The sequence below is a fragment of the Spirochaetota bacterium genome (assembly GCA_026414805.1).
Taxonomy (GTDB): domain Bacteria; phylum Spirochaetota; class UBA4802; order UBA4802; family UB4802; genus UBA4802.
This window is the reverse complement of record JAOAIH010000005.1, coordinates 1-57,671: the sequence shown is the minus strand read 5'-3', so window position 1 is coordinate 57,671 and position 57,671 is coordinate 1. Positions and strand designations below refer to the sequence as shown.

Here is a 57,671-nt window from a genome sequence, read left to right as displayed (position 1 = left end):
AATGTATTCATATTCTCCCGTAGGATATAAACCTGTTCCAATATCTTGAATAACAAAACCAACTTTTAAAAATGGGATAACCTCAGTTATTACTCCAATATCAAGCCCTGTACCTGCATAAGAAACATCAGCTATCCTTTCATATAATCCTTTGATAGTAAACCCCACTGCTGCATCTCCAAAATAGGTAGCGTATGAAAACATCCCTACATTGGTAGAATACGATGTTGTCCCAGTTTTATTCCCGCTCATGTCATAAGTATCAATATCTGGTGAACGTATAGAATATAAGCCTATACCTAGGGCATTCCCATTGAATTTATATGCAATGCCACCATAACCTGCATACCGGGATGCATCCACCATTCCTCCTGATGCACCAATTTGTAATATGTTAAAGCTTGATTCATCCTGTGAGAATGTTAATAGATCTTCTTCGGATATGCTGTCTATTTTACCCTGTTTTGCCTTTTGTTTAATTTCTTCAGGCGTCAAAGGTGGTTTTCCCTGTAGATCTAATAACCCTGCAGGATTCCAGTATATAGCAAAAACATCATTTACAACCACTTCTGCGGCTTTGCCCATGGCAATATAACGGCTCCCAACCCAACCAGTACGTGTGAAACTTGCACGAGAGCCAGCATCATTGACTGCATAAACATATACAGGGAATAGCAGTAAGATAATAGCTAAAAACTTAAGCAAAAATACTCTTGCAATCATTATTGGACCAATATCCTTATAATTTTTTTCCTATATTCGCCATCTGTTTTTTCCAACTCTATTTTTATAATATATAAACCCGGAGCAACAACTTTACCCACGTCATTTCTTCCATTCCATTTTAGATCGGTAGTACCGAATAATACTTTTACAATGTCTCCATTTATATCATATATTGTACATTTCATAGATTGTGCATCAGATATTTTGATAGTTAATATGCCATGTTTATCAGGGATAAAGGGCACAGGATATGCATATACCTGATTCAGGTCAATAGCATAACTTGTATGAGCTATCGAACAAAAATATAGAAAGAATAATATTAAACTAATAATATATTTAAACATATTCATGATTCAATCCATATATAATAAATTTATTAATTTTATAATGTAGTATGGGTTAGTATTCGTCAATTAATATATTTAGATAACGTACAATTTTTAATTTATTCCAGCAACTGATGAGCTTCATTAACACATGAATCAATAAGAGTTTTGTAATTTTCAATAGAATTATTATTGGGAGAATTTATGTTACAAAAAAGCAAAAACTCAATATTTCCCTTTGGACCTTTGATAGGCGAATAAGTTAATCCCCTTATCGTTATATTAAGTATTTGAAGATTTTGTATCACTTTTAATAGAATATCTTTATGATGTTGAGGGACTTTAACCACCCCTTTTTTATGTTGGTAACTCTGGGCTTCAAATTGAGGTTTTATTAAAAGTACTGCATCAATCTTATAATCAAATATTGATGCTATTGTCTGCATAACTTTGATAATTGAAATAAATGAAAGATCTGCTGTAATCAAATCTATATGATCAACAAAATCTTGCTTTGTTAAGTGCCGCGCATTTTTGCGCTCCATGACCACAACTTTTGGATTAATTCGTAATGTATAATCAAGTTGGCCATAACCCACATCCACCGCATATACCTTATGTGCTCCATGCTGCAACAGACAATCAACAAACCCACCTGTGGATGAACCCAAATCCAATACAACTTTCCCCTTAACATCAATAGCAAAAAAATCAATTGCTTTTTTCAGCTTTTCACCGCCTCTGCTGACATATTGTTGTAAAGATTGATGAATAGTTACTGTATCATTTTCTTTAACAAGAAATGAAGGTTTACAAATTATCTGATTATTGACTCTGACACAACCAGCTATAATTAAATTTTTGGCTTTTTCACGTGAAGAACATAAATTATTTTGAAGCAGATACTGATCTAACCGGTTTTTTGGCATGAGTATTTTTCTCTGCATTAATCATGCTTACTATTTTATGAGTAATGGAATCCGAATCCAGCTGAAAATATTGCAATAACTCTGAAACTTTTCCATGCGGTATAAAGCTATCTGGAAAAGCAACATTAAAAAGATTTTTATGCCGCAATGACCTTTCAATGTGCGAATTTATAAATTCGGCTATACCACCATTTGCATAGCTGTTTTCCATAACAATATAATATGGTATAGAATCCATTATAAATTCTATTTGTTTAATAGGCATAGGTTTAATTGACAGTATACCATAAACTGAGGATTTAATATTATGCGATTGTAATTTTTTATGCACTTCTATTGCCATTGGTAACATATCGCCAACAGCAAATAATGCTATGACAGGTCGTTGACTTTTATAATATGCTTTCAATAGTGGAAGCTTTATGTTTGACTTATGCGCTGTATGTTCATATTTATCGTCATCACCTCTTGGGTATCGTATAGCAATTGGACCATTGTCATAACTAGCAGCATAGTATATCATGTCTTTAAGCTCATTTCCATTAGTTGGTGATAAAAGAACAAAATTTGGAATTGAACGGATTATTCCCACATCAAACAATCCATGATGCGTTTCACCATCATCTCCTACTATCCCTGCTCTATCAACCAACAGTTTCACAGGCAAATTCATCAATGCAACATCATGTATGATTTGGTCAACTGCTCTTTGCATGAAAGTAGAATATATTGACACAAATGGCTTTAATCCATTTTTGGCCAGTGCAGATGCTAAAGTTACTGCATGTTGCTCGCATATTCCAACATCGATAAATCTATTAGGGAACTTTTCCTCAAACTCTGACAACCCTGTTCCTAATTTCATTGCAGCGGTAATTGCAAAGACTTTTTTATCATGTTTGGCTATGTCAACCAGAGTTTTGCCAGCTATCTGTGAATAACTTATTGAGGATTTCTTAATTGGTTTTCCAGTTTTTATATCAAAAGGGCCAATTCCATGAAATTTAGCAGGGTCATTTTCAGCGTGTATATATCCTTTTCCTTTTTTTGTATATACATGAATTATCTTAGGACCTTTATTGAGTTTAGAAATTCTGTTAAACATTTCTATCATCATTGGTATATTGTGGCCGTCAATGGGGCCAAAATATCGAATTCCTAAATCTTCAAAAAAGCTGCTTGGGATAAATATACCTTTAATACGAGCTTCAATGCGATCGAATAAGGTAAAAAGTTTAGGACCAATTTTTGGTATCTTGCTTATAAATTCATACGATTTTCTTCGTAACTTATTATACGTTCCGCCAGTAATGAGTCGTATTAAATATTCTGAAAGGGCACCAACGTTTTTTGATATTGAATGCTCATTGTCATTTAAAATTATAATAATATCTTTTTTCAAATGGCCAATGTGATTCAATGCCTCAAATGCCATTCCTCCCGTCATTGAACCATCACCAATGACGGCAACAATATTATATTTTGCATTACTTATATCACGGGCAATTGCCTCACCCAATGCCAATGAAAGGCTTGTACTGCTGTGGCCTGTATTGTAATGATCATGGATGGATTCCGAAACCTTTGGAAAACCACTTATACCTTTGAATGTACGCAATGTGTCAAATTGCTGATTTCGGCCAGTTAGAATCTTATGGGCATAACACTGATGGCCCACATCCCATATAATTCTATCATGTGGCGAATTAAAAACATAGTGTAATGCTATTGTCAGCTCAACAACACCCAACGATGAGGCCAGATGTCCACCATTTTTTGAAACAACTTCAAGAATACGTGATCTCACTTCATCGGCAAGAGCCGGAAGTTGTTTGACTGATAATTTCTTTATATCCTTTGGTCCGTATATATTGCTTAGCATATAAATTATTGTTAAAAAGAATAATTATTTTTAAGTATATCACGCCTTTACTACTAATAATAGTAAAATTTTATATTGCACTATTGTCAAGTATTACTTGGCGATAGCTCATAGGATTTAATAATCCGTGTAATTGATTTTGCTTTTCCATCAATGTTGCAAGTAATAAGCACAGCATTTAATGTAGGATCATTTTGTGCCACTTTAAATTTTATCCTGGTGTGATATATAAAATTATGAATTGATGACTCTTTATCCATCCCAATGACAGAATCAAATGGACCAGTCATACCAACATCGGTAATATATGCAGTGCCATTTGGGAGTATTGTTTCATCAGCAGTTTGCACATGGGTATGGGTACCGCATACCGCTGTAGCTCGCCCATCTACAAACCATCCAAAAGCCTTTTTTTCAGAAGTTGCTTCGGCATGAAAATCTATAATTATTATACTAGACTTTTGTTTTATTTCTTCATGTAACATATCATAAGTAATGAATGGACAATTCACTGGCTCCATATTTATTCTGCCAATCAAATTTACAACAGCAATATTAATAGTATTAACATTCAGAATAGTATAACCGCAGCCAGGAACACCATGAGGAAAATTTGCAGGACGCAATATTGCGTGATTTGTTTCCAGAAGCTTGATTATGGTCCTGTTGTTAAAGATATGATTACCGGTTGTAAGGATATGAATCCCATATGAAAATAATTCCTGTGCAATTTCAGGTGTTATTGACATTCCACCAGCAGCATTTTCACAATTTGCTATAACACAATCTACTGAAAACTGCCTTACTATCTCATTAAGATGATCTTTAATTATCGCTCTTCCAGGTTTTCCAACAATATCGCCTATAAAAAGTATATTTACTGTATTCATAATTTATTATTGACACACTCAGCAATAAGCTTGAATCGCTAATTGCTGAGTGTAATTTTATTATCGGGCATAATCTACTATTCTTGTTTCCCTTATAACCGTTACCCGTACAATGCCAGGATATTTTAACTCAGACTCAATCTTTGAAGCAATATCCCGTGCCAGAATTGTAGCTTCTTCATCACTTACTTGTTCATTAGATACCATGACCCTGATTTCCCTGCCAGCCTGTATTGCATAACATTTTTCAACACCTTTGAACCCATAGGCAATATTCTCAAGGTTTTCAAGCCTCTTAAGATAGGTATCAAGTGATTCACGACGTGCACCCGGACGAGAAGCTGAAATAGCATCTGCAACCTGAACTAGAATGGCTTCAAATGATTCAGGCTCCTTATCATTGTGATGTGAAGCAATGATATTGACAACCATATCATTTTCACCAAATTTTTTAGCCAGTTCTGCTCCAACAATAGCATGAGCACCTTCACCTTCAACAATACTGCCTTTACCAATATCATGCAACAACCCTGCTCTTTTTGCTGTTGCAACATCAAGCTTTAATTCCCCTGCCATTATTGCTGCCAGATTAGCAACTTCTTTACTGTGCGAAAGAACATTTTGCCCATAACTTGATCTGTATTTCAACTTTCCAATATGGTATAAGGCATCTTTTGATAATCCAGGAATTCCCAGTTCAAATGCTGCTCGTTCACCTTCTTCCAGCATGTTCTCTTCTAATTCATTTTTGACTTTTTCCACAACTTCCTCAATCCGTGCAGGGTGAATTCGACCATTTTCAATAAGGCGTTCCAATGATAACCGTGCAATCTCTCTTCGTATGGGGTCAAAGCCTGAAATTACCACTACTTCAGGTGTGTCATCAATAATCATATCAACACCTGTGAGATTCTCCAGCGTTCGGATGTTCCTGCCTTCACGCCCTATTATTCTCCCTTTCATGTCATCTGAAGGGAGTGACACTGTAGTAATGGTACTTTCCTGTGTGTAATCAGATGCACTTCGCTGTAATGCAGCAAGCACTATCTCTTTTGCTTTTTTATCTGCAGTTCTACGTGCTTCTTCTTCCACTTTATTTATTAACTTTATTGCCTCAAATCGAACTTCATTTTCAAGATTTTTTAGCAGAAGTTGTTTGGCTTCGTCACGTGTTAATCCTGAAATCCTTTCAAGCTCCTGTTTGTGCTTTTCTTGTAGTTTATTCAATTCTTGTTCTTTTTCTAAATTTTCTTTTTCCTTGATTTGCAATAACTTTTCTTGCTTTTCTAACTGCTGAATTTTGTTTTCAATCATTTCTTCTTTTTGAAGAATTTTTCGTTCAATATTTTGTAACTCAATCCTCCTTTCACGCATTTCTTTTTCAAATTGGTTTCTTTCTTTTAAAAGTTGATCCTTAGCTTCTAACAGAAGCTCTTTACGTTTTGCTTCTGCCTCCCTGATAGCATCCTGAATGATTTTTCGGGATTGGGCTTCGGCTGTACTAAGCTTAATCTTCCCTATGTATGCTCTGATCAAATAGCCTGACAATGCTGCTACCGGCAGAGCAACAATCAGGAGGATAGTGAATATATTCATAGTAATCCTCCTTACCTGAAGTTTAACTGCAATTTTATGCTACGGATGTAGCCTCAGGACAGGTTATGCGGATTGGAATTTTTCCTTAAGTCTTGAATTGACAAAATGTGGGACAAGTCTGGATATATCACCACCATAGCTTGCAACTTCTTTGACCATCTTGGATGAAACAAAGGAGAATTCACTTTTTGACATTAAGAAGATAGTCTCTACAGAAGGTGCTAATTCCTTATTCATTAATGCTATGGCATACTCATATTCAAAATCAACTATCGCCCGCAATCCTCTAACAATAAAATTAATATTGTTCTTCCTGCAATACTCAGCAAGAAGGCCATCAAAGCTTGTTATTTCAACTTTAGATATATCTTTACAACACTCTGCAAGCATTGCAAGACGTTCTTCAACTGAAAAAAGAGGAGACTTTTCACTATTGCGAGCAACGGCAACTATAAGCTTATCAAATAACTGTGTTGCTCTTTTAATTATATCCAGGTGTCCACACGTTAAAGGATCAAAAGATCCCGGATAAATTCCAATTTGCATACAATGCTAACCTATCCTGATCGGTTCAACAAAACTAACCTTATAATTACATTTTGTCAACATTTATTCATATTTCAATATTTTTTTCATTACCATACAAAGCGCTCCTCATGGTAACTATCGCTTTGCTTGATAAGTGATTGGTGTACCGGTACAGCTTTTAAATATGAGACAGCTCTATAAAACCGTTTTTTCCAATATGGATTGTTGATAGAATCGTACCGAATATGTTTGCCACTGCTAGGAGCATGAACAAAGGTATCATTCCCAATATAAATACCTACATGGCTAATATCATCCATGTTAATCTTGAAAAAGAGCAAATCACCCGGTTGCACCATTTTATACGGAATTTTATGACCTTTTAAATATTGCTGTTGGGTACTGCGTGGTATTAGTATGCCATTTTTTTTATATACAAAATATACGTACCCAGAACAATCAAAGCCAGTTGGCGTGGTGCCACCATGTCTGTAAGGAGTCCCAATATACTGTGTTGCTGTATTAATTATTTGTTTTCGTTTCAATGGTATGTTTCTATACTGCCATTGAGAAGACATACATGAAATTAGTAAAAATACCCATAATAATAAAATAACTACATAACCTTTGCTATTCATATTATTACCATCGTCAATGCCCTACAAAATATTTATATTGACAATATCGATATTCTTTCCATGAATAGTGTTATAAATAAACCCAAAAACCATAAAAATGAGGTGTACTATGATTCAGCCTTTACGAAAAGATACTACTACTATTTTAGAATATGATGCAAAACTTCCTTATAAGGTTAAAGATATTTCTTTGGCAGAATTAGGCAGGAAAGAATTGGAATTAGCCGAAAACGAAATGCCAGGACTTATGGCATTGCGCCAGAAATACGGCAGCCAGAAACCTTTAAAAGGTTTACGCATAAGCGGAAGTCTTCACATGACTATTCAGACAGCAATGTTGATTGAAACCCTTCACCATTTAGGTGCTGATATTCGCTGGGCATCCTGCAATATATTTTCCACTCAGGACCATGCTGCTGCTGCTATAGCAAAAGCAGGTACAGCTGCAGTCTTTGCATGGAAAGGCGAAACACTTGAAGAATACTGGTGGTGTACCGAGCAGGCATTAATATGGCCTGATGGTTCAGGTCCTGATCTGATTGTTGATGATGGTGGCGATGCAACATTATTTGTACATTTAGGAGTAAAAGCCGAAAAAGACCCTTCAATACTTGAACAAACGTATGATAGTAAGGATATGCAGTGCCTTATAGACAGATTACGGTTATCCTACGCTACGAACCCAAAACGATGGACTACTATAGCCTCAAAAATCAGAGGCGTCTCCGAAGAAACTACCACGGGAGTTCATCGTTTGTATCAGCTTGAAAAATCAGGGGAACTATTATTCCCTGCCATAAATGTCAATGATTCAGTAACCAAGTCTAAATTTGATAATTTATACGGATGCCGTGAATCTTTAGCTGATGGGATCAAACGAGCTACAGGAATAATGGTTGCTGGTAAAGTTGTCGTGGTATGTGGATACGGTGATGTTGGTAAAGGTTGTGCCCAATCTATGCGTGGGTTTGGAGCACGGGTGATAGTTACTGAAATTGATCCCATCTGTGCTTTACAGGCTGTTATGGAGGGGTATGAAGTAAAAACCCTTGAAGACGTTGTTGAAATTGGTGATATTTTTGTAACTGCAACCGGTTGTTGTGATGTTATACGTGGTGAACATATGGAACGCATGAAAGATGAAGCGATAGTATGCAACATTGGCCATTTTGACAGCGAAATTGAAATGAGCTATCTTGAAAATAATAAAAAGTGCAAACGAATTAATATTAAACCTCAGGTTGACAAATGGATTCTAGAATCAGGCAGATCAATAATTGTTCTTTCAGAAGGTCGACTGGTTAACCTTGGGAATGCAAATGGTCATCCAAGTTTTGTGATGAGTACCAGTTTTACTAATCAAACCTTAGCACAAATTGAACTTGCAACAAAGAAATTGGAAAAGAAAGTTTATACATTACCAAAGAAATTAGATGAGGAAGTTGCACGATTACACCTTGGCAGATTGGGCGTGAAATTAACTCGATTAACAGAAAAACAAGCTGCCTATCTAGGCGTAGATGTTGATGGACCATACAAACCAGATCATTACAGGTATTAAATATAAAGTGCAGGGGCAGGATTTAACTTGACCCTGCACTGTAATGCTAATGTTTATTCCGCATCCTTGGGATACATTGATTCTATCTCTTTTGCATATTTTTCTTCAATAACACGCCGTTTTACTTTTAATGTTGGAGTAAGCTCACCACTTGCTTGACTCCATTCAGCATCTAATAGTTTAAACTTCCTAATTTGTTCAACACGTGAAAATTGTTTTGTATACCGCTGAATCTCATTGGAGATTAACTCAATAACCTTTTCATTTTCGATCAATTCCTTGTTATTTGAAAACTGTATCCCTTGCTTCTTAGCCCATTTACCAAGTTCCTCAAAGGCTGGGATAACAAGAGCTGATAGATATTTTCTTCTATCGCCGATAACTGCCACCTGCTCTATATATTTTGATTCTTTCAGACTGTTTTCAATATTTTGAGGTGAGATGTTTTTACCACCTGCTGTAACGATGATATCCTTTATTCTGCCAGTAATATATAATCTGCCTTTTTCATCAATTACTCCTATATCACCTGTTTTGAAAAAGCCATCTTTAGTAAATACTTCCTTTGTTGCTTTGGGGTTTTTATAATACCCTTTCATCACCTGTGGCCCTTTTATTAAAATTTCACCATCATCTGCAATTTTAATAATAGTATCTTTTAATGCTGGGCCTACTGAACCGGGTTGTATCATACCTGGCCTATTTACATTGGTCACTGGAGTTGTTTCGGTAAGACCAAAACCTTCAAGTATTACAATACCCATACCAAGGAAAAATTCAGCATCCGATACCGCTAGTGGTCCTCCGCCTGATACAGCAATTCGTATTCTATCAAAACCCAAAGCTGCTTTTAATTTGGACCAAATGAGTTTATCCGCTAAACGAACCTGTAAGCCAAGAAGCCCTTTTGGCTTTTTATCCTGACAAACATACGGAGTATTTCGCTTTGCAACATATAATGACCAGTTGAACAAAGCTTTCTTTATTCCTTTAACGTCAGCGGCTCTAGCAAGAATCCCAGCATGAATTTTTTCATATAACCGAGGTACACTCACTATGAAATTAGGCCGTACTTCTGCTAAATTTTGTGGTACAGTAGAAAAATCTTCAGCATAGGCAATTTTAGCACCTCCAGCAATAGCAAGATAATAGCCCGCAGTTCTTTCTAATGAATGTGATAATGGTAAAAATGAAAGGCATACATCATTATATGTTACATAATCACTGAAATCATATAAAATCTGATTTACATTAGCTACAAAATTGCCATGAGTAAGCATAACACCTTTGGGATTTCCTGTAGTGCCTGAAGTATAAATAATAGTAGCCAAGTCAGTTTTTTTAATAGATTTAATTCTGTTATCAAATTCTTTTTTGTTTTTATAGGTTTTCCCTTTTTCAATTGCCTGAGAAAGGGTAATAACACCCGGTTTTATTTTTTTTAATTCGTCAAATATAATAATCTGTTTTAGCTTGGGTAATCTTTTTTTTACTTTTAAAACTCTATTTAAATGGTCTTCAGTGCCAACAATACAACAAACGCTATCTGAATTATCAATAATATAATATGCTTCTTCAGATGAGTTGGTTGCATATATTGGTACATTTACTGCACCAATTGATAATATTGCCATATCTGCTACAAACCACTCATATCGATTGGGCGAAAAAAGGGCTATCTTAGCACCTTTCTTTATGCCCAGGGATAAAAGGTAATAGGCAAAATTACGTATAAGTTGGTCCATTTCATTCCAGGATACATCAACGTATACTCCATCTTTCTTGTATGCTACACACCCTTTATCACCTAATTGTTTAACCTGTCTTTGAAATATTGCGGGCATCGACGATTCTGTATATTGAATCATAAGATCCTCCGAATAGATAATATTTTATATACAATCTTATTTATTTTTAATATATTTATTATAAGTCAATATAATATGTTTTATGTCAACATTTATTTTTAATTATATTTATGTTTATATTGATTTTAGTAAAGATTGTATATATTGTTAAAGTAATGAATTTATATTAACTTTTTTGATACATTGGCAATAATATTATAACTTCAGTACCTAATCCTCTTTTACTATTTATCTCTATCTCACCATTATAGCTTTTTACTATTGAATAGGATATTGACAAACCCAAACCTGTACCTTCCTTTGATTTGGTAGTAAAAAATGGTTCAAATAATAAATGTTTATTTTCATCATGAATACCTATTCCAGTATCTTTGATGGTTAACCGTGCAAATTGTTTACTGTCTCTAAGTTCAGTTGATATATCAATAGTTATGCTTCCCTCACCTTTTTCAACTACAGCATCTTCAGCATTAGTTAAAATATTCATAACAACCTGAATTAATCTTGTAAGTGGCATCTTAACAAATATTTTTTGTTTAGGAATGTTTATATTTATTGGTATACCCTTCTTTTGAATATTTTTAGATAATATTTTTAATGGATACATTCTGAAAATTTCATTGAGATGTATAATATCATCATTCAATGCTGCAGGTTTAGCATAATCTTTAAGTTGCTTAACAATATTACTAATACGCTGAATTTCCTCCAAAAGTGATTTGATGATATCTTTTATTTCCTGATCGTAATCTCCTTCCCCAAGCTTTTGATCTAACTCAGCTATATCCAATTGCATAATTGATAAAGGATTATTGATTTCATGGGCAACTCCTGCTATTATTCTTCCAATTGCAACTAACTTTTCATATCTATCAAGTGCTTCCTTCATTTTTACTTGCTCTGAGAGTGAAGTAATTTTTTCATATGCAATAGCAATTAAATTAGCAACTCCAGTTAATACTGTAACAACAACGTTATTTATTGCCTCAATTTTTTTATTGAAAGCGACTATTATTACTATTTTAAGATCTTTTACAACAAAGATAGGTATGAAAATAATATTTTGGAATCCTAGTATATTGTTGAACAATAATTGATCCTCATCGTTGAGTTCAACATCTGGATTAGTTATTGTAAGGATTGATTTATTCTTTGATAACTTTTGTATAACAAAAGAAGTTTTATAACTTATTTCAGTATTTTTAACCATATACTCATTATTTTTATATATATGGCTGTAATATATATTATTGGTATTCACTAGAATTTCAATATAATCAGGACTCAGTATTGTATTAATAAATAAATATATTTGTGATATAAGATTTTCAACATCATCAATACGTACAATATTTATTGTAAATTGCGTTAATGAATTAATCAATTCAATAACCTGCTTGGATTGTTGTATAATTTCATTTTCAATTTTTTTTTGATGTGTAATATCGCGTATGAAAGCAAAATGTCCTAAGTAATTACCCAAAATGTCATATAACTTTGACATGGATACAATTACATTTTTATCCTCATTGTCTGCTGAATGAACTATAGCTTCAAAATCAAGAAGCATCTCTTGGGAAGAAATCGTTGCATCATCAAAAATTTCTTTATCTAGTGGCGTAATATACAAGCTGAACATCTCACCTTTGACATTCTTGCCCAAACGACCAATTAATTGCAAAAAAGCATTATTATAATCAATGATTGCACCATATTCATTTATAACTACAAAACCCAATTTAACGGTTTCAATTATTCTTCTGTTATAGTTTCTTTCATTTTCAATAATCTTATGCAAACGTGTTATGTCCGTTATGTCTTTAACAAAACCATAATAGTGTTCGTTATCATTACCTGATATTGATAAATAGTTAAGGCTTATTATATAATTATGGAATTCTTTATTTGATCGGCTTACTTCAGTGATTTGTGAAACTCGTGATTTTTTAAGATAATTAATTTTTTTATCAAATTCTCTTTTATAAAAAGGGTCAAAGAGATCGGAAAGCTTTAATGTACCCAAGCTATCAGTAGATATATTAAACATCTTATAAAATGAAGGGTTGCAATCTATAATATTTTGATCTTTATCAATGACAAAAAATCCATCAATTGTATTATCAATGATGCTTTTAAAATAGTTTTTTTCTATATCAATTTTCTTTTCTAAATTTTTAAGATCTGTAATATCACTAGCTATAAAAACAAATACAGTTTCATTATTTAAGGATTGAATAGGATAAACGAATACTTTGAAATATAGTTCATCATTGATAATTTTGATTTTTATTTCTTTATGATCCTCTGTCATAAACAAATCATCTTTTGAATAATTCAATAATTTTAAAATATTATTTTCTTTTTTATATGTCTCACCAAAATATTTAATAAATGTATCATTGGCATATAATATTTGTCCGTCCTGACTGGTAAAACATACTAAATTGCGTGATCTGTTAATAGCATTTTGAAATAACACCAGTGTATTTTGTTTCTCAACAATTTCTTCAAGATTCCTCATGATAGATATTTTATATATATTGCCATCAAAATCCACGAATGGGGAATTGATTACATCATAATATTGATTATTTTTTTTCAACTTTACTTCATATCGTATGGTATTGCCATCTAATACTAAGGATAATTTACAATCAGGACAATAATCTTCACAAAAACCAAAAACTTGATAACAATATTGTCCTTTTATATCTCCATATAATTTCTTTATTGCCGTATTTGCATATATAATCTTGCCATTTTTGTCTGTAATGTGTATCAAATCATCAAGTAGATCATACGCTGAAAAAAATGGGCTAATTTCATGATCGGCTTTTTGCTCTATATGTTCTGTTTTAACACCATTCTGTAAAACAGCGCTTTTGTTTTGAAATATCTGTACTATTATATGATTTTTTTTTATTTTAGTAATAATTAATTCATATAAATCTAAAATAACTTTGTTTTCATGGATAACGTGATGAAAAACCTTTTCTATTTCTCCCCTTTGTTCTTTATTTAACAAAAAAATATCGTATATGGTATATTTTTTGTAATCCGCTAATATATAATCAGGTATTATCTCATCTATTAAACATGATTGATTGATATATTTGATTGCTCCATCATTGTTACAAATGATAATTGGAATTTTAATCGCATCAAGATATCTATAATTATTCATCATTTCTGTTATAGTTTGTATTAAATAATAACATAAATGCACATAGTACAATAAGGTTATTGCACCGTTTGACTATGATGCTCTAACTCATATGATAGTATATTTGTGATTCATTGTCAAGACATATCACCTTGATAAAATTTATTATGATTATCTCTTGACAAAATTCTTATATATTTTCAGTAATAATTTACAAAATTACACTTCAACATGTTAATAAGTATTGCGACATGTAGGTACGATACTTTTTAATTTGAGGTATTACATTGGCTAAAAAACAAAAGGTAGATAACAACAAGAAGAAAAAAAGTACAAAAAGGGAAAAAGATAACATTAAACATAGTTCAAAAATTAAACCTGAAAGTGGCAGTTCTCAAAGCAGAATTAAAAAGGAACAATTACCTGCTGAGGATATACATTTAAAAAAAACTGAAAGTAGCAAAAACCAAGGAAAACAAGAAAAAAATCTTTTAGAAGCATTAATAAAAGAAGCAGACGTAAATGTGAACAATAATTCTGCCGAAGAAGTTGAAATAGATCCTGAAGCACTTCGCCGTGGTGATAAACCTATGAATATAGTTGAACATTTAGATGAATTCCGATCAAGGCTCTTAATAGTACTTGTTACTGTAATAGCTCTTACTGTATTGGGATTCTATTTTTCTGATATTTTACTTAACGCAATCAATAAGCCTTTTTTGGAATCAGGGTACAAACTCAATATATTTAATCTTGTAGAAGGTTTTGTACTGAGGATTAAAGCTTCATTTGTAACGGGACTTCTCATTGGCCTTCCACTACTTGTGTATCACCTGTGGCAATATATTAAACCTGCAATTGATATCGATAACAGAAAATTTGCTGTAAATTCAATTGTTGCTGCCATTATACTGTTTTACATAGGTCTTGGAGCAACATATTTTTACCTGCTTCCTCTTTCAATAAAAGTATTACTTAGTTTTACTCCTCCTGATATGGAGAATATGATAAATGCTTCAAAATATTTTAACTTTGCAATTTTATTTGCCGTAGCTATCGGAATAACTTTTGAAATGCCAATTATTATCATGATATTGACACGTATTGGCATTGTATCTCCAGCATTTTTAATAAGCAAAAGGAAATATGCGATAGTTCTGATTTGGATATTTGCAGCAGTGATAACTCCAACAACTGATCCTCTGACTCTAACTCTTGTTGCTATCCCATTAATGCTCTTATATGAGCTATCGATAGTAATTTCTAAATTTATAGTTATACGCAAAAAGCGTAAGGAACTATCTCAATAACTATTTGACAATTTATTCAATGTATAGCGATATGTAGTCATTGGTAAAAATATTATTCTACTATTATAATATTTTTAAATTTACGTTAGAGGTGGAATATGGCTATAAAATATCTTGATCAAATTAATGTCAGCAATAAAAAAGTATTAATACGGGCTGATTTTAATGTTCCGTATGATAAAAACATGAATATTACTGACGATACCAGAATCACTTCAACCCTGCCAACTATTGAATATTGCTTAAAACAAAATGCAACTGTGATTTTAGTATCGCATTTGGGTAGGCCAAAAGGGAAACCCGTTCCTGAGATGTCGTTAAAACCAGTTGCAAAACGGCTTTCAGAATTACTGAAAAAAGACGTAATCTTTATTGATAAACCTATAACTCAGGGCATTCAGGATGATATAAACAAATTAAAGCCGGGTGATGTTGCACTTCTTGAAAATATACGGTTTTATCCAGAAGAAGAAAAAAATGATGAAAATTTTGGTAAACTACTTGGCTCACTTGCTGATGTATATGTAAATGATGCATTTGCTACAGCACATCGGGGCCATGCGTCAAATGAAGCTATAACACGTTATGTAAAAGAATGTGTGGCAGGATTTTTGATGAAGGATGAGCTTGAATATTTTAAAAAGGCATTGGTGCAACCAGAAAAACCTGTTACTGCAATCATAGGTGGTGTTAAAATTTCTACAAAAATAGATGTACTTAAAAATATTATTCCAAAAGTTGATAACCTTCTTATAGGCGGCGGCATGTCATACACATTTTTAAAAGCACTTGGTTATAAAATTGGCAAATCAGTTGTTGAAGATGACCAGCTCAATACTGCAAAAGAAATTATTGAAATGGCCAAAAAGCACAATGTAAACTTGGTGCTGCCTGAGGATATAGTAGTTGCCAATTCATTTGATAGTCCAGAAGGCAAAGAAGTTGTTCCAATCACAAATATTCCTGATAATAAAGAAGGCGTTGATATTGGCCCAGCTACACGCAAAAAATTTTCAGATATAATAAAACAGTCTAAAACTGTTATATGGAATGGCCCATTAGGTGCATTTGAAACCAAAGAGTTTGCTGATGGCACAAATGAAATCGCCAAGGTTGTTGGTGAATCTGGATGTACCAGCGTTATTGGTGGTGGTGACACAGGTGCTGCCATTAATGCTTCTGGATATGCTAATAAAATGTCTTATATATCTACAGCAGGTGGTGCTTTCCTGGAGCTTATGGAAGGTAAAACTTTACCAGCAGTTAAAGCATTGGATAAATAAGCAGTTACTATCGCATATACATAATAAAAGCGGGTTAAAAAACCCGCTTTTTTTTCTACATATTTGCAGATATTTAATTTACATAAAACTTAAATATTAAGCGCCTTCTTTATTGTTGATACAAGGTTATCAGGGTTAACCGGTTTCTGGAAAACCCCATTAAACCCTAATTTATCAATTTCAACATTGGTTGCCGTTGCAGTGCCAATACTGCTTAAAAGATAAATTGGTATAGCTGGATTGCTTTTCTTAATTTCCTGTGCAACCTTAGTCCCAGCATCTATTCTTTCCATCATCATGTCACACAAAATGAGGTCTGGTTTACTTGCTGTAACCGCATCAATACCTTCTTTTCCGCTCATTGCGGTCACAACGTCAAACCCATTTGCAGAGAGAATAGCTTTAATAGAATCTAAAATATCCGGATCATCGTCAATTACTAAAATAACTTTCTTGTTTGCCATACTATCACTCCTGGTTAGTAAAATTAAATCCCCTTGCCCACTTGGTAACGAGCAAAGTGGTTTACAATAAATTCTGATACAAATTTGTATGCATCATTTAAATTACGTTTTGCCATATCTGTCATTGGTAATCCCATTTCCCACTCATAGCCCCTAATAGCCAGCATATAGCTCTCAGGCTTTTTATCATACAAATCATGGCAAAGCGCAAGTATAGATTCAGCCGACAGCTCATGAGTAGTAAATGTAATTGTATGTGCCGGCTGAATCCTATTTAATTCAAATGGTTTATCAATGTTAAGTGCTGCATCAGCAAATATTACCATATCATATTCTGAAATGGTTAAGGCATCTTCAATATTGAGCTGATAGTTATAATCTACATCTACATACTGATGTAACAAATGATCATTTTCAACAAGCATTGCAAGCTCAATGCCCAGCCCATCATCCTGCCTGCCGGGATTGCCATAACCATATAACAAGCACTTAACATTTTTCAACATTATTGCTTCCTTTTTTGATCTATGACATTACCCTCTGAATCAACCAATGTTACTTCTAAAGGCATTTTGCCCAATGCATGCGTTGCACAGCTTAAGCATGGGTCATACGCTCGTATGGCTACTTCAACAGCATTGAGCATGCCTTCGGTAATCTCTTTCTTGCCGCTAATTTGATTCACCGCTACCCAGTTTACTGCCCTGTTCATTGGCTCATTGTTATTTGTGGTTGAGACAATGAGGTTTGCCATCTCAATCTGGTCATTATCATTGATGCGATAGTGATGGAATAAGGTACCTCGTGGAGCTTCAATCAGTCCAACACCTTCTTTAACCTTCTTACCTTTGGTTACTAGTTTATCACCCTGAAGGTCAGGATCATTAAGGAGCTGTTCAATTACCTCTGCTGAATGCAACAACTCAATGAGCCGTGCCCAATGCATGTGCATTGACATATTATTTGGCTTGCCTTTTGTATAAGCTTTAAATTCTTCAAATTCTTTTTGAGCAAGTGGTGTAGGTATAAATTCAGCAGTATTCAGTCGAGCAAGTGGCCCTACCCTGTACCATCCATCTTTTTTGCCTAATGATTTAAGGTATGGGAACTTCATGTAACTCCAGGAACGTACTTCCTCGCCTATGTATTGTAAATAGTCCTGATAGTCTACATCATTTAATATTTTCTTACCATCAGCATCAACTGCACGTAATACACCATGATAAAGATCAAGCGCTCCGTCTTTTCGTACTAAACTCAAATGATTGGACGGAAATGCTGCAAAGTTATCAATGAAATCTTTATTCTTCTTATGATAATCTTTAAAGAGATTTACTGCTGCCACTGACCATTCAATCATCTTTTTGATGTTCATTGGGTCAGCGCCTTTAAGAAACTCATCTCGTTCCTGAATACTCAGGTTTTTGTTTATACCACCTGGAATTGCTCCAGTACCATGAATCTTTTTACCAGCAGTTGCCCTGATTATCTCCTGACCAAACTTTCTCATCATTACACCCTGTACTGCCAGATCAGGGAATTTCAATGCTACACCAATAACATTGCGTATTGTTGGATCTGCATCAACCCCAAAGAGTAAATCTGGAGATACCAAATGGAAGAAATGTAATGCATGGGATTGGAACATCTGCCCATAATGCATAAGTCGTCGCATTTTTTCTGCAGTAGGTGTTAATCCATCTGGGCCAACACCAACGATTACATCCATCGCTTTAGCTGCTGCTAAATGATGGCTTACAGGGCATATACCACAAAGACGCTGCACCAAAACAGGTGCTTCCCAATATGGTCTGCCCTGAACAAAACGTTCAAATCCTCTAAATTCTACTACATGGAATCGCGATTCAAGAACATTGTTTTGAGGATCAAGCTGAATGGTCACTTTACCATGACCTTCAACCCTTGTTACAGGTTCTATCGTTATTTTTCTAGCCATAAGCTTTCATCTCCTAAAAACAAAATTAGTCAAACTTAACAACTTCATATGGCAAATCTAATTCTTTGCCAGTCAGAAGTGCTACCAGCGCTTCCCAGATTAAATCTGCACGTGGTGGGCAGCCGGGAAGGAAATAATCAATTTTGACTATTTCATGGCATGGGTATACTCTATCCAGAATCATTGGCAATTCATCATCATTGGGAATGATATTATCATCTACTGTTGGGCACTTTAAATAAGCTTCTTCCAGACATTCTTTTACAGGAATACCATTGCGCATTGCTGGTAATCCACCCATTATTGCACATTCGCCAACTGATATAAGAATTTTACAATTTTTTCGGAATAACTTTAAGTTTTCTACATTTTCACTGTTACAGCATCCACCTTCAATCAGCCCAATATCACACTGTTTGGTGAATGTTTTAATATCATCAATTGGTGACTTATTAAATTCTACCAATTCAATCAGCTTTAAAATTCTATCATCAATGTCCAGAATGGACATATGGCATCCAAAACATCCTGCCAATGAAGCAGTTGCGACAACTGGTTTACTCATTGTGTTCCTCCATAGATCTTCGTTAAGATATCACGCTTTTTCAATTTCGCTGCCAATAGGTCTAGTATCAAATTTACGTTTGCCAATAGGAATGGCAAAACCAACTTCTTTCTTCAAGATAGCACCTACCGGGCATAAATCCATTGCTTTCTGAGCCATTTCATCGGTCATGCTTGCTGCAAGATCCTTATCAACAGTGATTTCTACATGCCCACCTCTGTTCACAATACCAAAGATACGTTTGCCATCAGATGTTGTGATGCCGCGTACACATCGCAAGCACTGAACACATCGGTTACGTTCAATCACAATCTTTGGAAGTGAGGCATCAAGAGTACGTTTGGGGAACAGGAATGGGAAACGTGGTACCATCATCATATACCTGTACCCTAATGCCTGTAATTCACAATTTCCACTCTTCTCACAGGTTGGGCACATATGGTTGCCTTCAACAAAAAGCATCTCTATGATAGCTTTGCGGTAATCTTCAAGTTCTGCAGTTTTATTTTCCACCACCATACCTTCGGTTACAGGTGTGGTACAGGCAGCCATATTTCTACCCGCTACTTTTACCGTACAAATGCGACATGTTCCCGCAGGCTTCAAGCCTTCAAAATGGCATAAGGTAGGAATATAAATGCCATTATCCTTGGCAGCTTCAACAATAGTTTGGCCTGGTTTTGCTTTACATGGTTTTCCATCTATAGTAAAATTTATCGTACTCATATTAGTGTTCCTCTACCCTTGGGATTCTTCCTGCTGCTTTGCATGATTCTTCAACAGCAGCTAAAAGATCAAATGTGGATACATAATCTGTATCCTTCTTTACCTTTGCTTCATAAATTTCCCTGAAATTTTGAATTGTTGTATATATAGGATTTGGTGATGTCTGCCCTAATCCGCAACGGCTGGTAGCTTTAACTATCTTACACCAGCTTTCAAGTTCATCAATGTCCTTGATTGATGCTTTCCCTGACATTATTTTTTCAAGTTTTTGCTTCAATATCACATTACCAGCTCGGCAGGGTACACACCATCCACAAGACTCTTCTACAAAGAAATCCATAAAGTTATGGACTATATCAAACAAATCACGATTAGGCCCAATAATAATTATTGAACCACCAGTTGCAAGGTCATCAAAACAAATTCTTCGCCCAAAGTCTTTTTTACCTATGCAGGTACCTGAAGGACCGCCCACCTGAACAGCTTTTGCGGTTCTTCCACCAACCATTTCTAGCAATGTTGAGATAGTAATCCCAAATTCTACTTCATAAATACCTGGATTTTGGCAATCACCTGAAACGCTTAATAGTTTTGTTCCTTTTGACTGAGCTGTCCCCATCTTGGCAAACCATTCGCCACCTTCTAACATAATGCGAACTGCACAGCATAACGTTTCAACATTGTTGACTGTAGTAGGATAGCCAAGATATCCTTTCTGTACCGGGAATGGAGGACGGTTACGAGGTTCACCACGCTTGCCTTCAGCTGATTCAATGAGCGCTGACTCCTCACCACATATATAGGCACCTGCACCCATCTGAATACGGATATCAAAATCAAATCCTTTACCTGCAATGTTTTTACCTAGAAGGTTTTTTGAGCGTAAATCATCCAAAATTTTTTCAAGATACTTTTTCAAATACAAGTACTCAGCTCTTAGATATAATATACCCTCATTAGCACCAACAGCATATCCAGCTATTGCCATACCTTCAAACAACATATGAGGCAACTCGGTTAAAATAACACGATCTTTAAATGTTCCTGGTTCGCCTTCATCAGCATTGCAGATTACATAATGTTTCGCACCTTCTGCTTTTCTGCAAAATTCCCATTTCATACCTGTAGGGAAACCTGCACCACCTCTACCTCTAAGATTTGCAATTTTAACTTCTTCAATTACATCTTCCGGCTTTCGGGAAAGTGCAGCTTTAATTGCGGAACCCTGTTCGTATGGTGCAAAAAGCACAGGACCTTTACGCATAATATTATTTTTCACCATTGCACGAATTAAATCAGACTGATTAGCCCCATCACCATATTCTTTCACCAGGTCCTTCACATCCTTTCCTGCTTTCATCCCGGCTACTATCTCTTTAACCGTATCTGGTGTAAGACTGGTAAAAACAACACCATTTATGATAGCAGCAGGTTCCTGATCATTCATGCCGATACAAGAAGTATCGTACAAACCAATAAGGCCATCGGAAGTTGTCCTTCCAAAGCTGCAACCTGCAGCTTCTTCAAAAGCTTTTGCAACTGCAGCACGACCTTTCATATTAGCAACCGCACTGTTGTTCAGATATACCGTATATTTCCCTCGTGGGACTTTAGTGAAGAAGTGATAGAAAGTTACCACTCCTTCAACATCCACTTTGGAAACGTTAAGTTGATTGGCAATCTGAACAACAGCCTCATCCGACACACACCCTAATTCTAATTGTACATCAGTAACGATGTCCATTAAACGGGTCTTGTCGTTGTTGTACTTTGAAACAACCTGTTTAACAACCGCATCTAAGCTTGCCATAGTACCTCTTTTTAATATTTAATAATAATTTTGATTATTAAAAATTTAATAATAGTTACGTAAAAAACAATGGTGCACTGTAATCAGTACAATCCTTTGATAAAGAATTTTATTTTCAATAAAAAAATTTTAAATAAAAACATTTTTCCCAATACATGCTACTATTATATTAATGTTATTCTCATAATATTATTATATTATAAAAATTATTCTTATTTTGCTACGATTAATAAACAAAAAATTTTAATTTGAATATTCAATTTTATTATATCTGATGGCTTTACTATTTCTATTTTTTTATTATCAATGATAATCATACCAATATCCCTGCTGTATGATTACATGAGCATCCATGGAGACAATACTTTTTTAAAAATTTTTTCCCCTTGAATATATGAAAGAAATATTCCATAGTTTGTATATGGAACATCAGCAATATCATAATCTCGCATGCGAGCTTGCAATGCCTGCCGCGATATCATACATCCACCACAGTGGATAATAAGTGAATATTGTTTAATTTGTTCGATATCCATAAATATTTTTCCAAACGAATGCTCAACGCGTAATCCTGGATATTTGTTTTTTAAAATTCGTGGAATTTGAACTGTACCAATATCTTCTGCAATTCTATTATGATTGCAGGCTTCTGCTATTAGCACCATTGAATTTTTGGGTAATGAGTCAATTGTCTTTACTGCATTAACAAATTTATGTAACTTACCATTACTTTGGTAGTGTATCATAACAATTGAAAAAGTAGTCAGCATTATATCATCAGGACACCACAATCCTATTACATCGATAGCCTGAGAATCAGTAAAAATGCAATGTGGCTTTTGTTTTAGTGATGATAAAAATTTAGTAAATCTTTCATATTCTTCTTTTTTTTCTTCTTCAGTTCCTCGCGCTTTTGTCAAATTCAATCGATACGACACAGGATATGCCCAATTGCGAGTTATATATTCTTCAACCATTGCCTGTGGACGTAGGTACCGCCCTTTTGGTGTTTCTTCATCCATTGGGATAATCAGAACATAAAAATGATCTTTTTTTAAAAACGGTATCAGTGGGGTATCTTTAGTTTTAGGTGTAAAATGGGAAATAATAAATTGAATAAGATTATTTCTATACACTTCATCAGTTGCTTTGATTTGAATCCAAGGGAAAAATTTAAGAACTGGCAATTTATCAGCAATATTTTCAATTTTTTCTGGGTTGGTATTGTCAAATATATTAAAAACAATTAGTATCTGTTTACTCTGTTCGCGGGCATTTTTAATAAATGATTCTTCGTATAAAAAGTTTTCACGCGATGGATCAATAATCAGTAATACACAATCGCATTCTTTAAGATTATCGTACACTTTTTTTCTTTTCTTTTGGCCAAGCATTCCTTCTTCATCAAAACCTGCTGTATCAAGAAGTTTTACAGGACCAATACCGTGAATTTCGCACAAGACCTCTTTTGTATCGGCAGTAGTTCCAGGAGTAGCATCAACAATAGAAGCTTCCTGCTGCACTATTAGATTAAGAACAGAACTTTTACCAACATTCATGCAGCCAAAAATTCCAATAATGTTGCGTTCAACTACTACTGACATGACAGCTTCCTTTCATGAAAATGGAGCGGATCACCTTTTGCAAAGTATGCTACATCAAAACCAGATGCTTTGACCATCTCTTCAAATTCTTTTACAGCAATGAGCAAAGAAGGGTTTGTTTTCTCTTTGTATAATTCATAGTGTTTTCTAGCTTTTTCAGGAGTTACATTTATCATCTTAACGTTGGCACCTGCATACAAGCTTTTGATTATTGCATCTTTATCAAGTACTTCAAGCGCTGTAGTAGAAGCAATATTGACATCTCTGCATATGATTCGTGAAAGTGCAATCATTAGCAAAGTTTGCTGTACTATCCTTTTTTTATTATAATTATGTGCGATAGCTCCTATAGGGGTATCTGGATGCACTATATAAGGTCCCATGCCAATCATATCCACATCCATTTCCTTAAAAAAAAGAATGTCCCTTGCACAATTTTCAACCGTTTGATGCGGCACACCAATCATTACACCTGTTCCAACCTGATATCCAATTTCTTTTAAATCATACAGACATTCCATTCGCCTGGTAAATGAATGGTCACAAGGGTGAAGCTTTGCATAAAGTGATGGATCTGAAGTTTCAATGCGAAGTAAATATCTATCAGCACCAGCATCAAACCACTGTTGAAATACTTCCTTTTTTTGCTCACCCATCGATAATGTAATACCTAATTGTCCATTGCTAATTCTTTTTGCGTATTGTATACACTTTGTAATTAGAGAAATAAATTCTTTGGACGTTTGTTCACCAGCCTGAAGAACAATCGAACCAAAACCAACATTATAGCTAAAATTGATTGCAGTTGCTATCTCCTCAAACTGTAACATATACCGTTTTATTTTTTTATTATCACGCCGTATACCACAATAGTAACAATTTTTTTTGCATATATTTGAAACTTCAATTAATCCACGTAAATAAATTTTGCGGCCAACAAATCTATCGGTGATCTCTCGTGCACAAGAAAATATTTCATTAATTAATTCATTATCCTCAATAGATAATATAGATATACATTCCTCGATCCCAAAATTTCCTGTAGAACAAATTTCTTTTATCATGTTAGCAGTAAACATCCCGTTTTCCACTTTCAATGAGTTTTAGTAGCCTTTGCGTTTTATGTGACAAAGTCTTTTCCATTTGCAAGAGCATTGATTGGATTAGCTCCATTCCTTTTAATCTTGTTTCTTCTTGTGCATAATCTAAAAGATACTCCATAAAAGTTGCAATTCCATTAGGTGTGCAATATTGCTTTATAAGTCCGGGTTTTGCTTTATCCATAAAATCAATTCCCGTTCTTCCAAGTCGGTAACAAGCAGTGCAGAATGAGGGAATAAACCCCATATTTATTAGGTCAAAGATAACTTCATCAAGACTACGATGGTCCCCAATACTAAATTGCGCATCCACTTCATCATTGAGTGAATACCCGCCTGGATTTGTTTTGCTTCCTGCTGATATTTGTGATACGCCCAACTCCAAGGCTTTTCTGCGTATATTAGGATTTTCTCTTGTTGAAAGTATTATCCCTGTATATGGAACAGCACAGCGTAACAGTGCAATGATTTTCAAAAAATCACTATCGCTCACAGGATATGGAGGGTTTTGTGAAAATGGTGTGTTCACTGCTGGCTCAATTCTGGGAACGCTTATTGTATGTGGCCCTACGCCAAAAGTTTTTTCCAAATGTTCAATATGTTGCATTAATGCCAATAGCTCAAAACGCCAATCATACAAACCAAAAAGCACTCCTATTCCCACATCATCAATACCAGCCTGCATTGCTCTATCCATTGCGTATAATCGCCATGAATAATCTGCTTTTTTCCCTTTAGGATGTACCTTTGAGTATGTTTGGTGGTGATATGTCTCCTGAAATAGCTGATATGTACCAATTTGGGCTGTTTTTAGTTCTTTAAATTCTTCAACAGTTAACGGTGCAATATTTACATTAACACGACGTATCTCCCCTTTATCTTTTTTGCTATTATAAATACATTGAATGGCATTTAATATATACTTAAGCCCATTTTCTTTATAAGGGGGATAAGATTCACCGGAAACCAGTAAAATACGTTTATGACCCTGCTGAATGAGCGTTTCTACTTCTTTTTGTATTTCGTCCATTGTCAAGAAACTACGCTTTGCTTTTGTATTGCTTGCTCTGAATGCACAATATATGCAATCGTTACTACAATAATTTGATATATACAATGGTGCAAAGAGGACTATTCTGTTACCATAAATTTGTTTTTTAATATAATCAGCTGTTGCATATAAATCTTGCGTCATCTCATCAGGTAACACACTCAATACCGCAACATCCTCAAGACTTAAACCTTTTAATTCTTTAGCTTTAGCTAGTATTTCGTTTATTTTATACTTTTCTGGATTAGCATGTTTCAAAATTTTATCTATGTGACGTTCATCTATGAATGCTTTCATAATCTTATACCTTTGATCTTTATTATATCACATGAAACCACATAAAAAAGATGGGGTATGAATGTTTCACACCCCATTAACCTGATACCAATAGATGCGGTTGTTACTGTCGTTTAATATAATGAGTATGTAACAGATTATGCGATATATGTCCCAAAGGTTGTTTAAGGAACTCTTGGTAAATTTGTTTAATTTCTGGATTTTCATGTGATTTGCGTATAGGCAATTGCATATCTGCTTCGTATATCGCTTCAGAACGTATTTTTCTAATAACACGGTTGGTAGGTAGTGGCTGCCCTCCTCCTCCTATACATCCACCAGGGCATGCCATTATTTCAATAAAATGATAATTGCTCTTCCCCTCTTTTACTTCATCCATCAATAACGCCGCATTCGCTAGACCATGAGCTACTGCAACATTTAATGTTACCCCTTCAAGAAAATTGTACTCTGACCTTGTTCCAGAAATAGTAATTGAAGTAGAACGCACGCCTTCCATTCCTCTTACAGGCAAAATGTTCAATTTATCAAATGGCACTTCCTTCCCGGTTACTATTTCATAAACCGTACGTAATGCAGCTTCCATTACACCGCCAGTAGCTCCAAAAATTACTGCTGCACCAGTTGACTGTCCCATTATTGAATCATAATTCTCATCTGGAAGTTTTTCAAAATCAATACCTGCTTGTTGTATCATCAATGCTAACTCTCTAGTTGTTAACACGTAATCCACATCTTTATATCCGCTAGAATACATTTCTGGTCTATTGGCTTCGTACTTTTTGGCTGTACAAGGCATAATTGAAACAGTAATCATTTTTGCAGGATCTATATTACGCTTATTTGCGTAATAGGTTTTTGCAAGTGCGCCAAACATTTGTTGTGGTGATTTGCACGTTGAAACATTATCCAATAATTCGGGATACTTATGTTCAACAAATTTTATCCAACCTGGCGAACATGAGGTCGTCATTGGTAATGCTACATTTTGTTTATCACGTAACGCCTTGGTAATTCTTTGTAAAAATTCATTGCCTTCTTCAATAATTGTTAAATCAGCAGTAAAATCCGTATCGAGAACAGCATTAAAGCCAAGTCTCCGTAATGCAGCAACAAGCTTTCCAGTACTAATTTGACCAATCTCGTAACCTAATGCTTCAGATATACTAACGCGTACTGCAGGGGCTGTCTGAACAACTACAAATTTTTCTTCATCATCAATAGCATCCCATACTTCCTTAATATAGTTTTTTTCAATAAGAGCACCTGTAGGACACCTGTTTATACACTGACCACAATTTGTACAAATTACATCGTTAAGTGGTTTATCAAAAAATGTAGTTATTTTTAAATCTTCACCTTTGTGTGAACTGTACAATGCTGACACACCTTGCAATTCTTCACATGTACGCACACATCTGGTACATTTTATACATTTACTATCATCTTTAATTAGTGATGGAGATGAATCATCTACATTCCAATGACGTATGATTTTTATATATTTTTCTCCATCTATCAAATATTCTTTTGCAAGTTGCTGTAACTCACATTTTCCATTTTTATAACAAGTTGTGCAATTATCAGAATGCTCAGATAATAGTAATTCAATAATTGTCCTACGTGCTTCTCGTACTCGTCTGGTATTGGTGTAAATAATCATGCCTTGTGCCACTTGTAAAGTACAGGAAGCCTGAAGTGATCTCATACCTTTCTGCTCAACCAAACATACTCTACAGTTACCAGCTATACAAAGATCATCATGGTAACACAGTGTTGGGATAATAATACCCGCTTCTTTTGCTGCGTAAAGTACAGTGTAATATTCTGGAACCTCTATTTTATTGTCGTTTATCGTTAGCGAAACTGTTTTCATCGTAATGCCTCCGACTAAAAGCAAATCTCTTCTTTGAAATTTTCTGTGATTGAAATAAATGGATTTGCAACAGACTGTCCAAGTCCACATTTTGCAGTGATGGACATTGTTTGTGCCAGTTTTTGCAATTCATTTAAATAATCTATAGGTTTATTCCCACTTCTTATTGCTTTTATACCATAATAAAGTTGCTGACAACCAACTCTACAAGGGGTACATTGACCGCATGACTCTTCCTTGAAAAAATCAAGATAATTCATTAATACCCTGTACATCGATCGCGAACTATTAAAGAATATTATTGAACCTCCTGTAGGGATACCTTCATAACCTATGATTCTATCTTCAAATTGTTTACGTGCTACACAATAACCTGATGCTCCTCCAATCTGAACGGCTTTTGAATCACCATCAGAAAAAATATCTACAAGTTCTTTTACTTTCATTCCTAAAGGAAGTTCAAAAACACCTTTGATTTTTGCATCTCCTGAAATTGAAAACATTTTTGAACCTTTAGAATCCTTTGTACCAATTGCTGCAAATTTTGCAGATCCTTCATCCATAATGATTGCAGCATATGCAAGTGTTTCTACATTATTGACTACAGTGGGACAATTAAATAAACCTTTTGACACAGGGAATGGGGGTTTATTGCGAGGTTCACCACGGTTGCCTTCAATGGATTCGATTAAAGCACTCTCTTCACCGCAAACATACGCACCACTTCCCATTCGCAGGTAAATGGCAAAATTAAGTGAAAATTTTTTGAATAGATTGTTGTATTCATTAATGTGTTCTGAAATTAAGTTTTTTAAAAATGCATACTCCCCGCGTAGATAGATATAACCCATAGTTGCACCAATAGCCTTAGCAGCAGCACACATACCCAAAAGCACTAGCTCACAATGTTCTTGTAGGATTTTTCTATCCTTAAAGGTGCCTGGTTCACCTTCATCCGCATTGCAAATTACAAATTTTTGATTTGCATATACTTCCTGAGCTGCTTTCCATTTAATTCCTGTTGGGAATCCGGCTCCACCTCTTCCTCTAAGACCCGATTTTGTAATTTGTGTTATAATTTCATCTGGACTTTTGCTCACTATTGATTGTAATATTTTGTTATGATCTCTTATAGAAAATATTAAGGAAAATTTTTCCTGCAAAGATTTTATATCTAAACCTTCCATGGAATTCCTCCCTTAATCAATTAAGTGCAACAATTCATCAGGAGATACTGGTTTGGAGATAGCGCCATTAAAACCGACTTTCATTACATCAATAGTAGTTGCTGCTTCATCTCCAACTGCACTCAACATAAAGATTTTTACGTTCGAATTTTCAGCACGCATTTTCTTGCATACACTAATTCCTGTATCTACTTGCTCCATCATTAAGTCAAGAAGCACAATGTCTGGATTAACTTTATTAAAAACTTCTAACCCTTCTTCACCACTATATGCTTCAAAAACAATAAAACCTTTTGACGAAAGGATTGCCTTTAATGAAATAACAACATCACGATCATCATCAACTATAAGTATTTTTTTCATATAGTATGGCTCCTAAAATTATATTTTATTTACGTTTATTATATTTGTTTATTTTTTAATTCTGTAAGAATTGCTATAGCTTTTTCCTTAGTAAGTTTTGTATATGGTATATCATTAATTATCATCACTGGGGCTTCATCACACCAGCCCAGACAATTTACTTCAGTTATCGAAAACATTTTATCGTTTGTAGTTTGTCCAACATCAATTCCTAGAAATTGTTTTATTGCCGCAATAACCTCTTCTTTATGTTCCATATCGCAAGAAATGCTTTTACATATACGTATTACATATTTACCTTTTTGCTCTAAAGGAATAAAGGAATAAAAAGAACCCACTGCATATACCTTAGCAGGAGAAACATTAAAATAATTTGCTACTTTTTGAAACGCTTCCTGATCAAGTTGCCCATGTTGGGTAAGCGTTTGCAATGCTACTAGTATTAATTCTTTATTTTGAGGATTAAAATCTTTTAAAATTGAATCAATCATAAAATAATATTACCTCCTATAAAAATATATACACAAAATATACTGCTATATTTATTTGTCAATATTATTAATGCTATTTTTTATATATTTTTATATGATAAATAATATTTTATTGACAAATGTATTACTTATTTAATAATTGCAAGAAATTCTCTTTCATTTATGTATTTATATGTAATCAACCATAGGAGGATACAATGAATATTACTAGGAAAGATTTTTTAAAAAGTTCAATCCTTGCACCACTGCTGGTATCATGCAATAAATATTCAAAAACAGAAGGAATATCAATTAAAGATTACTCTCCTCAAGTTGAAGAGTATAACAAAATCTTTTATGTTCAGGTAAATCAAGCAAAATGCCACGCTTGTCATACGTGTACAGAAGTATGCCCAACTGAAATTATTAATGGTGAAGATAAAAAGATTGATAAAAAGCATACTGTTTACCATTATGATGGTTGTGTTAACTGTGGTCAATGCCTTATAAACTGTCCATATGGAGCAATTGAAGAACAGGTTTCATTTATATCTAACATTGAAAATGCATTGAGCGATAAAAGAAAAACAGTAATCGCTATGGTTGCTCCTGCTGTTAGGTATGCTATTGGTGAACCATTTGGTTTTGAACCAGGTTATAATGCAATGAATGAATTAACCTCTGCTTTAAAACAATTGGGTTTTGATATAATATGGGATAATGAATTTGCAGCAGACCTTACTATAATTGAAGAGGGAAGTGAACTTATTTCAAGGATTACAAAGAAAATAGATAAACCCTTACCACAGTTTACTTCGTGCTGCCCCGCATGGATAAAATACGTGGAAACATTTCACCCTGAATTAATACCACATTTGTCTACCTGCAAATCGCCTATTGGAATGCTTGGAGCATTAGCTAAAACTTATGGAGCAAAAAAGATAAAAAAGGATCCAAAAGATATCTTTACGGTTTCGATAATGCCGTGCATCGCCAAAAAATTTGAAGGCTTACGCCCAGAATTTAATTCAAGCGGATATAGAGATATTGATGCTACAATAAATACAAGGGAGCTGGCATATATGTTAAAGAAAAATAAAATAGATCTCAAAAAGATGACAAAAGAAAACCCCGATCCTTTACTTGGAATTTCTACAGGGGCTGCTACCATATTCGGTGTTTCCGGTGGTGTTATGGAAGCGGCTTTAAGGTATGCCTATGAGACAGTCTCGGGGAGAAAGTTATCAAAAATTGAATTTGAATCTGTTAGGGGCGATCAAGGAGTGAGGGAAGCGTCTATACCTATTGGAGGTGTCATGATTAATGTATGTGTTATCTCAGGTTTAAAAAATGCAAAAACTGTAATTGAAATGGTTAAAAGCGGAAAATCAAAATATCATTTTATTGAAGTAATGACTTGCCCGGGTGGATGTGTAAATGGTGGTGGACAACCCCTTGATCCCGATAATGTATTTATTTTATAGATTAATAAAAAAATTTACTAAAATTCAAAAACAATGAGGTGGCTATTATGAAACATACAAGAAAATCCTTTATAAATTTATCAATCATAAGTGTTATTTTCTTTAGTAGCTTCAATTTTGTTTCAAAAGTTTTTGCTTCTACACATTACACTTTAAAAAGTAAAAGAACAAAGGGAGTGTATGAATATGATAAATCTATGCAAATAAGAAAATCACAGGATAATCCATTAATAAAAACACTTTATAAAGAATACCTTGAACATCCCCATTCGCATCTGGCTCATAAATTACTTCATACACATTACATAGACAGGTCTTCAGGGTATAAAGCTTTAAAAGAAAAAAGAATTTTAATATGAACTATCAATATAAATATTAATTTTCAAAAAATTCTTGAAAAAAAAGCTATACTGCTACATATAGAGTAAACGGTGTATAAAATTTGAATAAAGCGGGTGTAATTCAGTGGTAGAATGTCAGCTTCCCAAGCTGAACGTCGTGGGTTCGAGTCCCATCGCCCGCTCATACAGCTTGAAAGTACATACTTAAAATTTGAAAAATTTATTTCATCTTTTTAAATATCTAAATATCTTTCAAAATTTAAATATCTTTCAAATATTTAATAATAAATAAAAAATTATTTAGCTTTACATCCACCGTGATATAATACTATTGACATTTAGTATATTATTTGTATAAATAATTTTAAATTTTATTATCTTTATGCAAAAAATTAATAACAAATTACATATTTCAGACTATTCCCTAGTTCATGCCATAGGGAATACTCCACTTATTAAGCTTCATAAATTATCTCCTGATAACACCATAATATTAGCAAAATTTGAAGGTGCTAACCCTGGTGGTTCCATTAAAGACCGTACCGCATGGTATATGATAAAAAAGGCAATTGAATCAGGTGAACTTACTCCTGATAAAATTATTCTTGAACCTACCAGTGGCAATACAGGGATAGGCCTTGCTATGGTTGGTTCGGCATTAGGATATAAAGTCATATTATGTATGCCAAAATGTGTAAGTGTTGAACGTCAGCAAACGCTTATAGCATTTGGCGCTCAATTAGTTTTAACCGAAGGATGTTTGGGCACTGATGGTGCTATTATTCAGGCCCGTAAAATGTATCAGGAAAACCCTGAAATATATTTTATGCCCGATCAGTTTTCAAATCCTGCAAATGTCCTTGCTCATTATGAAACAACAGGCGCTGAAATACTAGCGCAAACAGGTGGCCAAATTGACGCTTTTGTTGCAGGAATAGGTACAACCGGAACTATAATGGGAGTAACCAAACGCCTTAAAGAATATAATCCATCAATAAAAATTTTTGCGGTAGAACCTGTAATTGGTCATTCAATACAGGGTTTAAAAAATATGAAAGAAGCAATTGTTCCTTCAATTTACAACCCCGACATTCTTGATGACATTATAACAGTTGATGACGAAACAGCATTTGAATATACCCGTAAATTGGCCTTGCAGGAAGGTCTTTTTTGTGGAATGTCAAGTGGCGCTGCGGTTGCAGGGAGTATAGAAGTAGCCAAGCGTATTAAACATGGTAGAATTGTAACTATCCTACCTGATAGAGGTGATAGGTACTTATCAACTGCATTATTCCAATCAATCTGTGCTAAATGCCCACCCTAAAAAAAGCATAGCTCATCACTTTTATTACACTATTTCTCCAAAAAGCAGCATATCTTCAATGGCATATATATGTACTGATTGCAATGTACCTACTTTGCTTAAGTTAAAATGATTATTATCAAGAATAACTTTGAGATAATTATCAGTGAGTGCCGTTATACCATCTGTATCTTTTTCTATAACAGCAGGCCTACATGCATGTAAAAATTTTCTTTTATACGCAACTGATTGTAAATGAGCTACCTGGCGTAATATATGGGCACGTTTGCTTACTGTATCATATGGTAATGGGCGATAGTTACTAGATATAGTTCCCTCTCGTGGTGAGTAGCTAAACTGATGTACATACGCAAACGACAATTCTTTAACCAATTGTACTGTGGATTCGAAATCATCATCACTTTCTGTTGGATATCCTACAATAATATCTGTACCAATGGCAATTTCAGGTATTGCCAATCTAATTTCCTTCACTAATTGTCTATAAAAATCCACTGTATACGGCCTATGCATATCAGAGAGTATTTTATCCGAACCTGATTGCAGTGGGAGATGAATGTGTTTACATACTTTAACATGCTTCAACACATCTATAAGTTCTTTATTAACATGAGTGGGTTCAACAGAAGTAACACGTATCCTGAAATCACCTTCAAGATTAATCAATTTTTTTATAAGCGTAGCTAAATTATCATTCTCGAAATGATATTTACCAATTGTAATTCCTGTTAATACAATCTCAGGGCATTTATGGGCAATCAAATATTTTGCATGTTCAACAATATCATTAAGCCTTCGTGATACAGGAATTCCTCTCACTTTTGGTACTATACAGTATGAACACTCACCATCACATCCATCCTGAATTTTTATGTAACCACGAGTACGCATGTATGGTAGTGCATAGGTAGTGTAAATTGCATCTAAGGTCGAGTTATCAATATTATGAGCAAAAGCACCATATTCTACAACCAGATGTTCCTTTTGAGAATTAGTAAAAGTGGCAAGCACTTCATTCATAGCATCAAGTTCATCTTTGTGAGTTTCCACCATGCAACCGGTCACAATGACTTTACCCGTTTTTGAAAATTTAGCTCCTTGACGAATATAATTACGGCATTTTTTGTTGCTCTTATCGGTTACTGTACAGGTGTTAATTATAACAACATCGGCAGGTGAGCCAAAAGGAACTGGCTTATATCCAGATGATACAAACTGTGAAGCTATTTGTGCAGATTCATACTGATTGCATTTACAACCTAATGTTTTAATTGAAAAAGTTTTTTCATGCATTGCTCTCAGTTTTCTGTATCTCCCTGAAAATAATACGCATTCTGGTTGCTGCAGTTAAATTTGTGGAAACTGCCATTACAATCATAGCACCAATCATAACTATTTCAGGGTTGGTTGATGAATTTTTAAAAATTACCTGGAAAAATGGATGCAATACAGAAACAACACAAAGAATAGCTAAGCGTTCAGCTCTCTGCATCACTCCACGTTTTGTTGTGACACCTATTGCTTCGCCACGGGCTTTTGTATAACTTACAAGCTCAGAACCAATTAAGGCAACTATGGTAGCAAGCAATGCAATGAAGTTGTTTTGATAATACATAGCTATTCCTAAAAATACCACCCCTTCACTATATCTATCGACACATGAATCCCAGTATGCTCCTGATTTTGTTACCATATTAGTGGTACGTGCTACCTTCCCATCAATTATATCTAATGTAGCGCTAACAATTAGTATCCAACCTGCTAAACCAAAATTGCCAATATAGTAAAAGTATGCACTTATAAATGCAAGAACCAGTGAAAGCGAAGTAATAGTATTTGGTTTTATTTGTAAATAAATAAACACATTAATGAAAGGCTTATTTACCCAGTACCAAAATTCTCTGAATATCAAACCAATAAAGGTTTCATGCATCCTTGCAATAATTTCTGGATCTTTAGGCCTTTTAGGGTAAATAAATAAAAAAATAAAAAAACTAATTAATGCCAGGCAATTTATTACTATCAACGGTAACAGTGAATGTACAATTTCATTTTGAAGCAATTCAATCATATATGCTATCCTGATACATAATAAAATAGTATGGGCTAATCAGCATATTCAGCATCAATTATTATAGTCAAGTATATTTAAAAGATTTATTAACCTTTTTATAGATTTATTGATAACGTTTATGTTATTAAACTATTTTCCTTTTGTCATTCTGTATAAGAAACGAGCTCGTTCGTTTGCCGGATCTATAGTAAGGGCTTTTTGTGAGTAATAATTAGCTTTACTATGATTTTTATGTTTTAAGTACAATTCAGACAAAGCAATATATGCACCAATGTGTGTTGGATCCAATTCAATTACCTTTTCAAAAGTCTTTTTAGCAGCCACATCATCAGGATCAACTTTTTTGTAATACATTATTCCTAACATATACAATATTTCCACAGAATCTGGTATTATTTCTAACGCTTCTTTGGCATATTTGATTCCATCATTAATATATTGCTCTTTAAGCTTTAATGGTATATTTGTTTCGTATGCTTCAATATAACGCGTTTTAGTCATATACAAAAGCAATTCAAAATGATCCTGTTTATCAATTATTCTTTCTTTATTTTTATATGCATGCTCAAATTCGTTAAAAGCAAATTGTAAAACATTATCATTGAAATATATTTTGCCTAATTCAATATGTGCTTCCGGATAGTGAGCATCAAGAATTATTGCCTGATTGTATTCTTTTATAGCATTGCCAAATTCTCCAGTATTTTTATAATAATCACCTCTTGCTTTATGTATTTTTGCAAATTCAGGATAGGCGCCTTCAAAGCGTTGTACCACTCTATCTCCTATTGTTGATAATCTAAAAAATCCATATCCAACCAACATATCGCCAAATGACTGGGATCTGAAAATGTTTTCAACTGTAAAACGGGATACAATTAAATTACTGGAATTAATAACATATAAAGTTGTGCCTTTATGGATACCTTCTGTGTTATAGAGACGTACTGTTATCTTTGTTTTTGGCTGAAGAGTGCGTGTTAATTCCTGCTTTGCTGTATCTTCCCTTTCACCAATGCTTATAATTCTCCCTTTAACTATCGCTTTCCATGAAACATAATCATTTTGAGTATAAAATATAGGAATAATTTGTGAAGGATTATCATATTTCATTTGTCCTGTTGCAAAAATAGAACTTACCAATAGTAATACAGTTAATATTGAATAATTCAAAATTTCAAAAGTTTTTTTGATAGATATGCCCATTACTTTTCCTTCAAAAACTTAATTGGATTAAGTGGGGTCATATACTTTCTAAATTCAAAGTGCAAATGAGCACCTGTTACCGAACCCGTCATACCACTTTTGGCAATAACCTGTCCCTTTTTCACGCTTTCCCCTTCCTGAACCATGTTTTTGCTATTATGTCCATATACTGAAATATACCCGTTATCATGTCGCAAAACAACAACATTTCCATATCCATCTTTCCAACCTGAATAAATAACTGTACCATCCAATGCTGCTTTTACAGGTGTGTCTATATCACAGCTAATATCAAGCCCACAGTGAAATTGTTTACCTTTCCCAAGTGGATTCCTTCTGCTTCCAAAACTAGATGTAAGTTTTCCTACCACTGGCCATAGCAAAGTGATATTCATTTTATTTCGATTGTTTACTTTTACTATCTCTTTTTTTACAATACTCTGTTCATTTTTTTTATCATTATATGTAGATCGTGCATCTGGAACAAAGATTGTTTGTCCATGAATCACCTGATCTGAATCCTTTAATTGATTACTAGCTATTATATCTCGTAACGGCACATTATAATGACGTGCAATTGAAATCAATGATTGACCTTTATTTATTCTATGAAATACGCCGTTTTTATTTGGAACAAGAATCATTTTGCCTGGTTGTAAGAGTTCGGGATTGTTTATGTTGTTAGCAAGCAAGATTAATTTATAACTTGTATTGTATCTTTTTGCAATTTTCCATACATTGTCGTTTTTCTGTATTGTATATTTAGATACATGCCAGCGTTTATCTTTCTTTCTTAATTCTTCTATATTAAAATTGATTACTTTTTTTTTACTTTTTTGAGTTTCAACAGGAACTATGTTTGTAATATCAATATCATCATCAAAACTATCATCAAAAATAATTTCGCCCTCGGATTCAGCTGGTGGGACATCATCTTCCATTTTAAGGCCGTCAACTATCAACTTATTTTCTACTGATGCAAGATTAGATGAAGCAATTTTTTTAACATTACTTTGTGGCTTGTCAGCAATGAGAGTGAATATAACTATCACCAGTATAAATAATATTGAAAAAAAACCATAAATATAGGAATTCTTTTTCCTTTCGTCGGGGAAGGTATACCGTTTAAAATCATACATCGTAATTTTAACCCTGAATCAATAGTAATGTTCTATTCCTAATGTATTATATTAATCGACATCTGAAGGATACAGAATTAATCAATTTGTTAATAATTGCTCATATAAAGAAGTAAGCAAAAACTGACAACTGGCAAATATTAACCCAGGCTATACTACATCTTTAGAATATTCCAAGAATATTTGTTTCTTTTTGTCTATCTTCTCTATTATTTCGATTATTTTTTCTTTCAACAATTGAATACCTTCACCTGTTAAACTTGAACCAACAACAGCATCGGGAAACTGCAACTTTACATAATTTATTGTTTCTTCTTTTGCAATATCCAGTTTATTAAAATATAATACAATAGGTTTATTATTGGAATTCAGTACTTGTAATTCATGATTTACAACTCTAACCACCTTATCTATATCTGAATCAAGACCAACAACATGTATAATAAAATCCGAATATTTTATTTCCTCTAGCGTAGATTTAAATGATTCTACCAGATGTGAAGGGAGATTATTAATGAAACCAACTGTATCCGTTAACAATATCTTATGCGATTCATCTAAATAAACAATTCTAGTATAGGCATCCAAAGTAGCAAATAATCTATCTTCCACAAACAAATCGTCTTTTGCCAGCACATTCACCAATGTAGATTTTCCTGCGTTGGTATACCCCACTACCGCACCAATAATCTCATTCTGTAAACGCTCCTGTCTTTGCACATTTCTATGTCGTGATATGTGCGATAGTTTCTTTTTAAGTGTTTGTATCCTTTTAACAATATGTCTTCTGTCGGTTTCTAGCATCTTCTCCCCCGGGCCTCTTGTCCCAATGCCACCACCCAACCTTGATAGTACACCTCCAAGTCCTTTGAGCCTTGGTAGAATGTAGTTTAGTTGAGCAAGCTCAACCTGAATCTTGGACTCAACTGTTTTAGCCCTTCGAGCAAAGATATCTAGAATAACTTCTGTCCTGCCTATTACTCGGCACCCAAGCAAATTTTCAAGGTTTCTGATTTGAACAGGACGAATAGTATTAAGATCAAATACAACTAACTTTATTGATTGTTCTGTAATTATTTTTTTTATTTCATCAAGTTTTCCGCTTCCAATAATATATGCAGGATCAAGAGATGCACGTTTGACTATTTGTTTAGTAACTACTACAGCACCAGCTGTAACTACTAATTGCGATAGCTCATCTATTGAATGAAGTACTTCCAATTCATCATTATGAGGAAGTTGTATGCCTATAAGAATAGCTTTTTCATTTTCAGAAATTGGTATTCTATTTACCGATGCATCCATTGAATATTACTTTTGATCCAGTCTTAATATTATTTTTTTTAAACCAACCTTGATTTACTTCCAAAGCATATTTGGCAGGATATTTTGATGAATATGTTGGAAAAGTTTGAAATGGTTTCATATCCTGAATATCATTAATTATTCCAACAGAATCAATAAAAGCAATACTTAATGGTATTTTTGTATCCTTCATCCAGAATGTTCTGTATTCCTCGTCATCAAAAATAAATAACATTCCACAACTATTACACAATTGGGATCTATTCATCAAGCCTTTAGCATGCTCAAAAGCCGTGCGTGCAAGTTCAACATAACAAGGAACTTGTTCACCTACTCCATTGAGTATGTAAATAACGCAGTGCTTTTTACTCTGTGCATATAAAAAATTATCAATAATGAAGTAATAGTTTTGAATGGCAGTAATAAAAATAGCGTATATGGCTATCACTATAAATATAGTGTTTTTTTTCATGATTTCAAATATTTGCAATAGAGAGTATAAACTTCAAAATTCATTTATATATTCTATCCGTATTATTCTATTTGGATTTTCATCTTTTTGAAATAATACATCAAATTCAATCCCCAACCTTTGCATATATGAATATCTCATCCCAACATTGTATAACCATTCTTTTGCTCTTTCAAAATTATAGTATACGCGTTCCATTTCAGCTTTAAACACAAATATTTCGCCAAGTGGTATATCAAGAGCAAGAAAATATGATGTATCTTTAGGAACATATTCCGGTTGTGTTGGAATACGCATGCCAAAATGTATATGTTGCTCATCATTAAATAGATATATTGGCTTGGTTATCACAAAATAGGGTCCATATATCATTTGATTCAGTTCATTCCTACTGTTGTATGTTTTTCCTTCTTCACCAATGTAAAAAGAATCATAACCTATTGCAAATGAAATGGGGAACATTTCCCATCCATCAGTAAATTTAATTTTTCCTACAACTCCTGGAACATTTGGATCAGGATCATCTTTTCCAATTGCACTCTGTATATCTAATGAAGCACCTAGAAAAAAATTGTTGTGTAGACCAATAAAAGCTTTAAGTTCTACTCCTCCATTATCATATCCCAGAAATGACAACTGGTAAGTACCTCGTGCTATTGTATATGCAGTTGGGGTGTCAATGACAGTTGTATTTCTTACATAATATTGAGCATTTGCTAAATGAGTAATAGTAATGAAAATTAATGTTATCAGGGCTTTCCGCATAGCACAATGGACCATCCATATTATTGATTAAAAAAAGATACTGTATACTATTTATATTCGGCTTTTATAGATACAATTTAAGCACATCATTTTGTATTGCAAATATCTTTTGTATCCCATCTTGAGCTAATCGAAGCATTGATTCAAGCTCACTATTTGAAAATGATCTTTTTTCACCAGTTCCCTGAATTTCAATTATGTTATTTTTACTATCCATCACTAAATTCATGTCAACATCACATTGGGAATCTTCTTCATAATCAAGATCTAATAATAAATCATTTCCAATATAACCTATAGAGATTGCCGCAACCTGTGCTTTAATAGGATTATCGGTAATGTAATTTTGGTGTAATAATCTTTTAATTGCTAACTGCAGTGCAATATATGCACCAGATATTGCTGCAGTCCTTGTTCCACCATCAGCCTGAAGAACATCGCAATCAACAATTAAAGAAACACCCTGCATTTTTTCTAAATCCAAAATTGTACGCAAACTTCTACCAATCAGCCGTTGAATTTCTACTGATCTTCCATCTGGGCGTATATTTCTTCTTTCAGTTCTTGGATTTGTGGCATAGGGTAGTAAACTGTACTCAGCTGTTATCCAACCAGTGCCTTTATCAAGTGCATGTTGTGGCACCTGTGGTGTAATTGATACAGCACAAATTACCTGTGTATTGCCACATTGATATAAAACCGACCCTAATGAAGCAGGACAAAAATTAGGTGTAACTATTACTTTCCTTATTTCATCTAATTTTCTGTTGTTCTTTCTCAAGTAACTCATTTTGCCTCTTAAGTTCTTTTAATTCTTCTAGATCCTGTATTTTTTTATCAACATTTTTATGATAAGGATTATAATCTCTAGCTTTTTTAAATTCTTCAATTGCGCTATCAATATCGTCAGTGATAAAATACTTTATTCCCCGTTGATAATGTACTTCTGCTTTTAACTTGTCCTCGATTGTGATAACTTTGGGTATAAGCTTATATGTGATAGTAAATGAATATATAGGACCAAATACCCCAGCATCCTGATACGAAGCATCAACAACAAATGCAACATTTTTTATAGCATAATTAAAACCAAGGCCAAAAGTATATTTACCTGCATCATTAAATTTATATCCAGCTCTAAAAAATAAAATATCAAGATAATTCAGTTCAAAACCAGTATTAACTCTGAAACTTTCATTAAATCCTGAAGTAAAGTCATATAAGTCAGATGATGTTATGGCATTTTCTACCAAATCAATATTAAAACCAAAAAAATAAGACATTTTATATGACAAACCTGCCCTTATTAATCGTGGCAAGCTATCATCTTTAGCATTTGTTCCAATATTTTGTATTGATAACCCAAGTGATAAGTTTCTTATTGGTGCATCAAATGGTGAATACATAGTAATACGTTTTAAAATTCCTATATCAAAGGCCAATGATTGTAACTGTAATGTATCAATCTGCTGATATATATATTTAAGTGAACCGCCTACTTCCATGAATCCTAAAGAATAACCGTATGCCAAAATACCACTTACATTATAAAAGTTTACTGTACCTACCTTATTGCCATTTATATCAATTTTATCAAAAGGAGGAACCCAAAAAACTGATGTAGAAAAACCAAAAAAACCTTTATATAATGGAAAAGCTAATGAAACGTTCTCAAATCGTGAATCCACAATAAGTTCCTGATGCATTAAGCTCATAACAGGGAACTTAAGAGTCCCCAAACCTGCAGGATTATAATAAATTGCATTTACATCACCCACTTCGGCTGTAAATGCTTCTCCCATTCCTAAAGGTCTGCTCCCTACACCAATCTCTAAAAAATCAGCACCAGAAGTTCCAATAGTTCCAGCAGCGTAAGTATAACGTTGTATGATTATAATAAATATCAGAGCAGTTGTTGCAAGATAGATTTTATATTTTTTATTATACATAATAAATTTTCAAAATCATACACATCATGCCTAACTGCTGTAGTGTAAATCAACAGTATGAGTAGAATAACATTAGCAATACTGTACTTGTTATATATTCGTACACTATATAAATAGTACACAAGCTGATTTCAATTTATGCAATAAAAAAATGGGAATTTATCGCTTAATTTTTATACTTTTAAGGCTTTTCAGATATGCGTAAATAAATCTGTTAATGTCACCATCCATGACATGGTCTACCGAGCCGGTTTCCTCTCCTGTACGATGGTCTTTCACCATTGTATATGGATGAAACACGTATGAACGGATTTGATTGCCCCATGCTATGTCTTTTTTTTCACCAAATTTTTCTAATTTCTCTTTTTCTATCTCACTTCTTTTAAGTTCATATAACCGCGATTTCAAAATCTTCATAGCATAGGCTTTGTTTTTATGTTGTGAACGTTCATTCTGACATTGAACCACAATACCTGTTGGTAAATGAGTAATTCGTACCGCTGAATCAGTCCTGTTAACATGTTGCCCACCAGCTCCAGATGCTCTATATGTATCAATTCTTAAGTCAGATTCCTTAATTTCAATATCAATATCTTCTGGCGCTTCAGGAATAACATCAACTGATGCAAAGGAAGTATGTCGCCTCTGGTTGCTATCAAATGGCGAGATACGTACTAATCTATGTATACCCCGTTCTCCTTTTAACAGCCCATAGGCATAATCACCTTTAATTAGCATTACAACTTCTTTAATACCAGCTTCAATATCTGGCATGTAATCCAGTATTTCTATAGCAAATCCATTATCTTCAGCCCAACGAACATACATACGCATAAGCATGCTTGCCCAATCCTGTGATTCAGTACCGCCAGCACCAGGATGAATAGTCATAATTGCATTTTTATCATCATCGGGTTCTGATAATAATTCCCTTGTTTCCAATTGTTCAAATCGTTTTTTAAACTGGTCTACTCTTGAAGCAATTTCTACAATTACTTCGTTATCATTTTCATCTATTGCCATTTCAAGAAGTGATATTGAGTCTGATACTTCTTTTCTTAAAGTATCCCATGGCTCTACATTCTTTTTAATCTGAGTGATTTGCTGCTGGATAGAAGTACTTCGTGCTTGATCCTGCCAGAAATCCTCTTTATATGTTTCTTCAACTAATAATTGCAACTGCTGCTTCTTATCTTCTATATGAAGAGCAGTATAGAGCTCATTAATATTAGTTTCAAGTTGCTGTAATTCACGCATCAAGTCTTTTACATCTGTATATTCCAATTGTAATCTCCTGTGCAATTGTATTTCATTTCAAATCTTAATATATCAAAATAACAAATTTATTTCTTTTTGATAATGTTTTCTTTTATTTTTGTTTATTAAAGTGACATTTACGTATACCATAGTATGATGCCCTAAAAATTATACCATCCTCAATTGATTAAAATCAATACTATTTCCGCTTAATGATTACAATAAATATGTATTATAGCGCATGGTCAATATAAAATGTGATTTTTTTTAATAAAGTGATAGCTCAAATGATTTGAAATATCAATTTCCAAATCCTCCGAAGAAGTAAAATTTTTACCTGTAATCTCTTGCCACATATAATCTGTTTCCATACATAAATAGATATATGCTTTTTTAAATATCTCACGCAATTGCTGATACATAAATGAATATATGTATATCCTTAATGGTTTATAGTAGCGATATTTTCCATCAATTCCTGGAAACATCTCGTTTACTGTCATCATCTCATCAGGAAATTTTTCTCTTAATATTTCTCTGAAATGCAAATGATACCTAAAGCCACCCAAAGATATCCATACAACCTTATTAGGATCAATTTCTTTCTTTAACAATTGTAATACGCTGTAATAATCATGTTCCCAATCCTTATACAGAATAATGGGATCAAAATGAAATGCCACATAATAGCCAGCATCAATAGCTTTAATAGCAGCATTAATTCTTTCCTGCAACGCAGCGGTGTGATGTTCATAGTAGTTGATATTGTGTGGCGTGTTTAAACTCCAGGCAATCACAGCATTGCCTTTATATGGTATATTTAGTAAATGATCAACATTTGATGACTTAGTTTTAAGCTCAAAGAAAATATTTTGATGTTGAGAAAAAAACCGTATCAATTCACTGCCAAGACCCGTGATTTCATCAAACATTAGTGAATCGGTAAATTCTCCTGTTCCAATTCTGTACACCATCGAAGGAGAACAATTACTAATAAAATCATTTAATTCATTAAAAAGCCTCTCAGTATTAGTAAATTGTATTATCCCATAGCTATTCAGGTACACATGCATATAACAATATGTGCAGTTATATAAACAATTAAAACAAGTGTTTATAACCCTGTATCTGCAGCATATCATGTGCGGTGAGCCGGGGCATACCTGATAGAATCTTCCTAAAAAAGTCTTTAATACTATAACATCCTTTGAATCTATATCTTTACACTGTAATTCATGTAGTATTGAATCTAATTCGACGTCGCTACTATACGCAATACGATATGGTATTGGATTTTCCAAAAACCTTTGTACAATACTATTACATTCCTCTTTATCAGGGTATACTAAATACTGTATGTCTTTTACACTCCTCATTTAAGATAATTTTACCACTAATAATAAAATAATTTTTTACAACAGTACACTTTTTTGATTGCATTTTTTATCATACACATATTATTTATAATCTTGCTTGTTACAATAAATTTTTTTACAATAAATTTTTCTTGGATAGGAGTAAATTTATGGGATGTCTATTTTGCAATATCATAAGTGGGAAAACTCCATCAACAAAAGTTTTTGAAAATGATAAAGTGTATGCGTTTAAGGATATTAATCCCCAGGCGCCTTTTCATGTATTAGTTGTTCATAAAGAACACACCCAAAATATTGATGAAATTAATGAAACAAATAGTTACATTATGAGCGATATATTCCTTGCAATAAATAAAATAGCCCAACAGGAAAAATTAGACAAAGGCTATCGTGTGATCATCAATAACGGTCCTGCGGCTGGTCAGGTCATATGGCATTTACATGTTCATATATTGGCTGGTAAGGAAGACCTGGGTCCTATGCTTGTGAAATAGTCTTGCGTCTGGGTATAGAAACAATAACCCTTTCTATAGCCCTATCAGTAGCTTCTTCAATTTGGAATGTTATATCCTGATAGTGTACTTTTTGACCAATTTCAGGAATGTAGCCTAATATGTACAGCAAAAACCCAGCTAATGTTTCAAAATCATGTTTTTCTATTTTTATCCCAAATCTGCGCTGGAAATATTCAATGTCTATATTTCCTGCAACACTGAACTTCCAGGGAGCTATCTCCTTAATTGAATCATCTTGTGGATGATCCCTTGTTTGTATTTCACCTACGATCTCCTCTGCAATATCTTCATCAGTCAATAACCCTTCTACAGCTCCATATTCATTTACAACAAAAACCATAGATACTTCATGTTCTTCCATTTCGTTAATCAGTTCATATATCTTCTTGGTGGAAGGGACAAAATACGGCTTTCTTAATATCTGTTCAATATTTTTAACCGATTTATTTTTTAATAAATCCTGATAATAGATGTATCCAATTATGTTATCAACCCTCTGGTCAAAAACGGGTATTCGCGAAAACCGGGTCTTTTCTATTAATCGGATGCAATGTTTTATAGGCTGATTCTTTTCTACCGAAATAATATCAATCAAAGGTGTCATGACTTCATTGGCCCGTACATCCCTAAAAGAAAGAATTTCATTAAAATATATGTAGTGCTGTGATTCAATAATTCCTTCTTTTTCTACAGCTTTAAACAACGTATCAATTTCATCACGTGAACTTATTGGCAGGGGTTTTATCTCATTAGTATTGAATCTGTTTTTAACTATGGTAGAAATTTTTAACACTATAGCAATAAGTGGTTTTAACGTTATTGAAAAAAAATAGAATAACCAGTAAGTATAGAGTAGAAACTTCTCAGGTTTTGAACGTGAAACAATTTTTGGAAAGAGCTCGCAAAAAATTAAAAAGAAAATAGTTTGAGCGATAGTAACTATAAAAAGCATGGTGTCTTTAATAAATAACGCTTTGCTTGCAAAAAAAGTAATAAATGCAGTTGCACCTATATTTGAGATATTATTGCCTATAAGAACCATGACAAGAGCACTGTCAGGATTTTCTATTATATGCAAAAGACTGCGAGCTTTTTTAACTCCTTTATTAATAAGATTCTGGATATTTATTATATTGCTTGATACAATTGCTGTTTCAGTTGCAGAAAAATATGCAGATAGGAATGTAAAAAGAAGTATTAATAGTTGTGTGCCAATATACATATCTTTCATGATTCTTCTCTTTTTACTTCTATTGATTGGATCCTGTTTTTAGCAACATAACGCACTGTTAAAATATAATCATCAACCATAATAGATGCTCTTCGCTTTGGTAAGTACCCTAACTTCTCAATTATATATCCACCAATTGTTTCGCTTTCAGTAGAATTAACTGAAACGTTAAACATTGCATTAAATTCATCAATCTGCATATCACCAGGAACTATCACAACATCCTTTTCTTTTTTTATTTCTGGTTTGGGAACATCTTCCCATAATGTGTATCCACGTCCAAATAATTCTGCAATTATTCGTTTTAACGTTACAACACCAAGTGTACCACCATATTCATCAACAATAATAGCAATCTGTATTTTATTACGTAAAAATTCCTCCAACAGTTCACTCAATGACACAGATGCTGGATAATGATAAATTGGATGAATAAGTTTTGTTATGGTTTTTGCTTTCTTTATACCAGCTGCATAGGGAACTAACTCACGAGAATCAATCAAGCCAACAATAGTGTCCAAATTATTTTTAAAAACAGGTGCTCGTATGACATCTGTTTCTTTAAAAATATTAATCACCTCATGCATTGATGCATTATAAGGAATAAACAATGCTTTATTTCTATGTATCATTGCATTCTCTGCTGTTTTTTTTGTGAATCGCAAAAGATTACTTATAAACTGCTTTTCATCGCCAGATAATATCCCGTACTTTTCGCCATAATAAATTGCTATAGATAATTCATCTTCAGATATATCTAAAGTGCCATCCAATCGTATTTTGAAAAATTGTATGAATAATTCAGAAATAGTTAATAAAATATAACGAACAGGTAATATAATTTGATGTATCAGAGATATTAGTGGAAGTATATAATAAATAAGTTTTTTGTAGTTATATAGCGATATTAGTTTTGGCAATATCTCACCAAAAAGAATCAATATTGGGGTTACGATAGCTATAGTTATTATATGGCCATAACGAGGCCATAAGGATAACAACAGCGAGGTTGATAATGATGATAATAAAATGTTTACAAATAAATTACCTGTTAAGAGTGTTATTAATATATTATGGGGATGTGATAAAAATTTAGCTATCTGATTTTCCAAAGCATTTTCAGAAAATGAAAATCTGATGAGTTCGCTTTTTTTAAAAGAAAATAATGCAGTTTCAGATCCAGAAAAAAAAGCAGAAAAAAACAAACATACAAAAATGATTGCTATCTGTAAATGAATATAATCCATTTTTTCTTTGCTACGTGAGCCTTAAGGAAATATTTCTATTTCTTTTACTTTTAATACTTTTGCGCATATTTTTTTAAATTCATCAGTTGGTTGTTGTAAACCTTTTTCAACTTTTGAAAGATAGGATGGGGAGCAATGTAGCATTTTAGCCAATTCATACTGTTTAATCCCTTTGGATACCCTAATACTCCACAGCTTATTATTAGATGGTATAAAATCATTTATGATTTCTTTTTTGTCAGGTATGCTTTCAGGGAATAATTTGGCTATGCTGACGTTGAGATACTTTGCACATTGTTTCTTAAATTCTTCAGTTGGTTCTTGTACACCACGTTCAATCTTGCATAAATATGATGGCGACACGTGTAATGCCTTTGCCATATCAACCTGTTTGATATTTTTCTTTCTTCTATAATAAAGAATCATATTAGCCACAAAATTTTTCCTCCTTGAAACCCTGCTTTCACTTCTTGAAATCAAGAACCACATTAAAGTTAACTGATTGAGAGGTTTTATTGCCTGCAAAATCTTCTGCGATAACTGTCAGAGAATTAATGCCAGAATTATATGAAACATTTGTAGCAATGTAATTTCCTTTGCTATCATATAAATTTTCAAATCCTATTGCTTTAATTGTCAACTTATTTTTATTATCAAGTTTTATAGTGTCAAATCGTACATCCAAAATAGTAGCATTGTTCATAATCACTTTGAGTGCAAAAATACCACATCGCTCATTTCGCTTGATTGCATCAAAGCACTGAATAGCCAACGGATGATGTTGTGTCAACCTGATATTACTGCCTTCACGCAATCGCGTGTAACTATCGCCCACTTTAATATATATGCCTTCTATTACTGGTGGCTTTTTATCGTCTATTTGAGGTAATATTGTAAATGGATTTATTGAAACGTTACCATTGCTAAGCACTGTAAAATGAAGATGTGTGCCATAAGATCTACCTGTATTCCCCATATATGCAATAGTATCAGTAAGTTGGTATCTTTTTTGTATATTTAAGCTATTATCAAGATGTACATATACTGATTTTTCATTTTTTTGATGTTCTAATATACAATAATTCCCAACACCTGGATACTGTTCAAGAGGGAATAATGATTTATCCCAACAAAATACTAGATTGCCTTCCTTTACAGGAAATACCTTTTTATCAATGGAGGAAATATCCACACCATTATGGAAATGGTCAGGTCGTGGTTCACCAAATGTAGAATGTATTGTACCATTTGTAACTGGCCATTGAAATGATAAAGCAAAACTTGATAATAACACAAGTGCTGTTATAATTGCAAATGGTTTGTATATATTCATGTATACCCTCAATGAGATTCCTGTATTGTATGGATTGTACAATATTCACCAGGTTCTGTACCAGTATAAAATAATTCATTTACAGCTACACGAGGGCATAAACCCTCTTTTCTTGGTACTAAACCGCTATCAAGGCATATAGTCTGTTTAGTAATACCTCCTTGAGGTATTATGAATGATTTATATTCAGAATCTTTGCTGATAGCAAAAATATAATCTGCCCAAATTGGTGCTGCCACAACACCTCCACTTCTTCCTTTCCCCAAAGAGATAGCTCCTGCTTTATTACCAACCCATACTGCAGTAACAGAATCTGGTGTATATCCCAAAAACCACGCATCAACATAATCGCTGCTTGTACCCGTTTTACCTGAAATATCGACAGGTATAGATTTATTTTTCATTACCCATGATGCTGTACCTCCATCCTCAAAAACTCCTTTAAGCATAGAAACAACAATAGCGCACGCTATTGGATCAATTATTTTACCATATTCTTTACGTTTTTCCTGTATTTGCAATAATACCTCTTCTTCATTATTCCAGACAATATTCCCGTTATAATCTTTCACATAACGGATGCCATAGGGAATAATAAAATCACCACCATTCACAATGATTGAATGCAGTACAGCATTTTCAAGAGGCGATAGCTCATAGGTACCAAGAGCCAGTGATAATGTTTTGTAGAAACGTGTTTCAAGTTCACTGCTTGATATATTCAACCCTTTTTGAATGATTGACATTATCCGGCTGTACCCTTCTTTTTCAAGTACCTGGACCGCAACAACATTTATTGATTTTTTTAAAGCTTCTCTTACAATTACTTTTCCAAGATATATCCCATCATAATTTTTTGGGGAATATCCTCCTTTAAAAGTCATAGGTATATCATCAAACACGGTAGAAGGTGTGATGACCTTATCTTGAATGGCAGCGGCATAAATGATAGGTTTGAATGACGAGCCTGGCTGTCTTCTAATCTGTTGCACATGATCAAGCTGATTTTGGTATGAAAAATTATATCCCCCTGCATAAGATATAATTTCGCCAGTAAATGGATTGAGTGAAACAAAGGCTCCCTCAATATTTTTTGCTTTTTCCATTTCAGCAAGTGCACGCTCAGGATTTTTTATATATTTTGCATTTTTTTCATGATACTCGCGTTGTAATTGAATGCCTTTACGTAATGCAACAAGTGCAATATCCTGTTTTTTGGCATCCAGTGTAGTGTAAACACTTAATCCACCCTTTTTAACAACTTCCTCTGAAAATTTATTAACAAGTATTCTTCGTATATATTCATTGAAAAATGGTGCCCTGTTAATGCGGTATAAACTGAATATAAAGCTGCCAATTGACGATGATGTCGCAACATTTTCTTTTGAAAATTGTACATTCCATTGTTTAAGGAAATTATTATACTGGATGTCAGCCTGTTCCTGTTTCAAAAAACCTGCATCAACCATCGATTGGAGGATTCGTTTTGTTTTTCGTAATGATACATCAAGGTTATTAAGTGGCGAATAAATTAACGGATTTGAGATAGTAGCAACAATCATTGCACATTCAGTTTCATTGCAATCAATGATTGACTTGCCAAAAAACATCTTTGCAGCAGCTTCAACGCCATACGCACCGTTACCAAAATATATATAATTGAGATACATTGACAAAATATCTTGCTTATCATAATGTTTTTCTATTTCAAGTGCACAAAATATTTCATATATTTTGCGCTTTATATTACGTTCCATATCGGTAAACAAAACTTTAGCTAGCTGCTGAGTAATTGTACTGCCACCCTGCACCACTCGTAAATGAATTATGTTAACAGCAAAAGCTCTGGCAATTCCTTTTAAACTCACACCTTTGTGGGTGTAAAAATCTCTATCTTCACTGGCAATAACTGCTTTGATTAGCCATTTTGGAAAATATGAATAAGGAACTATCTCCCTTTTTTGTTCAAAGAACTCTCCTATAATTTCATTATTCCTATCATAAATACGTGTGGGAATATCCACCACTTTAGCAGAAACATCTATTTCACTATAATTGTATGTATACCCTTCTCGTAATTCTTCAGTGCGATCAATAAGCTGTTTATATTTAAATAACTTATCAAGAGCCTTCTGCTTATCGTGTACCCATTGAACATATATAATAGAAGTATATACTGTTATCAAAGTTAATACAATAACAGGTAAACCAATAAATGAAAAATATTTATGTTTCTTTATCCAATCAAAAAGACTAAAATCCATAATGGAAACCTTTTAATGGTTTTGTTTAATGTTGTGTGTAATACTTCCCGGAAAGCTGACCGCATGCACCTTCAATATCACTACCGGCACTTTTCCTTATAGAAATAGGTATATTCATAATTTCAAGCCTTTTTATAAATTTATTTATTTCTTCTTCAGTAGGTATTTCAAATGTATGCTTTCCCTTATTAAGGGGTATAAGATTAAGTTTAATGCGGTTATATTTAAACATTGTCTTTAATCTCAATGCGTCATTTTCTGTTATATTATCCTTTCGCATAATGTATTCTATTGTTACACGGTTTCGTGATGCAGGAAACTTTTTTTCAAGTAATTGTATAATTGATTGCATTGGAAATTTTTTCTCAACAGGCATATATTTTGCTCGTTTTACCATATCAGTATCATTTAACGATATTGCTAAATTATAAGGGCGTTTTTCGTCTATAAAACGTTCAATTCCATCATAAATACCACACGTTGATATGGTAATTTTTCTAGCCGATATATGAAACCCAAAAGTATAATTCATAATATCAGCAGCCTTTAGGACATTATCATAGTTAAGGAATGGCTCCCCCATTCCCATAAACACAACATTATTATTTTTTAGCCCTGTTAATCGCCTAACCTGATTTATCTGATCAAGTATCTCGCCAGTTTGTAAATTGCGCTTAAAACCAATTTTAGCTGTTTGGCAAAATGCACAACCCATTGGGCACCCAACCTGGCTTGATACACAAATTGTCAGCCGGCCTTCGTCAGTGCCATCATTACGGATAAATACTGATTCAATAAAATGACCATCAAAAGTTTGAAATAAAAATTTTTCAGTTCCATCAATGTTTGATTTTTTTCTATCAACTAATTTTAAAGGTGAAATTTCATAATGCTCATGTAAATAATTTCTTAGTTCTTTGGAAAAGTTTGTTATTTCAAAAAAATTATCTATGTTGCGTTCATAAAGCCAATTAAATAGTTGTTTGGCTCGATAGCTCTTTTCATTGATTGATGCAAACAATAATTCAACTTCTTTGAGAGTGTAATTTTTAATACATTCTTTCATATTAAAACAAGCTAGAAGAAATAACTTTTTTAATTTTTATACTTTGAATTTGAAAAGGAAAACAATGCATCGCAATAAATTATCAGGCTGGATAAAATATACAAAAGTTCTTCTCAAATGTTTTGCAAACAACTTCTTTGTAGATAATGGGCTGCCTATAAATCAGTTTCTATACAAATTCTACTTTTTTAAAATTTTCAAGGAATCTTTTATAAAAACAACCCTCTAACATTTATTCAATAATAAATGTTGTAAGACAGCCCAAGTATACATATCGCATTTTAGGATTTTTTTTCATCCTTGGTTTCATCATCAGAATTCATAGCTTTTTTGAATTCTTTAATACCAGTACCAATATCTTTGGCTATTTTTGGTATTTTCCCTGCACCAAAAATTATCAATACTATAAAGAATATTATAAGTAATTCCGGAAGTCCTGGCATACTCATAATAAAAGCCTCCATTCATTTTTAATTTGCTCACAGATAGTATATCACAATATTTTGTCAAATATTTTAAAAAATATTAAAATCATATATCGTAATATTGCTTATAATATATGCAAATTATATAAAAATATCTAATTTTTATTTGTTAAATTTAAACTGCTGATGTGAAAACTATTCTTTTTGTTTCGTTGTCTTCATAAAATTTAGTATTTTGCATAGCTTTCTCAATCTGTAATTTACTTCGCTTAATAGTTATAATTACGCCCGGATATGCAATATCGGTAATACTTATTGATGGTTCTCGCTCCAGTTTATATTTTTTTTCAATTTCACCTCTTTGATCCAAAAGCAACTTTAATTGGCGATTATTATCTGAAAGTTCTTTTAACAACAATAAACAATTTTTCTTTTTAACTGGTGGTAAAATATTCAAAAACTCTTTTGGATTTTCAAATACACCCTCACCAAAACTGTTTTTAATTTTTTTAAGTATTTCTTCCACATTTGTTTTATATTTTTCCATTTGTTTGCGCAATTCAGCTAATTCCCTTTCAACAATCAAACTTTTGCCTGCTGTCAGTTTGGTAACATTTTGCAATTGTGACCCTGCTACGTTGACTAAAATTTCATGACGTGCAGTAGTTTCACCTCCAATAATCTTACCATGCCTTCCAGTTACTATTACGGCATCATTTGAAAATACTACACTATTTATTATTGAATCCTCTATTTCAATTTTTCCTAAAGCTTCTATAGTTGAATTTAAAACAAATTTTGCTTTTACTGAACCTCCTGCAATTATCTTTGTTTCCCCTTTACCAACAATTCCTAATTTTACTACTATATCGCCCTGTGCTGACAGTTTTGCATCATCTACATTTTTATCTACATAAATATTACCAGTTGCATTCACTGTAAAACCAGGTAATACTGAACCCATAACCTGTACTGAACCATCAAAATCTATATTTCCTGATTCATAGTTCACATCACCTTTGATGATAGCTACAGGCAATACTGATAAAGTCTTCCCTTCAATATTCAGGCATCCATCTATCTGTGAAACAAATATCAATGGATTTGTATCTGATGCAATAATATTTTCTCCAGGATAGTATCCATCCTTCTTAACAATGGTGGCTGATACTTTTTCGCCATAAATGTCAAAGCCATCTTCAGGTTTCATTCCTGGTATTTTTTGTAAAACTTCTTGGCCTTTTTTAATTTCAATAATTGCACCAACTTCTTTAAAATCAATTCTGCCATCGTCTAACAACTTGCCAGCTTTTTTTTCAATCTGTATCAGTGGTATATAATAATCATCATACCCATCCATAGGCTCTTTGCCACGAGCAACGATAATTCTATGAACTCTGGGATTATGAGGATCAATCTCATTTAACTGTGATTCAATTTCACTTTTATCTATAATGCTTATAATTTTATTAGCAAGAAGTTGTTGTTCAATATCTTTATATACTGGCAACTTCAAAAATTTGGTTGGGAAAACGATGTATGAAGCTTTCAGTTTGTTTTTTGATACCTGTAATGGCAATTTTAACTGAATACGGGAAGTCCTCTGATCATACACAACAAATCCGTAATCAGTAGCACGATAGCAGCCACTAATTGAATCAAAAATAATGCCATCACCTGCTTTAAATGGTTTGAATTTTTCAGATTTATAATATTTATATCCTGAATCCAAATGATAGACAATATCTGCAGGATCATCAACATCTACTACACGAGCAACTATTTCATCTTTGTAAACAAAATTATAAGGAGAGGAAAGTGTATAGAACTTATTACCAGATTCATCTGTTTTTTCAACAAATATTGATGAAACACTAGGATCAAAGTAAAAAATAGTTAATTTCATGGAGCTTTACCAAAGTTTTGTTCTGTTTTGTATTTTGTAAACATTTAATACACTCCTATAGTAACTCCTATAGTAACTATCGGTTAAAAAATAATTATACATCACAATCAAATTAAATACAACTAAAATTTTGAATACAATGAACACCTTTTCATGTATATTACATATACAGCATAGTTCTGGTTATTTAGTAAAAAAAATCAAATTGACAATTTAATTTGCCAATTAGTAGTATGTAGCATACTATGAAGGGAGGTATTTTAAGAGAACACACTATGGCTTCTGATGAACAAAAGCCCAGTAAACTCAAAAATAACAGCCTTTTAGTGTTATTGAAAGAAAAACTCAATAAACTAAAACTATATGATAAAAAGAATTCCTCGCCATCAAAAGATTCACTTGCTATCCAGAAACAGGAGATGATTCAGGGCATTTTAAGCCTCTCTACAAAAAATGTAAGGGAGGTGATGATACCCCGTGTTGATATTAATGCAGTTGAGGAATCTATTTCATTAAAAGAACTGGTGAAATTAATAATTGATGAAGGGCATTCACGTATACCTGTATATTCAGGAACTATCGACAATATTACTGGTATTTTATATGTTAAAGACCTCATGCCGTTTATAATTGACAGGCGAATGAAATTTAATATTAAAAAGCTTTTACACAAACCATACTTTGTACCCGAAACCATGACATTGGATGATTTGCTTCTACAATTTCAAAAACAAAATTTACATTTGGCGATAGTTGTTGATGAATATGGTGGGGTTGCTGGAATTGTGACCCTTGAAGATATTCTTGAAGAAATTGTTGGTGAAATACGAGATGAATTTGATGAAGATGAGACGCCTGAAATTCAGAATATCTCAAAAAATAGCTGGGAGGTTGACTCACGGTTATCAATATCAGATTTCAATGAACATACCGGTTGCCAGCTACCCGACCAGGAATTTGATACTATAGGAGGATTTGTTTTTGACCTTTTTGGCAAAATACCCAAAAAAGATGAACAAATAAAATATTCAAATATATCGTTTAAAATTAAAGATATAAAAGGTACACGGATCGGAAGGATAATCGTAACAGTTACACCACAAAAAAATTCTGATACTGATTAAGCATTCAATGGATATACAGAAAGCAGAGGGGATTGTTTTACGGAAAATTCCAGTTCTGGAAGCTGATGTCGCAGATATTATCTATACACAAAATCATGGCAAACGGACATTTATTTTTAAAGGCATAAAAAAAACCAAGCGACGTAGTTTGTCTGCTATTGAGCCCGGAAGCATTGTGCAACTTGTATATTATTATAATGAACAAAAACAAATGCTGCATGTAAAAGAATTTTCTCTCTTGCATGATACTTTATCACTGCGCAATAATTACCAGTCAATGATAACTCTTTTTTTACTGCTAGAAATTGTTGATAAAACAACTGGCTTCAACGATCCCAATGAAAAAATATATACTCTATTAAAAGGGGCTATACAAACGTTACATCAAACCAATGCGTATATTTTTTTTGCACTGGCATTTGTTATTCATTATCTGAAAATATCAGGCATATTGCCTGATTTTTTTCATTGCACAGTTTGTCAAAAGGATGTTAGTGGCGATGTATATATGTCCGAATATCAGCTAACAGTGTTTTGCAATAATTGCGCACCGCCAAATGCTATTGTCTTTAAGGCGATAGCTCCTGTAATGAATGAAATATTAACAAAAAAATTTATGACAATTGAAACAAATAAATATGATTCACACGATATTAAAAAATTTCTATTTAATATCCTAATATACATTGATCATTACTTCAATATAAATATAAAAACTAAAGATTTATTATTCAATACTACAATATAATAAAATATATCTTATAAAAGCGTCTATATATATTTTTGTTGACATATAGTGCTACTATCATATTTATGTTATACACTTTATGATAATATATTTAGGAGGTTATTCTATGTTAAAGAGGTTTTTTATTTTTCTCACTGTTCTTTTTGCTGCATCAGTTTTTTTTATTAACCCAGCAGATGCATGCTTTGATACTTTTTTATTTTTGCATCACAAATCCATGGTTTATCCAACGGGCTATTTTGCCGCTGATGTTTTAGGTGAATACTCATTTAACGATACCAATGCACCAGAAAATGATTCATATTTCACCAATTACAGCATGTATTATGGATTGGCTGAAAGAGTATCCGTACAGTTTGGTTTAACTCAGGCTGAAACTACCCGAGCAGAAAACAAGTACAGCATAGAATCATGGTCAGTAAGAGGTGTTTTCAATACAATTAGGGCTGCCAGCGGCAATTACTATATGGATTTAGTTGCCGAACATCACACAGGTGTGGATATTGATGAGAATATGGCTCACTTTTCAATACCAAATCTTTTTTATGTATCAAGCTTTATTGTAGTTATCCATCCTGTGTATGAATTAACCTACAGTAAAAACGAAAGAGAACATACATTTGGTGGACACGGTGGTGTATTTTATAATATTAATAACATAGGAATAATTGGTGTTGGGGGTGAATTTGCTTCTGCACAATCAAGCAGTGCATTAGGAAAGCGTTTTACCGAAGGCGAAGCTGCTGCAAGCCTTTTTATAGGTTTTAACCTTGGTAATATTTATTTCCAGAATGAATTTGCAAAGGGTTTAAATAATTCAAGAGATTTTGGATTTGCAGCAACATTAAAATTCTTTTTCAATTTGTTAAGCCGATACTAATTTTTATAAAAATAACGGAAATTGGAACTGAGTAAGTCATGACAAATAAGACAAAACTAGTTAAAAG

Annotated in this window: 52 protein-coding genes and 1 tRNA gene (1 of these 53 running past the window's edge); 11 read left to right on the top strand and 42 right to left on the bottom strand. The window is 33.4% G+C overall.

Annotated elements, in window-relative coordinates:
• The 8 genes from N3F66_02170 to N3F66_02135 all read right to left on the bottom strand — a co-directional run.
• A protein-coding gene (locus N3F66_02170; protein ID MCX8122955.1) for a hypothetical protein crosses the window boundary here: on the bottom strand, positions 1-723 show its 5' portion. The gene continues 303 nt to the left of window position 1, outside the view; 723 of the gene's 1,026 nt are visible here — the first part of the coding sequence; its start codon is at positions 721-723; its stop codon lies off the left edge, out of view.
• Positions 723-1,079 carry a T9SS type A sorting domain-containing protein gene (locus N3F66_02165; protein MCX8122954.1) on the bottom strand — a complete coding sequence of 119 codons (357 nt, stop codon included), beginning with the start codon at positions 1,077-1,079 and terminating at the stop codon, positions 723-725. Before N3F66_02165 ends, N3F66_02170 begins: the two co-directional genes overlap by 1 nt.
• 95 nt (positions 1,080-1,174) lie before the next feature.
• Entirely contained in the window at positions 1,175-1,984 is an 810-nt protein-coding gene (locus N3F66_02160) for a TlyA family RNA methyltransferase (protein ID MCX8122953.1), read from the bottom strand.
• Positions 1,944-3,866 (bottom strand): 1-deoxy-D-xylulose-5-phosphate synthase, encoded by a 1,923-nt coding sequence (gene dxs / locus N3F66_02155; GenBank protein ID MCX8122952.1) that lies wholly within the window; start codon positions 3,864-3,866, stop codon positions 1,944-1,946. The genes N3F66_02160 and dxs overlap by 41 nt, the downstream gene beginning before the upstream one ends.
• An 86-nt stretch (positions 3,867-3,952) precedes the next feature.
• Positions 3,953-4,756 (bottom strand): TIGR00282 family metallophosphoesterase, encoded by an 804-nt coding sequence (locus N3F66_02150; protein MCX8122951.1) that lies wholly within the window; start codon positions 4,754-4,756, stop codon positions 3,953-3,955.
• A 60-nt stretch (positions 4,757-4,816) separates the two neighbouring features.
• Positions 4,817-6,352 (bottom strand): ribonuclease Y, encoded by a 1,536-nt coding sequence (gene rny, locus N3F66_02145; GenBank protein ID MCX8122950.1) that lies wholly within the window; start codon positions 6,350-6,352, stop codon positions 4,817-4,819.
• A gap of 63 nt (positions 6,353-6,415) precedes the next feature.
• Positions 6,416-6,898 carry a pantetheine-phosphate adenylyltransferase gene (coaD, locus tag N3F66_02140; GenBank protein ID MCX8122949.1) on the bottom strand — a complete coding sequence of 161 codons (483 nt, stop codon included), beginning with the start codon at positions 6,896-6,898 and terminating at the stop codon, positions 6,416-6,418.
• A gap of 89 nt (positions 6,899-6,987) precedes the next feature.
• Positions 6,988-7,518, bottom strand: a complete 531-nt coding sequence (locus N3F66_02135) for a C40 family peptidase (protein ID MCX8122948.1) — start codon at positions 7,516-7,518, stop codon at positions 6,988-6,990.
• A 109-nt stretch (positions 7,519-7,627) separates the two neighbouring features.
• Between N3F66_02135 and ahcY the strand changes: the two genes are divergently transcribed.
• Complete coding sequence (ahcY, locus tag N3F66_02130; GenBank protein MCX8122947.1) at positions 7,628-9,079, top strand: adenosylhomocysteinase; 1,452 nt, start codon at positions 7,628-7,630, stop codon at positions 9,077-9,079.
• A 53-nt stretch (positions 9,080-9,132) separates the two neighbouring features.
• Here the strand turns inward: ahcY and N3F66_02125 are convergent, their stop codons facing one another.
• Together N3F66_02125 and N3F66_02120 are read right to left on the bottom strand one after the other, a co-directional pair.
• On the bottom strand, positions 9,133-10,947 hold the full coding sequence (locus N3F66_02125) for a long-chain fatty acid--CoA ligase (protein ID MCX8122946.1): 1,815 nt from the start codon (positions 10,945-10,947) through the stop codon (positions 9,133-9,135).
• A 166-nt stretch (positions 10,948-11,113) separates the two neighbouring features.
• Positions 11,114-14,131 (bottom strand): PAS domain S-box protein, encoded by a 3,018-nt coding sequence (locus tag N3F66_02120; GenBank protein ID MCX8122945.1) that lies wholly within the window; start codon positions 14,129-14,131, stop codon positions 11,114-11,116.
• Between the two features lie 266 nt (positions 14,132-14,397).
• Between N3F66_02120 and tatC the strand changes: the two genes are divergently transcribed.
• Both tatC and N3F66_02110 read left to right on the top strand, forming a co-directional pair.
• Complete coding sequence (gene tatC / locus N3F66_02115) at positions 14,398-15,420, top strand: twin-arginine translocase subunit TatC (protein ID MCX8122944.1); 1,023 nt, start codon at positions 14,398-14,400, stop codon at positions 15,418-15,420.
• 98 nt (positions 15,421-15,518) lie between these two features.
• Positions 15,519-16,703, top strand: a complete 1,185-nt coding sequence (locus N3F66_02110; protein MCX8122943.1) for a phosphoglycerate kinase — start codon at positions 15,519-15,521, stop codon at positions 16,701-16,703.
• A gap of 89 nt (positions 16,704-16,792) precedes the next feature.
• On the opposite strand, the gene N3F66_02105 is transcribed toward N3F66_02110, so the two are convergent.
• From N3F66_02105 to N3F66_02045, 13 genes are all read right to left on the bottom strand, one after another.
• The gene (locus N3F66_02105; GenBank protein ID MCX8122942.1) at positions 16,793-17,167 is read right to left on the bottom strand and encodes a response regulator; all 375 of its coding nucleotides are present in this window, start codon (positions 17,165-17,167) and stop codon (positions 16,793-16,795) included.
• Positions 17,168-17,190: 23 nt separating this feature from the next.
• The gene (locus tag N3F66_02100) at positions 17,191-17,673 is read right to left on the bottom strand and encodes a hydrogenase maturation protease (protein MCX8122941.1); all 483 of its coding nucleotides are present in this window, start codon (positions 17,671-17,673) and stop codon (positions 17,191-17,193) included.
• Entirely contained in the window at positions 17,673-19,124 is a 1,452-nt protein-coding gene (locus tag N3F66_02095) for a Ni/Fe hydrogenase subunit alpha (protein MCX8122940.1), read from the bottom strand. Before N3F66_02095 ends, N3F66_02100 begins: the two co-directional genes overlap by 1 nt.
• A 25-nt stretch (positions 19,125-19,149) precedes the next feature.
• Positions 19,150-19,689, bottom strand: a complete 540-nt coding sequence (locus N3F66_02090) for an NADP oxidoreductase (protein ID MCX8122939.1) — start codon at positions 19,687-19,689, stop codon at positions 19,150-19,152.
• Between the two features lie 30 nt (positions 19,690-19,719).
• Positions 19,720-20,415 carry a 2Fe-2S iron-sulfur cluster-binding protein gene (locus N3F66_02085; GenBank protein MCX8122938.1) on the bottom strand — a complete coding sequence of 232 codons (696 nt, stop codon included), beginning with the start codon at positions 20,413-20,415 and terminating at the stop codon, positions 19,720-19,722.
• A gap of 1 nt (position 20,416) precedes the next feature.
• Positions 20,417-22,225 carry an NAD(P)H-dependent oxidoreductase subunit E gene (locus N3F66_02080; protein MCX8122937.1) on the bottom strand — a complete coding sequence of 603 codons (1,809 nt, stop codon included), beginning with the start codon at positions 22,223-22,225 and terminating at the stop codon, positions 20,417-20,419.
• Between the two features lie 338 nt (positions 22,226-22,563).
• Positions 22,564-23,829 (bottom strand): GTP-binding protein, encoded by a 1,266-nt coding sequence (locus tag N3F66_02075; GenBank protein MCX8122936.1) that lies wholly within the window; start codon positions 23,827-23,829, stop codon positions 22,564-22,566.
• A complete protein-coding gene (hydE, locus tag N3F66_02070) occupies positions 23,820-24,893 on the bottom strand; it encodes a [FeFe] hydrogenase H-cluster radical SAM maturase HydE (GenBank protein ID MCX8122935.1) in 1,074 nt (357 codons plus the stop codon). Before hydE ends, N3F66_02075 begins: the two co-directional genes overlap by 10 nt.
• 1 nt (position 24,894) lies before the next feature.
• Positions 24,895-26,277 (bottom strand): [FeFe] hydrogenase H-cluster radical SAM maturase HydG, encoded by a 1,383-nt coding sequence (gene hydG / locus N3F66_02065; protein ID MCX8122934.1) that lies wholly within the window; start codon positions 26,275-26,277, stop codon positions 24,895-24,897.
• A 103-nt stretch (positions 26,278-26,380) separates the two neighbouring features.
• On the bottom strand, positions 26,381-28,153 hold the full coding sequence (locus tag N3F66_02060) for an NADH-dependent [FeFe] hydrogenase, group A6 (GenBank protein ID MCX8122933.1): 1,773 nt from the start codon (positions 28,151-28,153) through the stop codon (positions 26,381-26,383).
• A 14-nt stretch (positions 28,154-28,167) separates the two neighbouring features.
• Entirely contained in the window at positions 28,168-29,340 is a 1,173-nt protein-coding gene (locus N3F66_02055) for an NADH-quinone oxidoreductase subunit E (protein ID MCX8122932.1), read from the bottom strand.
• Positions 29,341-29,352: 12 nt separating this feature from the next.
• Positions 29,353-29,703 carry a response regulator gene (locus N3F66_02050; GenBank protein MCX8122931.1) on the bottom strand — a complete coding sequence of 117 codons (351 nt, stop codon included), beginning with the start codon at positions 29,701-29,703 and terminating at the stop codon, positions 29,353-29,355.
• A gap of 38 nt (positions 29,704-29,741) precedes the next feature.
• Positions 29,742-30,194, bottom strand: a complete 453-nt coding sequence (locus N3F66_02045; GenBank protein MCX8122930.1) for an NAD(P)H-dependent oxidoreductase subunit E — start codon at positions 30,192-30,194, stop codon at positions 29,742-29,744.
• A 197-nt stretch (positions 30,195-30,391) separates the two neighbouring features.
• Between N3F66_02045 and N3F66_02040 the strand changes: the two genes are divergently transcribed.
• The 4 genes from N3F66_02040 to N3F66_02025 all read left to right on the top strand — a co-directional run bounded on the left by N3F66_02040 (position 30,392) and on the right by N3F66_02025 (position 33,322).
• The gene (locus tag N3F66_02040) at positions 30,392-31,657 is read left to right on the top strand and encodes a [FeFe] hydrogenase, group A (protein MCX8122929.1); all 1,266 of its coding nucleotides are present in this window, start codon (positions 30,392-30,394) and stop codon (positions 31,655-31,657) included.
• A 47-nt stretch (positions 31,658-31,704) separates the two neighbouring features.
• Positions 31,705-32,016 carry an iron hydrogenase small subunit gene (locus tag N3F66_02035; protein ID MCX8122928.1) on the top strand — a complete coding sequence of 104 codons (312 nt, stop codon included), beginning with the start codon at positions 31,705-31,707 and terminating at the stop codon, positions 32,014-32,016.
• A 92-nt stretch (positions 32,017-32,108) separates the two neighbouring features.
• Positions 32,109-32,180 (top strand) — tRNA-Gly (locus N3F66_02030).
• A 200-nt stretch (positions 32,181-32,380) separates the two neighbouring features.
• Positions 32,381-33,322: a cysteine synthase family protein gene (locus N3F66_02025; protein ID MCX8122927.1), complete on the top strand. Its 942-nt coding sequence runs from the start codon at positions 32,381-32,383 to the stop codon at positions 33,320-33,322.
• Between the two features lie 24 nt (positions 33,323-33,346).
• Here N3F66_02025 and mtaB read toward each other — a convergent pair whose 3' ends face one another.
• The 11 genes from mtaB to N3F66_01970 all read right to left on the bottom strand — a co-directional run bounded on the left by mtaB (position 33,347) and on the right by N3F66_01970 (position 44,865).
• Entirely contained in the window at positions 33,347-34,615 is a 1,269-nt protein-coding gene (mtaB, locus tag N3F66_02020) for a tRNA (N(6)-L-threonylcarbamoyladenosine(37)-C(2))-methylthiotransferase MtaB (GenBank protein ID MCX8122926.1), read from the bottom strand.
• On the bottom strand, positions 34,608-35,393 hold the full coding sequence (locus N3F66_02015; protein MCX8122925.1) for a CDP-alcohol phosphatidyltransferase family protein: 786 nt from the start codon (positions 35,391-35,393) through the stop codon (positions 34,608-34,610). Before N3F66_02015 ends, mtaB begins: the two co-directional genes overlap by 8 nt.
• Positions 35,394-35,525: 132 nt before the next feature.
• The gene (locus N3F66_02010; GenBank protein ID MCX8122924.1) at positions 35,526-36,509 is read right to left on the bottom strand and encodes a tetratricopeptide repeat protein; all 984 of its coding nucleotides are present in this window, start codon (positions 36,507-36,509) and stop codon (positions 35,526-35,528) included.
• A 92-nt stretch (positions 36,510-36,601) separates the two neighbouring features.
• Positions 36,602-37,741, bottom strand: coding sequence for a peptidoglycan DD-metalloendopeptidase family protein (locus tag N3F66_02005; protein MCX8122923.1), 1,140 nt, complete (start codon positions 37,739-37,741; stop codon positions 36,602-36,604).
• Between the two features lie 150 nt (positions 37,742-37,891).
• Positions 37,892-39,046 carry a GTPase HflX gene (gene hflX / locus N3F66_02000; GenBank protein MCX8122922.1) on the bottom strand — a complete coding sequence of 385 codons (1,155 nt, stop codon included), beginning with the start codon at positions 39,044-39,046 and terminating at the stop codon, positions 37,892-37,894.
• Complete coding sequence (locus N3F66_01995) at positions 39,027-39,518, bottom strand: DUF192 domain-containing protein (GenBank protein ID MCX8122921.1); 492 nt, start codon at positions 39,516-39,518, stop codon at positions 39,027-39,029. The genes hflX and N3F66_01995 overlap by 20 nt, the downstream gene beginning before the upstream one ends.
• Before the next feature lie 33 nt (positions 39,519-39,551).
• On the bottom strand, positions 39,552-40,283 hold the full coding sequence (locus N3F66_01990; GenBank protein ID MCX8122920.1) for a hypothetical protein: 732 nt from the start codon (positions 40,281-40,283) through the stop codon (positions 39,552-39,554).
• A 64-nt stretch (positions 40,284-40,347) separates the two neighbouring features.
• Positions 40,348-41,073, bottom strand: coding sequence for a ribonuclease PH (gene rph / locus N3F66_01985; protein ID MCX8122919.1), 726 nt, complete (start codon positions 41,071-41,073; stop codon positions 40,348-40,350).
• Entirely contained in the window at positions 41,036-42,232 is a 1,197-nt protein-coding gene (locus tag N3F66_01980; GenBank protein ID MCX8122918.1) for a PorV/PorQ family protein, read from the bottom strand. Before N3F66_01980 ends, rph begins: the two co-directional genes overlap by 38 nt.
• A 159-nt stretch (positions 42,233-42,391) precedes the next feature.
• The gene (gene prfB, locus N3F66_01975; protein MCX8122917.1) at positions 42,392-43,489 is read right to left on the bottom strand and encodes a peptide chain release factor 2; all 1,098 of its coding nucleotides are present in this window, start codon (positions 43,487-43,489) and stop codon (positions 42,392-42,394) included.
• A 245-nt stretch (positions 43,490-43,734) separates the two neighbouring features.
• Positions 43,735-44,865, bottom strand: coding sequence for a DNA photolyase (locus N3F66_01970; GenBank protein MCX8122916.1), 1,131 nt, complete (start codon positions 44,863-44,865; stop codon positions 43,735-43,737).
• Positions 44,866-45,014: 149 nt separating this feature from the next.
• Between N3F66_01970 and N3F66_01965 the strand changes: the two genes are divergently transcribed.
• Positions 45,015-45,359: a histidine triad nucleotide-binding protein gene (locus N3F66_01965; protein MCX8122915.1), complete on the top strand. Its 345-nt coding sequence runs from the start codon at positions 45,015-45,017 to the stop codon at positions 45,357-45,359.
• On the opposite strand, the gene N3F66_01960 is transcribed toward N3F66_01965, so the two are convergent.
• The 8 genes from N3F66_01960 to N3F66_01925 all read right to left on the bottom strand — a co-directional run bounded on the left by N3F66_01960 (position 45,343) and on the right by N3F66_01925 (position 54,852).
• Entirely contained in the window at positions 45,343-46,611 is a 1,269-nt protein-coding gene (locus N3F66_01960; protein MCX8122914.1) for a hemolysin family protein, read from the bottom strand. The two genes, N3F66_01965 and N3F66_01960, sit on opposite strands and share 17 nt — an antisense overlap.
• Positions 46,608-47,858, bottom strand: coding sequence for a hemolysin family protein (locus N3F66_01955; GenBank protein MCX8122913.1), 1,251 nt, complete (start codon positions 47,856-47,858; stop codon positions 46,608-46,610). The genes N3F66_01960 and N3F66_01955 overlap by 4 nt, the downstream gene beginning before the upstream one ends.
• A gap of 21 nt (positions 47,859-47,879) precedes the next feature.
• Positions 47,880-48,284: a helix-turn-helix transcriptional regulator gene (locus tag N3F66_01950; protein ID MCX8122912.1), complete on the bottom strand. Its 405-nt coding sequence runs from the start codon at positions 48,282-48,284 to the stop codon at positions 47,880-47,882.
• 37 nt (positions 48,285-48,321) lie between these two features.
• On the bottom strand, positions 48,322-49,191 hold the full coding sequence (locus N3F66_01945; GenBank protein ID MCX8122911.1) for a M23 family metallopeptidase: 870 nt from the start codon (positions 49,189-49,191) through the stop codon (positions 48,322-48,324).
• A gap of 8 nt (positions 49,192-49,199) precedes the next feature.
• Positions 49,200-51,455: a transglycosylase domain-containing protein gene (locus N3F66_01940; GenBank protein ID MCX8122910.1), complete on the bottom strand. Its 2,256-nt coding sequence runs from the start codon at positions 51,453-51,455 to the stop codon at positions 49,200-49,202.
• Positions 51,456-51,480: 25 nt separating this feature from the next.
• Positions 51,481-52,521, bottom strand: coding sequence for a 23S rRNA (adenine(2503)-C(2))-methyltransferase RlmN (gene rlmN, locus N3F66_01935; protein ID MCX8122909.1), 1,041 nt, complete (start codon positions 52,519-52,521; stop codon positions 51,481-51,483).
• A 281-nt stretch (positions 52,522-52,802) separates the two neighbouring features.
• A complete protein-coding gene (gene tatA, locus N3F66_01930) occupies positions 52,803-52,970 on the bottom strand; it encodes a twin-arginine translocase TatA/TatE family subunit (GenBank protein MCX8122908.1) in 168 nt (55 codons plus the stop codon).
• Positions 52,971-53,121: 151 nt separating this feature from the next.
• The gene (locus tag N3F66_01925) at positions 53,122-54,852 is read right to left on the bottom strand and encodes a FapA family protein (GenBank protein ID MCX8122907.1); all 1,731 of its coding nucleotides are present in this window, start codon (positions 54,850-54,852) and stop codon (positions 53,122-53,124) included.
• Positions 54,853-55,127: 275 nt separating this feature from the next.
• On the opposite strand from N3F66_01925, the gene N3F66_01920 reads away from it, so the two are divergent.
• The 3 genes from N3F66_01920 to N3F66_01910 all read left to right on the top strand — a co-directional run bounded on the left by N3F66_01920 (position 55,128) and on the right by N3F66_01910 (position 57,604).
• The gene (locus N3F66_01920; protein MCX8122906.1) at positions 55,128-55,976 is read left to right on the top strand and encodes a hemolysin family protein; all 849 of its coding nucleotides are present in this window, start codon (positions 55,128-55,130) and stop codon (positions 55,974-55,976) included.
• Positions 55,977-55,983: 7 nt separating this feature from the next.
• Positions 55,984-56,724, top strand: coding sequence for a DNA repair protein RecO (gene recO / locus N3F66_01915; GenBank protein ID MCX8122905.1), 741 nt, complete (start codon positions 55,984-55,986; stop codon positions 56,722-56,724).
• A 106-nt stretch (positions 56,725-56,830) separates the two neighbouring features.
• A complete protein-coding gene (locus tag N3F66_01910) occupies positions 56,831-57,604 on the top strand; it encodes a hypothetical protein (protein ID MCX8122904.1) in 774 nt (257 codons plus the stop codon).
• The last annotated feature ends 67 nt before the right edge of the window (positions 57,605-57,671 follow it).

What these genes read in the sequence shown, in the direction of transcription:
- tatA (MCX8122908.1), bottom strand. Translation starts at nt 52,970, where the DNA reads ATGAGTATGCCAGGACTTCCGGAATTACTTATAATATTCTTTATAGTA.
- N3F66_01995 (MCX8122921.1), bottom strand. Translation starts at nt 39,518, where the DNA reads ATGAAAAAAAACACTATATTTATAGTGATAGCCATATACGCTATTTTT.
- N3F66_02090 (MCX8122939.1), bottom strand. Translation starts at nt 19,689, where the DNA reads ATGAGTAAACCAGTTGTCGCAACTGCTTCATTGGCAGGATGTTTTGGA.
- N3F66_02015 (MCX8122925.1), bottom strand. Translation starts at nt 35,393, where the DNA reads ATGATTGAATTGCTTCAAAATGAAATTGTACATTCACTGTTACCGTTG.
- dxs (MCX8122952.1), bottom strand. Translation starts at nt 3,866, where the DNA reads ATGCTAAGCAATATATACGGACCAAAGGATATAAAGAAATTATCAGTC.
- N3F66_02035 (MCX8122928.1), top strand. Translation starts at nt 31,705, where the DNA reads ATGAAACATACAAGAAAATCCTTTATAAATTTATCAATCATAAGTGTT.
- N3F66_02150 (MCX8122951.1), bottom strand. Translation starts at nt 4,756, where the DNA reads ATGAATACAGTAAATATACTTTTTATAGGCGATATTGTTGGAAAACCT.
- N3F66_02080 (MCX8122937.1), bottom strand. Translation starts at nt 22,225, where the DNA reads ATGGCAAGCTTAGATGCGGTTGTTAAACAGGTTGTTTCAAAGTACAAC.
- N3F66_02095 (MCX8122940.1), bottom strand. Translation starts at nt 19,124, where the DNA reads ATGGCTAGAAAAATAACGATAGAACCTGTAACAAGGGTTGAAGGTCAT.
- rlmN (MCX8122909.1), bottom strand. Translation starts at nt 52,521, where the DNA reads ATGAAAGAATGTATTAAAAATTACACTCTCAAAGAAGTTGAATTATTG.
- N3F66_01990 (MCX8122920.1), bottom strand. Translation starts at nt 40,283, where the DNA reads ATGCGGAAAGCCCTGATAACATTAATTTTCATTACTATTACTCATTTA.
- coaD (MCX8122949.1), bottom strand. Translation starts at nt 6,898, where the DNA reads ATGCAAATTGGAATTTATCCGGGATCTTTTGATCCTTTAACGTGTGGA.
- N3F66_01925 (MCX8122907.1), bottom strand. Translation starts at nt 54,852, where the DNA reads ATGAAATTAACTATTTTTTACTTTGATCCTAGTGTTTCATCAATATTT.
- N3F66_02135 (MCX8122948.1), bottom strand. Translation starts at nt 7,518, where the DNA reads ATGAATAGCAAAGGTTATGTAGTTATTTTATTATTATGGGTATTTTTA.
- ahcY (MCX8122947.1), top strand. Translation starts at nt 7,628, where the DNA reads ATGATTCAGCCTTTACGAAAAGATACTACTACTATTTTAGAATATGAT.
- N3F66_02160 (MCX8122953.1), bottom strand. Translation starts at nt 1,984, where the DNA reads ATGCCAAAAAACCGGTTAGATCAGTATCTGCTTCAAAATAATTTATGT.
- rny (MCX8122950.1), bottom strand. Translation starts at nt 6,352, where the DNA reads ATGAATATATTCACTATCCTCCTGATTGTTGCTCTGCCGGTAGCAGCA.
- N3F66_02060 (MCX8122933.1), bottom strand. Translation starts at nt 28,153, where the DNA reads ATGAAAACAGTTTCGCTAACGATAAACGACAATAAAATAGAGGTTCCA.
- hflX (MCX8122922.1), bottom strand. Translation starts at nt 39,046, where the DNA reads ATGGATGCATCGGTAAATAGAATACCAATTTCTGAAAATGAAAAAGCT.
- N3F66_02085 (MCX8122938.1), bottom strand. Translation starts at nt 20,415, where the DNA reads ATGAGTACGATAAATTTTACTATAGATGGAAAACCATGTAAAGCAAAA.
- N3F66_02110 (MCX8122943.1), top strand. Translation starts at nt 15,519, where the DNA reads ATGGCTATAAAATATCTTGATCAAATTAATGTCAGCAATAAAAAAGTA.
- hydG (MCX8122934.1), bottom strand. Translation starts at nt 26,277, where the DNA reads ATGAAAGCATTCATAGATGAACGTCACATAGATAAAATTTTGAAACAT.
- prfB (MCX8122917.1), bottom strand. Translation starts at nt 43,489, where the DNA reads ATGCGTGAATTACAGCAACTTGAAACTAATATTAATGAGCTCTATACT.
- N3F66_02120 (MCX8122945.1), bottom strand. Translation starts at nt 14,131, where the DNA reads ATGAATAATTATAGATATCTTGATGCGATTAAAATTCCAATTATCATT.
- N3F66_02040 (MCX8122929.1), top strand. Translation starts at nt 30,392, where the DNA reads ATGAATATTACTAGGAAAGATTTTTTAAAAAGTTCAATCCTTGCACCA.
- N3F66_01980 (MCX8122918.1), bottom strand. Translation starts at nt 42,232, where the DNA reads ATGTATAATAAAAAATATAAAATCTATCTTGCAACAACTGCTCTGATA.
- N3F66_02100 (MCX8122941.1), bottom strand. Translation starts at nt 17,673, where the DNA reads ATGTTGAAAAATGTTAAGTGCTTGTTATATGGTTATGGCAATCCCGGC.
- N3F66_02125 (MCX8122946.1), bottom strand. Translation starts at nt 10,947, where the DNA reads ATGATTCAATATACAGAATCGTCGATGCCCGCAATATTTCAAAGACAG.
- N3F66_01920 (MCX8122906.1), top strand. Translation starts at nt 55,128, where the DNA reads ATGGCTTCTGATGAACAAAAGCCCAGTAAACTCAAAAATAACAGCCTT.
- N3F66_02005 (MCX8122923.1), bottom strand. Translation starts at nt 37,741, where the DNA reads ATGTATGATTTTAAACGGTATACCTTCCCCGACGAAAGGAAAAAGAAT.
- N3F66_02045 (MCX8122930.1), bottom strand. Translation starts at nt 30,194, where the DNA reads ATGATTGATTCAATTTTAAAAGATTTTAATCCTCAAAATAAAGAATTA.
- recO (MCX8122905.1), top strand. Translation starts at nt 55,984, where the DNA reads ATGGATATACAGAAAGCAGAGGGGATTGTTTTACGGAAAATTCCAGTT.
- N3F66_02055 (MCX8122932.1), bottom strand. Translation starts at nt 29,340, where the DNA reads ATGGAAGGTTTAGATATAAAATCTTTGCAGGAAAAATTTTCCTTAATA.
- N3F66_01960 (MCX8122914.1), bottom strand. Translation starts at nt 46,611, where the DNA reads ATGAAAGATATGTATATTGGCACACAACTATTAATACTTCTTTTTACA.
- N3F66_01945 (MCX8122911.1), bottom strand. Translation starts at nt 49,191, where the DNA reads ATGAATATATACAAACCATTTGCAATTATAACAGCACTTGTGTTATTA.
- N3F66_01965 (MCX8122915.1), top strand. Translation starts at nt 45,015, where the DNA reads ATGGGATGTCTATTTTGCAATATCATAAGTGGGAAAACTCCATCAACA.
- N3F66_02050 (MCX8122931.1), bottom strand. Translation starts at nt 29,703, where the DNA reads ATGAAAAAAATACTTATAGTTGATGATGATCGTGATGTTGTTATTTCA.
- N3F66_01940 (MCX8122910.1), bottom strand. Translation starts at nt 51,455, where the DNA reads ATGGATTTTAGTCTTTTTGATTGGATAAAGAAACATAAATATTTTTCA.
- N3F66_01910 (MCX8122904.1), top strand. Translation starts at nt 56,831, where the DNA reads ATGTTAAAGAGGTTTTTTATTTTTCTCACTGTTCTTTTTGCTGCATCA.
- hydE (MCX8122935.1), bottom strand. Translation starts at nt 24,893, where the DNA reads ATGATAAAAGAAATTTGTTCTACAGGAAATTTTGGGATCGAGGAATGT.
- N3F66_02075 (MCX8122936.1), bottom strand. Translation starts at nt 23,829, where the DNA reads ATGTCAGTAGTAGTTGAACGCAACATTATTGGAATTTTTGGCTGCATG.
- mtaB (MCX8122926.1), bottom strand. Translation starts at nt 34,615, where the DNA reads ATGCATGAAAAAACTTTTTCAATTAAAACATTAGGTTGTAAATGCAAT.
- N3F66_01970 (MCX8122916.1), bottom strand. Translation starts at nt 44,865, where the DNA reads ATGAGGAGTGTAAAAGACATACAGTATTTAGTATACCCTGATAAAGAG.
- N3F66_02010 (MCX8122924.1), bottom strand. Translation starts at nt 36,509, where the DNA reads ATGAAATATGATAATCCTTCACAAATTATTCCTATATTTTATACTCAA.
- N3F66_02025 (MCX8122927.1), top strand. Translation starts at nt 32,381, where the DNA reads ATGCAAAAAATTAATAACAAATTACATATTTCAGACTATTCCCTAGTT.
- N3F66_01955 (MCX8122913.1), bottom strand. Translation starts at nt 47,858, where the DNA reads ATGGATTATATTCATTTACAGATAGCAATCATTTTTGTATGTTTGTTT.
- N3F66_02165 (MCX8122954.1), bottom strand. Translation starts at nt 1,079, where the DNA reads ATGAATATGTTTAAATATATTATTAGTTTAATATTATTCTTTCTATAT.
- N3F66_01950 (MCX8122912.1), bottom strand. Translation starts at nt 48,284, where the DNA reads ATGATTCTTTATTATAGAAGAAAGAAAAATATCAAACAGGTTGATATG.
- rph (MCX8122919.1), bottom strand. Translation starts at nt 41,073, where the DNA reads ATGAGTTACTTGAGAAAGAACAACAGAAAATTAGATGAAATAAGGAAA.
- N3F66_02105 (MCX8122942.1), bottom strand. Translation starts at nt 17,167, where the DNA reads ATGGCAAACAAGAAAGTTATTTTAGTAATTGACGATGATCCGGATATT.